The sequence below is a fragment of the Pseudoalteromonas sp. Ld20 genome, from assembly GCF_045064175.1.
GTDB classification, from domain to species: domain Bacteria; phylum Pseudomonadota; class Gammaproteobacteria; order Enterobacterales; family Alteromonadaceae; genus Pseudoalteromonas; species Pseudoalteromonas neustonica.
Genome location: NZ_JBISHB010000041.1, coordinates 114,373 through 172,043, shown reverse-complemented (window position 1 = coordinate 172,043; position 57,671 = coordinate 114,373). Strand labels below are relative to the sequence as shown.

General features: G+C 38.6%; 43 protein-coding genes (1 of these 43 running past the window's edge). 25 read left to right on the top strand and 18 right to left on the bottom strand.

Annotated features, from left to right (window positions below):
* Positions 1 to 217, top strand: partial view of a Nif3-like dinuclear metal center hexameric protein gene (locus ACJJVX_RS16430; protein ID WP_054205485.1) — the end only. The gene continues 536 nt to the left of window position 1, outside the view; the window shows 217 of its 753 coding nt (coding positions 537–753); the start codon falls outside the window, past its left edge; its stop codon occupies positions 215 to 217.
* A 28-nt stretch (positions 218 to 245) separates the two neighbouring features.
* Here ACJJVX_RS16430 and ACJJVX_RS16425 read toward each other — a convergent pair whose 3' ends face one another.
* Positions 246 to 1,010, bottom strand: a complete 765-nt coding sequence (locus ACJJVX_RS16425) for a YdcF family protein (RefSeq protein ID WP_405632446.1) — start codon at positions 1,008 to 1,010, stop codon at positions 246 to 248.
* A gap of 52 nt (positions 1,011 to 1,062) precedes the next feature.
* Entirely contained in the window at positions 1,063 to 1,950 is an 888-nt protein-coding gene (locus ACJJVX_RS16420) for a LysR family transcriptional regulator (RefSeq protein ID WP_054205483.1), read from the bottom strand.
* A 290-nt stretch (positions 1,951 to 2,240) separates the two neighbouring features.
* On the opposite strand from ACJJVX_RS16420, the gene metE reads away from it, so the two are divergent.
* From metE to ACJJVX_RS16405, 3 genes are all read left to right on the top strand, one after another.
* Positions 2,241 to 4,514 (top strand): 5-methyltetrahydropteroyltriglutamate--homocysteine S-methyltransferase, encoded by a 2,274-nt coding sequence (gene metE / locus ACJJVX_RS16415; RefSeq protein ID WP_405632444.1) that lies wholly within the window; start codon positions 2,241 to 2,243, stop codon positions 4,512 to 4,514.
* Positions 4,515 to 4,723: 209 nt separating this feature from the next.
* A complete protein-coding gene (locus ACJJVX_RS16410; protein ID WP_064435998.1) occupies positions 4,724 to 5,326 on the top strand; it encodes a phospholipid-binding protein MlaC in 603 nt (200 codons plus the stop codon).
* 238 nt (positions 5,327 to 5,564) lie between these two features.
* Complete coding sequence (locus tag ACJJVX_RS16405) at positions 5,565 to 6,902, top strand: ankyrin repeat domain-containing protein (protein WP_064435997.1); 1,338 nt, start codon at positions 5,565 to 5,567, stop codon at positions 6,900 to 6,902.
* 424 nt (positions 6,903 to 7,326) lie between these two features.
* Here ACJJVX_RS16405 and ACJJVX_RS16400 read toward each other — a convergent pair whose 3' ends face one another.
* The 5 genes from ACJJVX_RS16400 to ACJJVX_RS16380 are packed head-to-tail and all read right to left on the bottom strand — an operon-like array spanning position 7,327 to position 10,874.
* Positions 7,327 to 7,794 carry a DUF2069 domain-containing protein gene (locus ACJJVX_RS16400; RefSeq protein WP_054205479.1) on the bottom strand — a complete coding sequence of 156 codons (468 nt, stop codon included), beginning with the start codon at positions 7,792 to 7,794 and terminating at the stop codon, positions 7,327 to 7,329.
* Complete coding sequence (gene wrbA / locus ACJJVX_RS16395; protein ID WP_054205478.1) at positions 7,791 to 8,345, bottom strand: NAD(P)H:quinone oxidoreductase; 555 nt, start codon at positions 8,343 to 8,345, stop codon at positions 7,791 to 7,793. The genes ACJJVX_RS16400 and wrbA overlap by 4 nt, the downstream gene beginning before the upstream one ends.
* Positions 8,345 to 8,692, bottom strand: a complete 348-nt coding sequence (gene arsC / locus ACJJVX_RS16390) for an arsenate reductase (glutaredoxin) (RefSeq protein WP_054205477.1) — start codon at positions 8,690 to 8,692, stop codon at positions 8,345 to 8,347. The genes wrbA and arsC overlap by 1 nt, the downstream gene beginning before the upstream one ends.
* A 54-nt stretch (positions 8,693 to 8,746) precedes the next feature.
* Positions 8,747 to 10,207, bottom strand: a complete 1,461-nt coding sequence (locus tag ACJJVX_RS16385) for a M48 family metalloprotease (RefSeq protein ID WP_054205476.1) — start codon at positions 10,205 to 10,207, stop codon at positions 8,747 to 8,749.
* A gap of 1 nt (position 10,208) precedes the next feature.
* Positions 10,209 to 10,874, bottom strand: a complete 666-nt coding sequence (locus ACJJVX_RS16380) for a hypothetical protein (RefSeq protein WP_054205475.1) — start codon at positions 10,872 to 10,874, stop codon at positions 10,209 to 10,211.
* A 157-nt stretch (positions 10,875 to 11,031) separates the two neighbouring features.
* Here ACJJVX_RS16380 and ACJJVX_RS16375 point away from each other — a divergent pair, with 157 nt between their 5' ends.
* The 3 genes from ACJJVX_RS16375 to ACJJVX_RS16365 all read left to right on the top strand — a co-directional run bounded on the left by ACJJVX_RS16375 (position 11,032) and on the right by ACJJVX_RS16365 (position 14,688).
* Positions 11,032 to 11,250 carry a hypothetical protein gene (locus tag ACJJVX_RS16375; RefSeq protein WP_054205474.1) on the top strand — a complete coding sequence of 73 codons (219 nt, stop codon included), beginning with the start codon at positions 11,032 to 11,034 and terminating at the stop codon, positions 11,248 to 11,250.
* On the top strand, positions 11,243 to 12,325 hold the full coding sequence (locus ACJJVX_RS16370) for an AI-2E family transporter (protein ID WP_064435780.1): 1,083 nt from the start codon (positions 11,243 to 11,245) through the stop codon (positions 12,323 to 12,325). The genes ACJJVX_RS16375 and ACJJVX_RS16370 overlap by 8 nt, the downstream gene beginning before the upstream one ends.
* 113 nt (positions 12,326 to 12,438) lie before the next feature.
* Positions 12,439 to 14,688 carry an aminotransferase class V-fold PLP-dependent enzyme gene (locus ACJJVX_RS16365; RefSeq protein WP_405632437.1) on the top strand — a complete coding sequence of 750 codons (2,250 nt, stop codon included), beginning with the start codon at positions 12,439 to 12,441 and terminating at the stop codon, positions 14,686 to 14,688.
* 59 nt (positions 14,689 to 14,747) lie between these two features.
* Here ACJJVX_RS16365 and ACJJVX_RS16360 read toward each other — a convergent pair whose 3' ends face one another.
* Positions 14,748 to 15,776 carry a LacI family DNA-binding transcriptional regulator gene (locus ACJJVX_RS16360; protein WP_405632434.1) on the bottom strand — a complete coding sequence of 343 codons (1,029 nt, stop codon included), beginning with the start codon at positions 15,774 to 15,776 and terminating at the stop codon, positions 14,748 to 14,750.
* A 348-nt stretch (positions 15,777 to 16,124) separates the two neighbouring features.
* On the opposite strand from ACJJVX_RS16360, the gene pgi reads away from it, so the two are divergent.
* The 5 genes from pgi (at position 16,125) to ACJJVX_RS16335 (ending at position 25,583) form a co-directional block, all read left to right on the top strand.
* Positions 16,125 to 17,771 carry a glucose-6-phosphate isomerase gene (gene pgi / locus ACJJVX_RS16355; RefSeq protein WP_405632431.1) on the top strand — a complete coding sequence of 549 codons (1,647 nt, stop codon included), beginning with the start codon at positions 16,125 to 16,127 and terminating at the stop codon, positions 17,769 to 17,771.
* 258 nt (positions 17,772 to 18,029) lie between these two features.
* Positions 18,030 to 19,502 (top strand): glucose-6-phosphate dehydrogenase, encoded by a 1,473-nt coding sequence (gene zwf / locus ACJJVX_RS16350; RefSeq protein ID WP_405632575.1) that lies wholly within the window; start codon positions 18,030 to 18,032, stop codon positions 19,500 to 19,502.
* A 3-nt stretch (positions 19,503 to 19,505) separates the two neighbouring features.
* Entirely contained in the window at positions 19,506 to 20,216 is a 711-nt protein-coding gene (gene pgl, locus ACJJVX_RS16345) for a 6-phosphogluconolactonase (protein ID WP_054205469.1), read from the top strand.
* A gap of 1,000 nt (positions 20,217 to 21,216) precedes the next feature.
* The gene (locus ACJJVX_RS16340; RefSeq protein ID WP_054454179.1) at positions 21,217 to 23,895 is read left to right on the top strand and encodes a TonB-dependent receptor; all 2,679 of its coding nucleotides are present in this window, start codon (positions 21,217 to 21,219) and stop codon (positions 23,893 to 23,895) included.
* A gap of 152 nt (positions 23,896 to 24,047) precedes the next feature.
* Positions 24,048 to 25,583, top strand: a complete 1,536-nt coding sequence (locus ACJJVX_RS16335; RefSeq protein WP_405632427.1) for a tryptophan halogenase family protein — start codon at positions 24,048 to 24,050, stop codon at positions 25,581 to 25,583.
* Positions 25,584 to 25,903: 320 nt separating this feature from the next.
* Here ACJJVX_RS16335 and ACJJVX_RS16330 read toward each other — a convergent pair whose 3' ends face one another.
* Positions 25,904 to 26,620 (bottom strand): DUF6445 family protein, encoded by a 717-nt coding sequence (locus ACJJVX_RS16330; RefSeq protein ID WP_054454183.1) that lies wholly within the window; start codon positions 26,618 to 26,620, stop codon positions 25,904 to 25,906.
* A 276-nt stretch (positions 26,621 to 26,896) separates the two neighbouring features.
* Between ACJJVX_RS16330 and ACJJVX_RS16325 the strand changes: the two genes are divergently transcribed.
* Together ACJJVX_RS16325 and ACJJVX_RS16320 are read left to right on the top strand one after the other, a co-directional pair.
* Positions 26,897 to 27,601, top strand: a complete 705-nt coding sequence (locus tag ACJJVX_RS16325) for a SapC family protein (RefSeq protein ID WP_169327004.1) — start codon at positions 26,897 to 26,899, stop codon at positions 27,599 to 27,601.
* A gap of 124 nt (positions 27,602 to 27,725) precedes the next feature.
* Entirely contained in the window at positions 27,726 to 28,772 is a 1,047-nt protein-coding gene (locus ACJJVX_RS16320; protein ID WP_054454187.1) for an isoaspartyl peptidase/L-asparaginase family protein, read from the top strand.
* Between the two features lie 33 nt (positions 28,773 to 28,805).
* Here the strand turns inward: ACJJVX_RS16320 and ACJJVX_RS16315 are convergent, their stop codons facing one another.
* The 5 genes from ACJJVX_RS16315 to dinG form a co-directional block, all read right to left on the bottom strand.
* The gene (locus tag ACJJVX_RS16315) at positions 28,806 to 28,955 is read right to left on the bottom strand and encodes a DUF2496 domain-containing protein (protein ID WP_082355653.1); all 150 of its coding nucleotides are present in this window, start codon (positions 28,953 to 28,955) and stop codon (positions 28,806 to 28,808) included.
* On the bottom strand, positions 28,948 to 29,220 hold the full coding sequence (locus ACJJVX_RS16310) for a late competence development ComFB family protein (protein WP_054205463.1): 273 nt from the start codon (positions 29,218 to 29,220) through the stop codon (positions 28,948 to 28,950). The genes ACJJVX_RS16315 and ACJJVX_RS16310 overlap by 8 nt, the downstream gene beginning before the upstream one ends.
* A gap of 227 nt (positions 29,221 to 29,447) precedes the next feature.
* Positions 29,448 to 30,068 carry a primosomal replication protein gene (locus ACJJVX_RS16305; RefSeq protein WP_054454189.1) on the bottom strand — a complete coding sequence of 207 codons (621 nt, stop codon included), beginning with the start codon at positions 30,066 to 30,068 and terminating at the stop codon, positions 29,448 to 29,450.
* Positions 30,069 to 30,845 (bottom strand): TSUP family transporter, encoded by a 777-nt coding sequence (locus tag ACJJVX_RS16300; protein WP_054454191.1) that lies wholly within the window; start codon positions 30,843 to 30,845, stop codon positions 30,069 to 30,071.
* On the bottom strand, positions 30,845 to 32,920 hold the full coding sequence (gene dinG / locus ACJJVX_RS16295; protein WP_054454193.1) for an ATP-dependent DNA helicase DinG: 2,076 nt from the start codon (positions 32,918 to 32,920) through the stop codon (positions 30,845 to 30,847). The genes ACJJVX_RS16300 and dinG overlap by 1 nt, the downstream gene beginning before the upstream one ends.
* Positions 32,921 to 32,938: 18 nt before the next feature.
* On the opposite strand from dinG, the gene ACJJVX_RS16290 reads away from it, so the two are divergent.
* The 6 genes from ACJJVX_RS16290 (at position 32,939) to ACJJVX_RS16265 (ending at position 47,008) form a co-directional block, all read left to right on the top strand.
* Complete coding sequence (locus tag ACJJVX_RS16290) at positions 32,939 to 35,356, top strand: DNA polymerase II (RefSeq protein WP_405632422.1); 2,418 nt, start codon at positions 32,939 to 32,941, stop codon at positions 35,354 to 35,356.
* Positions 35,357 to 35,630: 274 nt separating this feature from the next.
* Entirely contained in the window at positions 35,631 to 38,402 is a 2,772-nt protein-coding gene (locus ACJJVX_RS16285) for a TonB-dependent siderophore receptor (protein ID WP_054454194.1), read from the top strand.
* An 856-nt stretch (positions 38,403 to 39,258) separates the two neighbouring features.
* Positions 39,259 to 41,889, top strand: coding sequence for a TonB-dependent siderophore receptor (locus ACJJVX_RS16280; protein ID WP_054205458.1), 2,631 nt, complete (start codon positions 39,259 to 39,261; stop codon positions 41,887 to 41,889).
* Between the two features lie 860 nt (positions 41,890 to 42,749).
* A complete protein-coding gene (locus ACJJVX_RS16275; protein ID WP_054454196.1) occupies positions 42,750 to 44,786 on the top strand; it encodes a response regulator in 2,037 nt (678 codons plus the stop codon).
* A gap of 96 nt (positions 44,787 to 44,882) precedes the next feature.
* Positions 44,883 to 45,185, top strand: coding sequence for an H-NS family nucleoid-associated regulatory protein (locus tag ACJJVX_RS16270; RefSeq protein ID WP_054205456.1), 303 nt, complete (start codon positions 44,883 to 44,885; stop codon positions 45,183 to 45,185).
* A gap of 65 nt (positions 45,186 to 45,250) precedes the next feature.
* Positions 45,251 to 47,008 (top strand): DEAD/DEAH box helicase, encoded by a 1,758-nt coding sequence (locus tag ACJJVX_RS16265; RefSeq protein WP_054205455.1) that lies wholly within the window; start codon positions 45,251 to 45,253, stop codon positions 47,006 to 47,008.
* A 71-nt stretch (positions 47,009 to 47,079) separates the two neighbouring features.
* On the opposite strand, the gene ACJJVX_RS16260 is transcribed toward ACJJVX_RS16265, so the two are convergent.
* A complete protein-coding gene (locus ACJJVX_RS16260; protein WP_054205454.1) occupies positions 47,080 to 47,412 on the bottom strand; it encodes a ribonuclease E inhibitor RraB in 333 nt (110 codons plus the stop codon).
* A 161-nt stretch (positions 47,413 to 47,573) separates the two neighbouring features.
* On the opposite strand from ACJJVX_RS16260, the gene ACJJVX_RS16255 reads away from it, so the two are divergent.
* From ACJJVX_RS16255 to ACJJVX_RS16240, 4 genes are read left to right on the top strand one after another with little or no spacing between them, the layout of a single operon-like run.
* Positions 47,574 to 49,304, top strand: coding sequence for an autotransporter assembly complex family protein (locus ACJJVX_RS16255; protein ID WP_082355655.1), 1,731 nt, complete (start codon positions 47,574 to 47,576; stop codon positions 49,302 to 49,304).
* Positions 49,304 to 52,978 (top strand): translocation/assembly module TamB domain-containing protein, encoded by a 3,675-nt coding sequence (locus tag ACJJVX_RS16250; RefSeq protein ID WP_405632415.1) that lies wholly within the window; start codon positions 49,304 to 49,306, stop codon positions 52,976 to 52,978. The genes ACJJVX_RS16255 and ACJJVX_RS16250 overlap by 1 nt, the downstream gene beginning before the upstream one ends.
* Before the next feature lie 9 nt (positions 52,979 to 52,987).
* Positions 52,988 to 53,815, top strand: a complete 828-nt coding sequence (locus tag ACJJVX_RS16245) for a transporter substrate-binding domain-containing protein (protein WP_054205452.1) — start codon at positions 52,988 to 52,990, stop codon at positions 53,813 to 53,815.
* A 35-nt stretch (positions 53,816 to 53,850) separates the two neighbouring features.
* On the top strand, positions 53,851 to 54,723 hold the full coding sequence (locus ACJJVX_RS16240) for a peptidylprolyl isomerase (RefSeq protein ID WP_405632412.1): 873 nt from the start codon (positions 53,851 to 53,853) through the stop codon (positions 54,721 to 54,723).
* 105 nt (positions 54,724 to 54,828) lie between these two features.
* Here the strand turns inward: ACJJVX_RS16240 and queF are convergent, their stop codons facing one another.
* Positions 54,829 to 55,674, bottom strand: coding sequence for an NADPH-dependent 7-cyano-7-deazaguanine reductase QueF (gene queF / locus ACJJVX_RS16235; protein WP_054205451.1), 846 nt, complete (start codon positions 55,672 to 55,674; stop codon positions 54,829 to 54,831).
* A gap of 59 nt (positions 55,675 to 55,733) precedes the next feature.
* On the opposite strand from queF, the gene syd reads away from it, so the two are divergent.
* Positions 55,734 to 56,273, top strand: coding sequence for a SecY-interacting protein (syd, locus tag ACJJVX_RS16230; RefSeq protein WP_054205450.1), 540 nt, complete (start codon positions 55,734 to 55,736; stop codon positions 56,271 to 56,273).
* Between the two features lie 118 nt (positions 56,274 to 56,391).
* Here the strand turns inward: syd and ACJJVX_RS16225 are convergent, their stop codons facing one another.
* Positions 56,392 to 57,165 carry a Zn-ribbon-containing protein gene (locus tag ACJJVX_RS16225; RefSeq protein WP_054205449.1) on the bottom strand — a complete coding sequence of 258 codons (774 nt, stop codon included), beginning with the start codon at positions 57,163 to 57,165 and terminating at the stop codon, positions 56,392 to 56,394.
* Positions 57,166 to 57,179: 14 nt separating this feature from the next.
* Complete coding sequence (locus ACJJVX_RS16220; protein ID WP_054205448.1) at positions 57,180 to 57,446, bottom strand: hypothetical protein; 267 nt, start codon at positions 57,444 to 57,446, stop codon at positions 57,180 to 57,182.
* Positions 57,447 to 57,671 lie beyond the last annotated feature (225 nt).

The window sequence follows — 57,671 nt, the reverse complement described above, 5'->3', positions numbered from 1 at the left end:
AGGTTATATTGACTTAGCTGCTAACCAAGGACTCGATGCTTATTTAACGGGTGAGGCATCAGAGCAAACAATTCACAGTTCACGAGAACAAAACATTGATTTTTTTGCCGCGGGTCATCATGCGACCGAACGCTATGGGATCCAAGCGCTCGGTGAGCTATTAGCACAACAACATGGATTTGACGTTACCTTTATTGATATAGATAACCCAGTTTGAAAATAAGTCAAATTCTGTTGATTGAAAACTACAGCGCCTCTGGATCAATCCAACGGCGCACTGCAATCCAACCACGGCCAATTACTTCGTGCCATTGACGTGTTACAGCTAAGAGTACATTTACATTAGGGACATACTGTTTATGGACAGGCCAAGCAGAGTAATCATAAAAGTCAGTCGCAGCGGGTATTACATCAACCCCTTGTGCGTTAAATAAATCTTTTGCACGGCGCATATGGCTCGATGATGTGACTAACGCAACTTTAAAATCCACAAGTGCAGGCGCTAAAAATTTAGCTTCGTCGGCGGTGTCCATGGCTGCTGGGTTTTGCTTTATACGGTTAGCTTTTACTCCAAGGCTAATCGCTGTTTGCTGCATTAAATGACTATTGGTGACTTTGCCGTAGCCCCCACCTGAAACAATAAGCTGTGCGTGTGGATAAAGATACGCAAGCCTTATGCTTTCTACTAAACGACTTTTTGCACAATTACCCAGCTGGCTATTCGCACTGAGGTTTGGGTTTGGTATTAGATCGCAGCCAAGTACCACTATCTTGTCTATTTTTGAATGATTTTTAGAATTAAATACATATTGAAGTTGCGTGGAAGGATCGACTATTTTTTGGCCCATAAACGGTGTGCTGATCAGCATTAGCGCGCAAGTAACGAGTAAGCCAGTAAATGCGGCGACTTTGTTGTTACGCAAAGCTATCAAAAAGCACAAAGCACATATTAGGCCGAACAAGGGCAGTGGCATGAGCATTGCGCCGAGGATTTTTTTAAGTTCAAACATCACAGTAGCATCAGTAAAAGAGTTTTACGTATGCTACTGGGTTCGCTTGATTTTATCGACCGTTATTTAACTTACAGGTATTTAAAAAGTGGCGATAAACCGGGTTATCCCGCATATTCTTTTTCATTGCAAGGTACATGGGGCGAGTGAGCCCTAATGCGCCAAGGGGAATCGATTTGATTAAACCTTGGCTCTCATAAGGCGTTACTAGCCAATCTGGTAATGCCGCAACGCCCATACCCGCACTGACAAGTTGAAAAATAAGTAAGCCTTGCTCTACGTTTTTTAAGGTGCCGTCAAAACGTGCATTTTGAATAAAGTGCTTAAATATATCTTGGCGTTCGCGTGGAATTGGGTATGAAATAATGGTTTCGTTTTTCAAATCCAGAGCAGTAACGTACGCTTTTTTTGCCAGTTCATGATCGGGGGCAACAATCAGCTTAAGTTTAAAGTCAAATAAATGTGCGTATTCAAGTTTATCGGGTTCACGGATATCAGAGGTAAGCACTAGATCCAACTCGTCGCTTAATAGATCAGGGATTGCGTCGTAGCTAAAGCCACGTTCGTAATCTACTTTAATATCAGGCCAAAAGTTATTAAATTCTTTAATCGTGGGTAATAGCCAATGAAAACAAGCATGGCATTCAACACTTAATCTTAACTGCGAAATCGGCTGGTTAAGGCTTTCCTTTAGTCGGCATTTTGTCGCTTCAACGCGGGGTAGTACTTCACTCGCTAGTTCAAGTAATAGCATACCTTGGGGTGTAAACCGCACCGGCTGAGTTTTACGTTCAAATAACTGGCAATCAAGCTTGTTTTCTAAATCTTTAATCTGATGAGATAAAGCTGATTGAGTTAAAAATAGTTCGCGGGCGGTATTCACCAAAGAGCCGGTTTCTTTTAAGGTCGCAATGGTCTTTAAATGTTTTACATCAATCATCTTTAATAATTCTCATGGTATAAGTGAGGTTAACTCAGATTGCAGACATAATACGCCTTTATTGAAGATGCTTCAACGTCTAGATGGCTAAAGAATGTCATTTGTTTTACTTAACGTTTACAACTTCACTATAGCATCAAATTTGACAGCGTTGTCATTATATTTATTCTGATTTATAAAAATATTTATATGAAATTACCTCAAGTTAAATAGGAGGAAGCATCAATTGTGTAATGTAAGGGAGAGGTGTAAGTTTTTAGCCATCTAGATAGCTAAGTGGAGTTTTTAACATGGCACAATTACATAACTTAGGTTTTCCTCGTATAGGCACAAAACGCGAGCTTAAATTTGCAGTCGAATCATATTGGGCAGGTAAAATCAGCCAAGCAGAGTTACTTGAGAAAGGTAAAACGATCCGCGCAAAAAACTGGGCGCTACAAGCCGATGCAGGCATTGAGTTATTACCAGTTGGCGACTTTGCTTGGTATGACCATGTGTTGTCAACCTCATTACTCATCGGCGCTGTACCTAAGCGGCATCAAAAAACAGACGGTAGCGTTGATCTTGATACGTTATTTCGCATCGGCCGTGGTCGAGCACCTACAGGTTGTTCATGTGCAGCCAGTGAAATGACGAAATGGTTTAATACGAATTATCACTATATAGTGCCAGAGCTTAGCAGTGATCAGCAGTTTGAATTAGCCTGGACTGAGTTATTTGAGCAAGTTACCCATGCACACGCATTAGGCCATAATGCAAAAGTGGTGTTAGTTGGCCCTGTAACTTACCTTTACTTAGCAAAATGTGTGGGCAGAGAATTTGATAAATTAAGCCTACTTGAAAAACTGTTGCCAGTGTATCAACAAGTCCTAGTAAAGCTAGCGCGCCAAGGTGTTCAGTGGGTACAAATAGATGAACCTATTCTTGCTCTTGAGTTGTCTGATGATTACCGCCATGCATTAAAAGCAAGTTTTAACACACTTGCAGGTCAAGGTGTAAAGTTGTTACTGGCTAGTTATTTTGACTCTGTGAGTGCTTACTATGATGATATAGCTGCTTATCCAGTTGACGGTGTACATTTTGATTGTGTTGCAGCTAAAGTCGATTTTACACAGATTGATTCGTTATTGAGCGCTGATCAAGTTCTATCATTAGGTGTAGTTAATGGCCGTAATATTTGGCGTGCAGACCTCGATGCGGTATTTTCCACGATAAAAGACATTGCAACAAAGCGTGGCGATAATTTATGGCTTGCTCCGTCATGTTCTTTATTACACACGCCAGTTGATTTAGAGCAAGAAGAAAAGCTTGATGATGAGTTACGCTCCTGGCTTGCTTTCGCAAAACAAAAAGGCCAAGAGCTGTCATTGTTAAAAGCAGCACTTGAGATCAATGATAACCGTGATTTAGTTACTTACTCAGCGCCTGTAAAAGCACGTTTAACATCAACACGTGTCAATAATGCAGTAGTGCAGCAACGAGTAAGTGCGTTAACCGTAAAAGAGGGGAAGCGTGAGAATGTATTTGCTCAGCGAATTGAAAAACAACATGGAGCACTTAACTTACCATTATTACCGACAACCACGATAGGTTCATTCCCACAAACACAGGCTATCCGTAAAGCGCGTCGTGATTTTAAAGCCGGTGAATTATCTGCCACTGACTATCAAAATCAAATGGAAGCCGAAATCCGCTACGCAGTAGAAGAGCAAGAAGCGCTTGATTTAGATGTATTAGTACATGGTGAAGCTGAGCGTAATGACATGGTTGAATATTTTGGTGAACTGCTTGAAGGTTTTGCTTTTACCCAGTTTGGTTGGGTGCAAAGCTATGGCTCTCGCTGTGTGAAGCCGCCGGTGATCTGGGGAGATGTCTCACGCGAAAAAGCAATGACGGTTCAGTGGACTCAATACGCGCAGTCGCTTACCAGTAAAAAAATGAAAGGCATGCTAACAGGCCCTGTCACTATTTTGTTTTGGTCATTTATTCGTGATGATTTAGATAAACCAAGCATTGCAAATCAAATAGCACTTGCGCTGCGTGATGAAGTGGTGGATTTACAAAATGCGGGCATTGAGATAATTCAAATTGATGAACCTGCATTTCGTGAAGGTATGCCACTCAAAGCCACCCAATGGCAAGACTATTTAGAGTGGGCAGCGTATGCATTTAGAGTGTCAGCCAGTGGTGTGAAAGACGAAACACAAATACATACGCACATGTGTTACGCGGAATTTAACGGTATTATTGCCGCTATTGCGGATATGGATGCCGATGTGATCACTATTGAAACATCACGCTCAAACATGGAGCTACTAGATGCATTTGAAAACTTTGATTACCCAAATGATATAGGCCCTGGTGTATACGATATTCACACACCAAACGTGCCAGATACTGCATGGATCAAAGCGTTAATCCACAAAGCCGCGCGTAAAATACCCGTTGAGCGTTTGTGGGTGAATCCAGATTGTGGTTTAAAAACACGTGGATGGGAAGAAACCCGCCAAGCACTTGATAACATGGTTAAAGCGACTAAAGAACTGCGTGAAGAACTAAAGTAAACGCTTAAAGTAAACCTCTTTACGCTGTTAAGCCCTAGGGCTTTTTGTTTAGTTTTATGTGTAGTTGTCGTTTCTATCTAACATTATGATAGTAAAGAATTAAATTGATTGGTGCCTGATTGGCATTAATTATGTTCACTATTGTGTCTTTTTATTCTCTTAGTGAGCAAGTAAATTAGCGTATCAGAATTATTAAGGGTCTAATCAACATGAAATTACTTAGCCGCGGTGTGTTTTTACTGACTTTACTTTTTAGCGTTTCTTTGATGGCTCAGACGCAAACAGCAAAAGATCCACAGCAATTATTAGTCTCTATTGGGGACCAATTATTTAGTGATATAGGTAAAGTTAATAGCCAAGGTAATGCGTCAAAGCATGAGATGTCAGCCATTGTAAGTAAGCATTTAATGCCGCATATAGATGTGAAGTTTGTTTCATACAAATTGTTAGGTAAGCATATTAAAGGCATAGAGCGGGCGCAAGCTACAGGGTTTATTAGTGCGGTTGAGCACTATTTGACAATGACATACGCCAGTGCACTGATGAAATACACCGGGCAAGAGATCAAATTTGAAAAAAATAATGATGTCACCACCGGGGATTTTACAACAGTAAAAACACAAATTATAGATTCACAAGCCCCAACAATAGACCTGCACTTTAAACTTCGCCACGGTAAAGATGGTAGCTGGAAAGTATATGATATCGTTGCTGAAGGTATTTCCTTATTGAGTGCTAAACAAAAAGAAGTGATTCAACGTATTTCTGAAGTAGGGCTTGACCAAGTTACTCGCGAACTGAGTAGTAAATAAGCACTTTTACCCCGCCTCCAACCAGAAGCGATAAGTTACGAAAGTGACTTGTCGCTTTATATTAATACCATTATTATTCTTTTAAAATCACACTCTTTGCGCTAGCGTGTCGATCAAGGTGTGCTAGAATAAGCGCCTATAAATTATTATATTAAGCGCAGTGTCAGTTTGGTGTTGTTAAACTCGCGAACTGACCTTTATACCTGAGTAAGATAGACACTGGAGTTATGTTTTTTTAATGGAAAATGTACTTATTTGGCCTAAAGAATACCCGTTGTTAGTCAAAGGACTTATTGAGCAAAACGGTGCATTCATTTTGGATGCTTTAGAAGCATGGCCAGCCTGTCGCTCTAATGAAGAAGACGATGGCGTTTGTACCACTGTATTACCTCCCATCTATTATTTAACTTGGTTAACGCCACTTGAGCCATTTGAAGAGTGTTATTTTCAGCATATTTGTGAATATGACGATTCAGCACAGCATTATATTAACGCTGCAAAAAATCATTATTATGATAATGAATATACCCCAGAAAGCTTAGTGCTTATGCTTTGTCAGCGTCTTGAAAAGTATGCGAGTGTTGCCGGACAAGCTGCAATTAAAACGCCAATATCGTTGATTTCTCAACTTTTTTCTAAACGCTATTTTACGGTTATTGAGCACGCTTTATCATCAGCAAGCAAAGTGAGTGCGCAAGATGCGTTAGCTTTATGGAAAGAAGTTGATTTTCGTGAGCGTTTTAGCTGTTTTATTCCTGACTCAATTGATTCTGTTTCGCAACTAAGTGAATTGGCGGCTAAAAAAGTCGCAGGTGGTAAAGACTATTTTACTTTGCTGACTCAAGTTTCACCGGATGTTGATTCGGTCATGCTATTAGAGCAGGCCTTACTTGCTCATTTGAGTTTTAAAACTGCAAAACAGACAATGGCGATGCGCTTTATTGAACAAGGTGCAACGGGGACGTTAGCTGATGAGAATGGAAAAACGGCTTTTATGTGGGCTGTTGAGAAAGGGTATGTAAATTTGGTTCAAACGCTCTTGGAGCAACAAGATAAAAAGCAGCAAGATAGTTTAGGTAATACGGCACTACATTATGCTGTGTTTGCTAAAAATGAGCCTCTGATGGTGCTATTACTTAAATCAGGTTATGATTTTAGGACTCAAAATATTGACGGGTTAAGTTGTTATCGACTTGCTGTTAGTATAAAAGCGACACAATTAGTAAAATGCTTGGAACGTGATTTTGGTATTAAAGAGTTATCGCCAGATGGTCAGTTTACGCGAATAAAGAAAGTCCACGGGCTACATGCGATAGTTACTTTATTATTACCATTTCAGTTGTTTTTCTTCTTTGATGATTCTTTGTCAGGTAAAAGTGAAATAACGCTAACATTGACGATGTTTTCATTAGTGTGTTTTTTCTTTGCGATGAGCTTAAAGCGGTGTGCATTATATCCACATATTAAACATCCTTGGGGATTGTTTGTATTAAGGTGTTTTTCATTGTTTAGCTTAGTAGGGCAGCTAGGTTTAGCGAGTATTGTCGCGCTAGCAACGTTAAGCGGGCTCGTTTAGTTAGGGCGTGTTGACCTTTGTGGATTGAAATTCGTTCAATCTAGGTGCGATTTAATCGCGGCGCGAGGTTTGTAACCTAGCGGGCTCGATAACTGCTCCTGCGTTATTCTACTGGCTCACATCCATGTGAGAATAAGTAAAAACCGAGCAAAGCTTGTGCGTCCTGCTCACGCCCCTTACCTACATCCGTGTAGGCAACAAAGAGTCAATCGCCCCTAGGAAGAACCCTTTGGGCAGCGCATGTTTGGCATTTATACTGCGTTATCGCCTATTTATGGGAAACAACCACACGACATAGGCTCTGCCTTGCCTAAATACCAAACAGACTGCTGCAAAATCAATCACGAAAGGTCAACACGCCCTAGCTTCTAAAATTAAAAACGCGCCAAATGGCGCGTTTTTAATGAGAGTACTCGAAATATATTTACTGATTTTTTCGATCGTATTCTTGCTCAGCTTTTTCTTGTGCTAATTCATCTTTTAGCTTTCTAATTTTCAATCCTAGCTCTTGGCCTCTGTGGCGTGCGTAGTAAGTGCAGCCTACAAACATCATACTTGCAAACAGCAATTCTAATAATACCCATAGCAGTTGATCTTGAGCAATCCACAGTAACGTGAGGCCATGAATGAAATACAGCATGACAATGAAATTTGCCCATGCATAAGTGTAGGGTTTATCCTGGATAATGCCTTTGAGTGGTAATAGGAGCGGTAAAATATAAACAACAAAAATAAACCCGTTGCTATAGCCTTCTCGTGGTGCAATTAGAAATAACCAAATAGGCATTAATACTAATAAGCCAATATAGCCGATAATAGCAGTGCGTTGAAAGCGTACTGTAATCGCTTTTTTAGGTATGGTTTGAGGACTTAAATCGCTTTGCGATGTCATTGTAATTTTCTCGTTATTTTGACTAAGCGTTGACCAACACTTTGACAAATTTTTATTTCATCTTTGCTCAATTGAGCGCTATTTTGAGCACCAGCAACATGAGTTGCTCCATAAGGAGTGCCACCGGTTTGAGTTGCAAGCAGTTCCGGTACTTCATAAGGCACGCCCATTAGCATCATACCATGATGCAACAAGGGTAATGATAAGTTGAGCAACGTTGCCTCATTGCCACCATGCATACTACTGGATGATGAAAATACACAGGCTGGTTTATCAATTAATTGCCCTTTTAACCACAATTCGCTGGTGGTTTCCCAAAAAGCTTTCGCTTGTGAGGCCATCATACCGAATCGAGTCGGGGTACCAAAAGCTAGACCATCGCACTTAATCAAATCATCTTTACTGATCACGATATCGTGCGGGTCTCTTACTTCAAATGTTCGCAATAATGCTGTACCACCTTGAGATTCAATGGACTCAGCAATTTCATGAGCCATTGCTGCGACAGAGCCATGGCTTGAGTGGTACAAAACAACAATGGTTACACTCATTAAAGTATGCTTAGTACATGTTCTGGTGGACGACCAATCGCCGCTTTATCGTTATTGACGACAATAGGGCGCTCAATTAATTTTGGGTGCGCAACCATAGCGGCAATTAGAGTATCTTCATTTAGCTCATCTTTAAGGTTAAGTTCTTTATAAATATCTTCTTTGGTGCGCATTAGTTCACGTACAGAAGAAAAACCTAACTGTTTAATCAAAATGCAGATCTGCTCTTGGCTTAATGGAGTTTTAAGGTATTCAATAATATCTGGTTGAATCGATTTTTGTTCAAGTAGAGCAAGTGTTTCACGCGATTTTGAACAACGCGGATTATGAAAAATAGTAACAGGCATAGTAACAATCCAATGAGATAAAGTAGGGCTATTTTAAGGTAAGCGGCGCGAGACTTAAAGCCTCGCGAGTTCTTTTTGCATTTGTCGGTATTGCGTAAGTAATGCTTTGAGACGCTGCTGCTTATTTAATTCTTCAGGTTTTACAAAATTTAATGCTTTTTGGACTTCGTCAGCAGCTTTCAAATAAGCACCATATTGAACATATACGTCGGCATTTGCTTCATGGTAAGCGGCTAAATTGTCTTGTTTTTTAAATGTGTCAGTGATTAATTGCTTACCTAAGTTATGATTTGGTTTTTCTAATAAAAATGACTTTAATATTCGTTCGGCAACATCATATTGCTTAGCTTCTATTGCGGCATTGGCATAATTTAGTGTGATTACTTGGTTATTAGGACGATTTTGATGCAGCGGTGCTAAATATTTAACGGCATCAGCCGCTTTTTCTTGTGCAATAAGTAAGTCAGTATACGTATCAATGTAAAATAAATTCTTTGGATCGCTGGCTAGTAACTCATTTAAAATTGGTGCAGCTTCAGCAAGCTTTTTTTGATCGAGCAAACTAATACCTAAACCATAATTAAGTGCGGCAGTATTATAAAAACTGTTTTCACGAAGCAGTTTTCTAAATAAGTTTTCAGCTGCAACAGGTTCATATTGATAGCGGGCAATAGCGCGGCTTTTTGCAAGGTTGAAGTTTAAGCTATCAGGTAATTGACGTTTATCAAATTGTTGGGCTCGTAGGCGTACATCAGACACGCGACTTTCAGGTAAGGGGTGTGTAAGTAAAAAGGCTGGGGGTTTATACTTGTAACGAATTTGTGCCGCGAGCTTAGTTAAAAACTCACTTGAGGCGTAAGGGTCAAATCCCGCATTATTTAGCGTTTGCATACCAATACGATCGGCTTCTTGCTCGGCTGAGCGGCTATGAGTCAATTGGCTGAAGGCCGCTTGTGTTTGATTGGCTGAAATAATCGCTAGGCCAGCATCAGGAGACACGACAGTTGCAAGAATACCAGCGATCATCCCCGCTATTGTCAGGGCACTATTATCTTGTTGTTGCTGGATCCGACGTGCTAGATGGCGTTGGGTTACGTGGGCTATTTCGTGGCCAAGTACAGATGCAAACTGACTTTCGTTATCTGATTGTGCTATTAAACCTGTATGTACCCCGACATGACCACCATAAAAAGCAAAGGCATTTATTTCGGGGTTATTTATCCAAAAAAATGAAAATGGAAAACGTACATCACTGGCACTGGCAACTAATTTACGGCCAATTGTTGTTAAGTATTCATCTAAAACGGGATCACTTACTACCGGTGATGAACCACGAATTTGCATCATCATTACTGCACCGATTGCTTGTTCTTTTTCAAGCGGTAAAGCTTGCAGCGCTGATGTGCCAAGATCAGGAAGTTTAAAGCTGGTTTGCGCCTTTAATGGTTCACTGATCAGGATACTAAACGTTAAAAAGGCACTGAATAGTGTAATAAAGACTGATTTTAGCTGCATTTTATTCCTTGTTAAGATTTTCACCGAGCATGAGTTTAGCAATATCAATTTCATCACTGCATGCGCGACTGTCTTTTTCGCATAATTGGTATAACTCTTTTATTGTGACTCCATCAAGCTTTACTACGTTCAATTCTCGTTGTAAAAAATTAATAATTTTATGGACTACCTTATGCGCATGAAGGATGACGGCTTTATCGGCTTTGTCACCACGCTCAAAATAAAAACCAATAAATTTATGTAACTGGTTAATGCGGATCAGGTTTTTCATTGAATGGGGATCCCATACATTAAATTCCATAAAACGATTGTCTTTGACATATTGATCAATGGTCACATCTTTAGCATAGGGTAATGCCCATAATTCAAAACCACGATCTGTGAATACTTGATGTAATGCAATTCGAGGTTTTTTGTTGCAGTGAATTTCGCCAACAGAGTCCTCATGGCCATCGAGTAAATCGATATTCCAATTACGTTTATCAATTAACCTTTTCACCGCATTGTCAAAGCCGTGTTCAAGAATACCTTCCGCCTCACTCACCGAGGATGCCACAAGATGATAAAAAGGGGGAAGCTCTCCCCAGTTTATTTGTTTTTTATACCAGTTAATCTCTTTGAGAGTTGGATTACTGGGTAGTTGCGCTTTATTATGCGTGCCAGGCATTAACCTATCCTTACTACAAACTATGCTATAAGGATAAACCATTGTGATGTTTGTTTTAAGGAAAAGTTACTTTTGTTATTGTCAGCTATGGTATAAGGCGTGTGGTTACTTAAGTTATGGGACTAATTGTTTATTTCAGCAGGTATAATTATTCACTATGTTAAAGCAGGATTTACGTGTATTTAAATGCCCGCAGCAATTTATTCAGTTTAAATTAGGGTTACGGCAGGCATTATTAGCTCAGCAAACTATTGAATTTAGAATATTGGAACAACAACCGATTCAAGATATTGAACGGTTTTTACAGAAAAATAATTATCAATATAAATTAGAACAACAGCATGGGTTGTTAATCGTGGAGCCAAATTGTGTTTGAATATGTAAAAACGTGGTACGAAAGGAAGTTCTCAGATCCACACTCTGTTACCTTGCTATTTTTATTAATCGCTTTAATGGCGATGTTTTATTTTTTTGGCGCATTTATTGTTCCGGTGTTAGTGGCATTGGTAATTGCCTATTTACTTGATTGGCCAGCTGCATATTTAGAACGACTTGGCTTACGTCGCTTTACGGCCACGGTTATTGTAATGCTCATATTTACGGGCCTTATGCTAACTCTGATCATTGGTATTGGTCCTGTACTTTGGCAACAAACAAGTAACTTGGTACAAGAAACGCCGCATATGATTGAGCAAGGAAAGTCATTTTTGCTTCATTTACCACAGCAATACCCAAGTTTAATAAGCGAAGAACAGGTCAAATCAGTTGTAACAAGTGTTGAAGCAAAAGCAATCGATTTTGGGCAAGTGCTGCTCTCTTTTTCGCTGACGTCATTAAAAGATGTTGTTGCTTGGCTTATTTATTTAATCTTGGTGCCACTATTGGTCTTTTTTATGCTCAAAGATAAGCTTGAGCTAGTTAAAAGTGCAGAAAAATTAATCCCCAAACAGCGCCGTTTAATTTTGCAGGTTTGGCATGAAATGAACCAGCAAATCATGAATTATATTCGCGGTAAGGTATTTGAAATTCTTATAGTTGGTTCGGTATCGTTTGTTGCATTCACTATTTTTGATTTACGTTATGCAGCATTACTAGGTGTATTGGTGGGTTTTTCTGTGTTGATCCCGTTTGTGGGAGCTGCACTTGTGACTATTCCTGTCGCTGCTGTTGCGTTATTTCAATTTGGTTTAGAAACCCACTTTTGGACTATACTTATTGTGTACGGCATCATACAGGCACTTGATGGTAATGTTTTAGTGCCATTGTTGTTCTCTGAGGCTGTTGATTTAAATCCGGTGTTTATTATTGTAGCCGTATTATTTTTTGGTGGGTTATGGGGTTTTTGGGGCGTGTTTTTTGCTATTCCATTGGCATCGTTGGTAAAAGCGTTGCTCAATGCATGGTCAACTAAATATGAAGACCAAGAGAGCGAAAAAACTAATCAGCTTTAGTCTTAAATAGCATAGAAAACGCACTTGACTAACTAATTGATTCTTACGCGGCCCATTAATTTTAGGTAGAATGGGTTATAAGATATATCTTTTAGTAATATGGTGCGTTTTTAATGTCTGACTTATTATTACCTACTGACTCATCGTCACAAATTTACCTTGATGCAAACGCAACGACGCCTGTACTTCCGTGCATTGCAGAAGTCGTCTCACACACTATGCAAATTTGTTTTGGTAACCCCTCATCCTCACACATCACTGGTATTCAAGCTAAACACTTATTAGAGCAAACACGGCAAAAAGCGCGTGATGTTATAGGTGCTCAGCTAGGTGATATATTATTTACGTCAGGGGCAACGGAAGGTATTCAAACGGCCGTTGTATCTACCCTAATAGCGGCTAAACAGCATACTAAGAAAAACCCTGTTTTACTGTATGGGGCTACAGAACATAAAGCGGTACCAAATACCTTATTGCATTGGAATGCTGTTTTGGGTATTAACGCCACTTTGCTGGCAATCCCGGTATCGAGTGAGGGGATTTTAGATTTAGATTTTATTGCACAATACGCCAGTGATGCACTGATGATTTGTACTATGGCCGTTAACAATGAAACAGGCGTTTATCAAGATTTAAGCGCAATTGAAGCAGTGATACGTGCTCACAATACAGAAGTCGCTTGGATGGTCGATTGTGTCCAAGCTCTAGGTAAAACCGCCTTAGCACTGAGTGATACAACGATTGACTATGCACCTTTTTCAGGCCATAAACTGTATGCTCCCAAAGGAATTGGCGTGTTATACATTCGCCAAGGCAGTGCATATACACCTTTTATTGCTGGTGGCGGACAAGAAAGTGGAATGCGCTCGGGTACAGAAAACTTACCTGGGATCGCCGGACTCAATAAACTTTTTTCGTTATTGCTCGACAAAGCAGGCAATACATTTAAATCTATCGAGGTTTTAAATAGTTATCGTAAACAGCTGCATCAGGCATTGGTGGATACCTTTGGTAACTTAACCTTTAATCATGCTTTTGAATTGTCGGTGCCAACGACGTTAAACTTTTCCATTGACGAGCTCACGAGTAAAGAAATTATGGATTTATTTGATGCCGCAGGGATCCGTATTAGTGGTGGCTCCGCGTGCAGCTCTGGTGCAAATCGTAGTTTTGTGTTAGATGCTATGGGGGTAAGTGATTGGCGCAGTGAAAACGCAATTCGCTTATCATTTGGCCCAGCCACAACTGCGGCTGAAATTGATCTTGCGTGTGAGAGAATTCGATCATTAAAACCGATTCTTGAGGCCAACTGTTTAGTGGTTTCTGATTCAGCATTCCCGTTGCAAGAAGCATGTGCATTAGGGCTAACACAATTTAGACATCAAGGAGCGTGTTGCTGGCTTTACGTTAGCCAAGACAAGCAAGCGGTCATTATTGATCCTATTATTGAGCTTATTCCACGTCTTGAAAAAATAGTCCATACACAAAATTTAACGGTGGCAGCTATTTTAGATACCCATGCCCACCAAGAGCGCAGTGGTGCAATAACCTTACTCGCACAAGCGCTGAGATTCAGCCTTGAGGCTGAACATCAGCTAGGGTGGCCTGTGCATCAAACTGCCATAGAATTACCTGAGTGCACAATTGAACGAGTCGCGACACCAGGGCACAGTGTAGATAGTGTTAGTTATTTATTGCGATGTAATCAATCTAAGCAAGTACGTTTTTGTTTTTGCGGTGATTTACTGTTACCTGCGGGACTTGGTAATACCGTAATAGATGGTGGCGATGCCTTAGTAATGGCGTACTCTTTACGCCAATTATCACAACGTTTAGATAATGCGACGGTAATGTGTTCTGGTCATGATTATCAACAATGTTTTGCGATTAATTGGCAAGTTCAGCAACAGCAAACACCGCTATTGCATGCATTGTTAGTTAATGAATTAAGTGATGCTGAGTTTGCTAGTAAAAAAAGTCACAGCGATGAATCTAACTTATCGAAATTTGCAACCTTGTGTGGGTATGCTGATAGTTTGCAACATAGCACTGCGTATGAACTAAATGCGGCACAAGCAAAAGACATGTTAGCTACAAATGATGTAACCTTAATTGATACTCGTGAACCGTACGAACATGGTGCAAATAATATTCCTCAATTGTTTTCAATCAAGCCTGCGCGAGTGATGAATATACCGCTAAGCAGGATGGCAAACGCGTTAGTTGACGGGCAATTAAACCCACGAGGTAAATATATCTTACTGTGTCGCAGCGGTAATCGTTCAAAGCAAGCCGCCACTAACTTATCTCAGCTTGGTTTTACGGATGTTTATAATCTCAGCGGTGGGATGGCATTGCTATAAAATAGCAAAGTGTTAATAATTAAGACGCTTAAAAGCGTCTTAATTATAGTAGTGAAGGTTTATTGTTTTGGTCCAGAGCTTTCACGGATCACGACTGACGGTGTAAATGAGGTAATAATTTCTTTATCTTGATTACGTGCGCCACGCGTTTTAGTAAACAATAAACGCGCTGCGTGCTGCGAAATAACATCATTTGCTTGATGCGCAGTGGTGAGCTTTGGCCAAGTTTGACGTGAGAATGGCGAATCCTCAAATCCTGTGATAGATAGTTGCTCCGGGATTTGAATCCCCATTAGACGAGAAGCAAAGAGCGCGCCAGCGGCCACTTCATCATTGCCGCCTAAGATAGCAGTAATTGCTAATTCATTATTGTCTTTAAGTAATGCTTTAGCACCCTCGACCCCAGATTCAAAAGAATATTTTCCGTCATATAAAAAAGCAGCATTGAGCGGCGTATCAAAATCGACGAGTGCTGCTTTATAGCCTTCAAGGCGTTCACTGGTTGACTTATGTTCTTTATCACCACAGATAAAACCGATGTTTGTATGGCCATGCTTTAGAAGATGTGTGGTAATTTCATAAGCTGCTTTATAATCGTTTACATAGATACAGGTATCTTGATCATCATCCGTAGGGCGACCTGAAAGAACGCGCACATAATGAATTTTTAATTCATCTAATAAATTGGTAATTTTACTATGCTCAGAAAGCGGTGGTGTAAGTACGAGCCCTGCCAAACGAGAACGTTTGATCATCGTAATAAACTCTTCTTCCATTTGAGAATCTGTGTAGCTGCAAGGATGGATAACTAATTCATACCCTTCTTCTTTACAACGTGAAAGTACACCATTTTGCATATCAATTACATAGTAAGCATTAGGGTTGTCATAAACTAACCCGACAGTAAACGACGAAGTACCCGCTAGGTTTCTTGCTGCTAGGTTAGGCTGATAATTAAGTTCTTTGACAGCATCCATGACTATATCGAAGGTTTTTTTACGAACAGAAGGTTCTTTATTAATTACTCGCGATACGGTTTTCATTGAAACCCCCGCGAGTTTTGCTACATCATTTATAGTTACTTTCATACAGTTGCTTATTAGGTTGTTGTTTTAATGTTGTCATGAACGCGAGAAGAAAGCAGATCGCGTATTTATACTAGTACGCGTCATCAATTCTTCATCAGAACCAGTTAGTGTATCTAAAGTTAGTAGAAAAGAGCAGTAAAATAATTGAGATAAATTATATGATACCGGTGTCAAAAGAGTAAAAGTACGTTATTATCTCGATTGTAAAATTTAAAAGTAGAATATTGACAGCGTTGTCATTTTAACTTATCGTTAACTTACTTTGTAGGTTAATACACTATCATTCTAGTCTTTCTATATAAAGATAGTTATAAATCAGATTGTTGCAAGTTTAAGGGGATGTTAAATATGAGTTGTCGTTCACAGTTAGCTAGTTGGCAAGCATTAAAGTTAAGTGCAAATAAGATGAAAGAAACACATCTTAAAGATTTATTTGCTAAAGACAGCACACGGTTCGAGCAATTTTCAACTCAAATCCCAGGTGTTTTGTTTGATTATTCAAAACAACAAATTGATAACAATGTTTTTGAACAGCTTATTACACTTGCAAAAGAGTGCGACATTACTCGCTGGCGCGAAAAAATGTTCAGCGGTGAAAAAATCAATATTACCGAAGGTCGTGCAGTCCTTCATACGGCACTGCGCAATCGTGCAGAATCATCATTAATTATAGATGATGAAAATGTCAGTTCAGTTGTCAATGCTGAATTACATAAAATTAAGTTGTTCGTTGAAAAAGTTCGCAACGGACAGTGGTTGGGTTATACAGGCAAAACAGTTAAAGATGTAGTGAGTATTGGCGTAGGTGGTTCAAACCTTGGGCCTCAAATGGCTACTGAAGCCTTAAAAAGCTACGCTGATGACACCTTAAAAGTACATTACATTTCAAATGTTGATGGTGTACAAATTGCTTCAGTGCTTAAAAACATCGATCCAGAAACCACATTGTTTGTAATATCATCTAAAACATTTACAACATCAGAAACGATGACCAACGCCAAAACGGCCGTTGAATGGTTTTTAGATTCAGCCAATGATAAACAAGCAATAGCCAAGCATTTTGTCGCTGTGAGCACAAATTTAGAGAAAACCGCTGCATTTGGTATTGCCAATGAAAACGTATTCACTATGTGGGATTGGGTAGGCGGTCGCTTTTCATTATGGAGTGCGATAGGATTACCCATTGCGTTATATTTAGGCTTTGATGCATTTGAAGCAATACTAGAAGGTGCGTTTGAAATTGATGAACACTTTCAGAGCGCAGCATTCGAAGAAAATATCCCCTTACTCATGGCGTTACTGAGCGTATGGAATACCAGCTTTTTAGGCTATGAGTCGCAGGCTATATTACCTTATGATCAGGCGTTACATATGTTGCCTGCATATTTGCAGCAAGGTGAAATGGAAAGTAATGGTAAACATGTAAATTTTGAAGGTAACAAAGTTGCATACACGACTGTGCCAATTATATGGGGTATGACAGGGATAAATGGCCAACATGCTTTTTATCAATGTTTGCATCAAGGTAACGTCGTTGTCCCAGCTGATTTTATTGCATCTGTAGAGCCTCAAGTAAGTGTTGGCGAGCACCATGATATATTATTATCTAACTTCTTCGCTCAAACAGAAGCGTTGATGATGGGTGTTGATGCACAACAAGTGCATTCAGATTTAACCGCAAAAGGTAAATCAGAAGCCGAAATAGCACAGTTATTAAACCACAAGATACATCAAGGTAATCGTCCATCGACATCGATGTTATTAGATAAAGTAGATGCTAAAGCGGTTGGCCGATTGATAGCCTTATACGAGCATAAGATTTTTTGCCAAGGCATCATATTAAATGTTTGTTCTTTTGATCAATGGGGTGTTGAACTCGGTAAAGGCCTAGCCTCAAAAATTGAAGCCGAGTTACTTGATGATGATATTAATCATCCACATGATAGTTCGACAAATGGCTTAATGGCGTATTACAAGCAACATCGAACACAGTAGAAAATTCGCACAGTTCACAACTGTGCAACCAAATACCTTTGAACGGGTAGCGCTGGAGTTCTTAGGGCCTGTATATTTGTGAGAGGATATACAGAGCCCCTAAGACTCATTTTATAACAGCTATAATAACAAGCGAATTCAACAGGCTTTTTCTCGAATATGATGCTAAAAGCTGACATCACCTAAACAACAGAATGTATGCCTGAACTGTTAAATGAGCAGTCGACAACAGGGCATAGCAAACGTAGAGAGTCAATTATGCTAAATCCTTTTGATATTGTAATTTTTGGGGGCGGCGGTGATCTTGCATTGCGCAAATTACTACCTGCAATGTATCGCGCATATCAAGAAGGCAACTTACCACAAGGTTCGCGTATTTTACCGACCGTTCGTGAAGAAAGTAAACGTGCAGAATATATAGAGACAGCGCATGAAGCGCTAAAAGAATTTTTGAGCAAAGGCGAGTTTAATGCTAAAGACTGGAAAGCATTTTCAGCGTGCTTAGTACCAGTTGTAACAAACGTTACAGAAGCGGATGATGACTGGGATAAGTTAAAAGCGATACTAGATGAGCACGATGTAAGTAAATCACGTGTATTTTATCTATCACTTCCACCTGCTGTGTATGGTAGCTGCTGTGAAATACTATCAAGTAAAGGTCTGATCACTGAGACGTCTCGTGTAGTTGTTGAAAAGCCAATAGGATATTGCGGTAATTCAGCAGAAGAGATCAACGCAAAAATTGCTGAATTTTTTAAAGAAGATCAAATTTTCCGCATCGATCATTATCTCGGTAAAGAAACAGTACAAAACTTAATGGCACTGCGTTTTTCAAATTCATTATTTGAAAATATGTGGGATGCTAAATCAATTGATAATATCCAAATTAGCTTATCAGAGACCGTTGGTCTTGAAAGCCGTGCAGGGTTTTATGATAAAGCCGGCGCTTTGCGTGATATGGTGCAAAATCACTTATTACAATTACTATGCTTAGTGGCTATGGAGTCACCAAATAAACTTAATGCGAATAGTATCCGTACTGAAAAGCTAAAAGTATTAGAGTCATTACGACCACTGATATCTACGGATGTAGATGACAATATTGTTCGTGGCCAATATGTCCCAGGTGACTTGGATGGAAAAATTGTCCCAGGTTATTTAGAAGAGCTAAATGAAGGTTCAAGTAAAACAGAAACTTTCGTTGCCATTCGTGCGCATATTGATAATTGGCGTTGGGCTGGTGTGCCATTTTACCTGCGTACAGGTAAACGTATGGCAAAGCGTTGTGCCGAGATTGTGGTTGAATATAAAAAAGTATCACACAATGTATACGGTGATAATGTTGGCAAAATTGAACCTAATCGATTGGTTATTCGCTTGCAGCCAGAAGAGACTATTCAGCTAACTTTGATGTCGAAACGTCTTGATAACTTAGAGATGCAATTAGAGCCGGTAACGATGAACATTGAGCTTTCACAAGCTTATAGTAATGGCTTTCATTCTGATGCGTACAAACGTTTAATGCTTGATGCTGCAGCCAATAACCCATCGCTATTCATTCACCGTGATGAAGTTCGTCAAGCCTGGAAGTGGATTGATCCTATTGTTGAGCGTTGGCAAGAAAAAGGGAATCCATCATTATACCGTGCAGGTAGTTGGGGGCCTGATGATGCTGATGAATTATTAGCTGAAAAAAATCATGTTTGGTTTAACACTGGCGATAAGGCGTAAGTAATGGCGACTATTGTAGAGAAATTTTTTGATTCAAAAGATGCATTAACAGCAGAGCTCTCAGCAACGCTTGAACAAAGTTTGATCAGCGGAATTGAGGCTGATGGACGTGCTGTGCTTATGGTATCAGGGGGCTCATCACCTGCTCCTGCTTATAAGCACTTATCAAACCTAGAACTAGATTGGAAAAATATTGATGTTGCTATGGTTGATGAGCGTTGGGTTGATACAGAACATGACAAAAGCAATGAAGTGTTTATAAAAAGCACTTTATTACAAAACCATGGGGCAGCAGCTAACTTCGTGACTATGAAAAATAGCGCAGTAACTGCTGAGCAGGGCATCGCAAAATGTGAAGCGGCATACCAACAACTGAAACGCCCATTTGATGTAACTATTTTAGGAATGGGGCCGGATGGCCACACCGCGTCATTGTTTCCACATGCAGATGGTTTGCAAAATGGCCTGGAAACTCCACAATTAGTGTGTGCAATTAATGCCATAAAAAGTGATGTGACAGGTGATATTACACAGCGCATGACTTTAACGTTATCAGCAATTGCACAATCGAAAGTTGTTAAACTTTTGATTAGTGGTGAAGAGAAACTAGCAGTGTATAAAGCCGCGAAAGCAGGAGGTGATGTTAATGATATGCCACTTCGCGCTATTTTAAATCACCCTACAATTAATATTGAAGTTTATTGGGCCCCTTAACTTGCTGTATTACCCAAGCCACCGCAAAACGCTGAATTCTGCATCTTGAGGTGGCTTGGGTATATTAGCCTGAGCTAGATTAATTATTAAAAAGCAGACCCGCAGGTCTGCTTTTCTATTTTAGCGTTACAGTTCTTTTCTTTGTAGAAAACCCAAAGTGTTTCTGAATTATTTAAATTAACTACAATGGATAACCGTTCTTGTAGGTGTTTTTATTTAATTATTCGATACTACTCTAAAGTTTTAACAACAGCCGAACAACTGTCCAATTAGTAAATATCAAGTAGCCATACCCACTGAGCTGTAATTAACAGCTTTAATGCTGAGGTTTTATTTAGATTCAACCAGATAAGTGTCCTTAAATTGGATAAAGTATCGTTATGTTAACGCCTATAAGCCTCTTGAGTATAACGAAAAGACAATTGCAGAAAAGGACCAACAAAAGGTTGTATTTTTTGTGGAAATAAAGGTAGACATTAGTCGAATAGGAACCTATAATTTAAAAATGACAACGCTGTCATTGGTAATGATAATTATTTGCACCCCTTGAGTTATTTTATTTGCCCTAATCTAACTATTTATCATATAACCATGAAGCAGTGGACTTTTTGAATGAAAGACACAGTTACACCCTTCCAACTAGTTAGTTGATGTTTCATTTTATGTGTGAAAGCACATCAAAATGGAACGTTTTTTTTACACTTTAGTCAGTTTTTCCTTGTTTATTACCTTAAATCACTCCATATATTTTCTCTTTTTGAACTTAATCATGGTATATTTGTCACGTTAAAATGTAACAAATCATAAATACTCTATTTTAAATTTATTTATTTTCAATTGGTTATGTTTTTTAGGTTGCTTTTTTTTCAAAAACTCACCAAAAAGATGTAGCACAATTGTAATTTAGAGTGTATGGTTTGTTACTAGATGACAACGCTGTCATCATCACTGGGCAGAAGTGATAAATAAAAAACCAACAAAATGATTCAAGGGGAATCCTGTGTTAGCTAAAAATTTTAAAAAAAGCTTATTAGCAGTAAATATCGGTCTTGTAATGAGTGCCGGATTCACTGGTGCTGCATTCGCAGATGAAGCGCAAGTTAAAGAAGGTGTTGAAGTAATCGAAGTGCGTGGTATTCGTGGTTCATTGAAAGCTTCAATTAATGGTAAGCGCTTCTCTGATGCGGTTGTTGATGTGGTATCAGCTGAAGACGTTGGTAAATTTCCAGATGGTGACGTGGGTGAGTCATTAGCTCGTATACCTGGTGTTACTGTTTCTCGCCAATTTGGTCAAGGCCAACAAGTATCTATTCGTGGTGCATCTTCTCAATTAACTCGCACACTACTAAATGGCCATACAGTTGCATCAACTGGTTGGTATGACCAACAAGCGATTGACCGTAGTTTCAACTACGCAATGTTGCCTTCAGAAATGGTAGGTGGTTTAGAAGTTTATAAATCATCACAAGCAAATCTTGTAGAAGGCGGTATTGGCGGTACAGTTATTGTTAAGTCACGTAAGCCATTAGATTTAGATTCTAACTCTGTCTTCGCAAGTGTTAAAGGTGCTTACGGTACAACCGCTGAAGAGCTTAATCCTGAAGTTTCTGGTTTATACAGCTGGAAAAATGATAGTGAATCATTTGGTGTGTTAGTTTCTGGTGCTTATTCAGCTACTGAATACCAACGTAATGGTGTAGAAACATCAAGAAACTGGAGTGGTGGTATGGCTCCAACAACATTCCAGCAAGATCGTGATCGTAAAGCATTGAATGTTGCTCTACAGTATCGTCCTACTGATCAATTAGAGTTTGGTTTAAATTTAATGTCTTTAGACTTAAATGCAAACAACGCTAATGGTCAGATTATCATGTTTCCAGGTGATGACTCGTGCGTTAAGGTCGATCCTACAAATGACAACTGTATTGTAAGAGAAGCAAACAACACAGGAGTTAGTTACGCCAATGGTAATGCTGGTACTAAGTATGCATACGCTTATCCAGATTTTGGTGCTGGTTATTTTCAAACTTGGGCTCGTGAAGCCTCAATGGATTCAAAAACAGTTGACCTAGACTGGAAATATGAAGCTGATAGTTTTACTTTTTCAGGTCGTGTAGGTAATACAAAATCTGAAGGTGGCGCCAGAACCGCACTAGTTGGTGAATATACAAATAATTTCGATGGACAAGTTGGTACTTGGGATATGACTGGAGACCAAGCGAAATTTGATGTTGTAAATAAAAATTACGATTCGAGTATCCTGCCTTCAATGATTGGTATTCAGACTTGGGCTTTAGGCGACTCACCAAATTCAGATGAAGAAACGTATGTAAATTTAGATTTTGATATTCCAGTTGACTTTGGTGTGATTACTGCCATCAAAACAGGTTTACGTTATGCTGATCACTCAGTTAAAAAGCAAGGTTTTAAAGGGCAGCTAGCCGATAATTATAATCATGAAAGCACTTTTAGAGCAGCAAGTGAATATTTCCCTGGAGTTGTTTCATCAGGTGCAGGCTTTACTATTCCAGAAGCGAATGGAGAACTAATTCTTTCTGACTCGCTTGCAGCAACAGATCACTATACAGAGAAAAAAGATGCGTATGGAACTGTTGAAGAAGAAAACTTTGCATTATACGCAATGGCTGATTTCAGTTCTGATGGTATTAGAGGTAACTTAGGTTTACGTTATATATCAACAGACGCATCTTCAGACTATTATGCTTTTAATTCAAAGGGTGAGTATGGGACAACGCTTTCAACTGATACTGCAAGCTATAACGAACTATTACCAAGCGTGAATGTAGTACTAGATTTGTCAGAAGATGTAATCTTACGTACTTCAGCAGCACAAGTAATTTCTCGTCCTAATTACTCTGATATGTTTGCGACAACTTCACTGTCTAACTTTGATAGCACACAACCAAATACCCAAGTCGCGAGTACTGGTAATGTTGCACTTAAGCCATTTAAAGCTTTCCAAGCTGATATTTCAGTAGAATGGTACTTCAGTGAAGACGGTATGGTTAGTATTGGTTATTTCATGAAAGATGTTAGCTCATTTATTTCAACACGTGATGCTAACAATCAACAAATTGGTCTTGAAATACCAATTTATAAAAGTACGCCTGAATCAAGCCCATGTGGTACAGAACAAGCAGATTGTTGGTCGGTAAGTCAATCAACAAATGTTAGTGGTGGTTCTATCGAAGGTATTGAGCTACAAATTCAAGATGCCTTTGATAATGGCTTTGGTTATAGTGTAAATTATACTTATGCTGATGCAACTTCGCCAGGCGAGAACTATCCTGATGGGAATAACGTTTTTTCTGATTCATCAGAGCATACAGTTAACACTGTTGGTTTCTATGAAAATGATTTCTTCTCGGCACGTCTTGCATATAACTGGCGTTCAGAATACATCATGCGTGAAGCCCCAGGTTGGTACTTAAACCGTACTCATAAAGATTTTGGGACATTAGACTTCAGTGCTACTTGGTCTGCAACAGACTACCTTGATGTTACATTTGAAGCTGCAAATATCTTAAAAGAGGATAGCTTGCAAACAGGTGTTTATCAATATGGCTCAGCGCCTTCTGACGATTTAGAAGGTGGTTTCCCTGCATGGAGCTTTGAAGGTGAAGCAACATATAAAATGGGTGTTGCCGTTCGTTTTTAATATGATTTAGATAAACCTTTTAATAAAAGCCCAGCAATTGCTGGGCTTTTTGATTCAAAGATTGTCTATTATACCAGCTGCACTAAATTAGTTGGAATGGTCACGTTTTTAATAAAATTTGTATTAGTAAAAAACAGTATTGTTGAGGGCTTATGGATATTAAAAAGGTTGCTATTATTGGTGGTGGTACCGCAGGGTGGTTGGCTGCAAACCATTTAGGTAAAGCACTATGTAATAAAGATGATATCTCGATAACATTAATTGAGTCACCTGATGTGCCTCCTATCGGTGTTGGAGAAGGCACAGTCCCAGATATAAAAAAGACGCTGCTTAGTTTTGGTATTAGTGAAACTGATTTTATCCGCGAGTGCGATGCTACATTTAAGCAATCAATTAAATTTGTTAATTGGATGGATAAAAAAGAACATGGAGAAAATAATTTTTTCCATCATTTATTTGATGTTCCCTTACGAAATGAAGCTAATCTTTTAACATCACATTGGTTGTCTGAGAAAAAAGACGTATGTTGCTATGCAGAGATGTTATCGTCACAACATAAGATATGTGAGGAAGGTTTAGCTCCAAAATCAATCACTACACCTGAATATCAAGGTGATTTAGCTTATGCATACCACCTCAATGCTGCGAAGTTTGCAAAACTATTAGCAAGCAACGCTAAAAGTAAGTATTTTGTAAAACACTTACTTGCTAATATTACGGGTGTAAATTTATCAGAAGATGGGAGTATTTTTTCACTGACTACAGATAGTCAAGGTGAACTTGAATTTGATTTCTATATTGATTGCTCAGGATTTGATTCAATATTGATCAATAAGGCACTAAAGGTACCTTTTAAAGATGTTTCTAAAACTCTACTAGTCAACCGAGCGTTAGTAGTCCAAGTGCCTACAGCAGCAGATGCAGAGATCCCTCCTTACACAGTTGCAACCGCCCACCAAGCTGGTTGGATATGGGATATTGCTTTATCTAGTAGACGCGGTGTCGGTTTGGTTTACTCAAGTAGTCATATGAGTGATGAGGAGGCAGAAGAAAAACTTGATAACTACTTAGGTGAAAGTAAACAAAATCTAACATATCGTACTATCCCAATGAAGATCGGTTACCGAGAAAAGTTTTGGCATAAAAACTGTGTTGCATTAGGTTTAGCACAAGGCTTTTTAGAGCCACTTGAGGCAACGTCGATTTTGTTGACTGATTTTTCGGCTGAAATACTAGCACAGCGTTTCCCTAGTTCAACAGCGCAGCTTGCGCAATTAGAGAAGCGTTTTAATCACTCTATGGTATATGCGTGGGATCGAGTGGTTGATTTCATTAAACTTCATTATTGTATATCTGATCGTACAGATTCAGAATTTTGGGTAGATAATAAAAAAAGCGCAACTATACCGATGTCATTACAGGAGAAACTGGCACTATGGGAAAGCTACATTCCAATAAGTGATGACTTTTTTAGCCATTTTGAAGTGTTTTTTTTGGAGAATTTTTTATTTGTACTTTATGGTATGGGTTTTAAAACCAAACTAAAAAATGATAGGCTCCCAGTATGTAAAACGTCTTTAGCTATGATAAATCAAAGAAAAGAGATTACAAATCATCTGCAAAAGATGCTGCCCCGCCATAGAGATCTTTTAGATACAATCAAACAGTTTGGTTTGCAATCATTATAATAATTTAGAGAGGTGTTTTGATAAACTCAGTATTTTATGCTGGGTTTATTTTTTGCAGTTAAAAAACTACTGTGCTTTTTATCTCCTTTTTATCACCTTTTTTAGCTTTTATAGATCCTAGTTATCGCATCATTTTTAAGAGCAAGTAGCTATTAAATTAGCCCTAAGGTCTCACTTCTGGTTATCTAATGTCCTTTAAAATGATGTCTACAGATCGTTCACATTAAGCTAGGTAGTAGCTGAGTTATTACCTAGATTACTCAAAACTCGATCCCGTTCTGACATTAAATTACCTGTTTTATTTAGATAGATAATGACTTTTAATTACTCTTAATACTAGCAAAAGATGCTATTGATAATCGGCCTTGCTTGGGGTTGTTACTGTAACTTTTTGTACATGTAATATTTGCACTATGCAGCAAGTTTCCTTGATAAATTATAAGACGATTGAATTTAGCTTTGATAGTTAAAACTTGTTCAAATAAGCTCGTTGTAGAATTAATATAACCATGATGTTCTTCTTGGCTATTTTCAACTTTTGGCATCATATGCTCTAGTAGATACCTATGCTCTTCTGAGAATTGAATTAAGTTTTCGGGAGTATATTTATATATGCTTGTCCCACCGAGTTCCGCTGGTGATAAATAATGGACGAAAGCATAATCATCTCCATCGCATGAGTCTATATGGGGTATTTTCTGCTCTAAAAGTAAACTTGAAGGCTCACAAGTAATTAATGATAGTAAGCACTTATGTACAGTCGCTGAGTAATCATTACCTAGCTCTAGTACGGGCAACATTGTATTTTGAAAAAAGGTTTGCAATAAGTCGAGATATGGCTGAGGCATGTTATCACGCTTACCAGGGTAGTATGAGTTATCAGAAAACATAGGATTAAAGTAAGCGATATTATATGCAAAATTTATTACACTCGCAGCATCTAATAAGAAATCATCAATAATATACACGCAAAGCGTAGTGCCAGGGATTAATTTCTTCTCTATACTCATTTTTGGGTTTAGCTTTAAGTCTCTCATTTACCGAATTCTACTTTATTGTGAATACGTATATTGCTACGATTACAGTTAGTTAATAATTAATATACTGATCTTGGACAGCGCTGTCAAAATCTAGTGTAGTAACTTTAATAGCTGTTACAAACAACCTAGCCGAATGAATAATAGGCGGTGTTCTTAAATCAATTTAATTATGTGCAAATTGCCACAAAATTTTCACTTCCTTTTTGCCGTCAAAACCTTTAGCCTTAGGTACTAACAGCAAAAAAATTAATTTATATATAACGGAGCAGTAACATGGCGGAGCAACAAGTACAGCCTTTACACAATGAAAAACATGCCAACACTAAAATTCAAAACGGCATTAACGTAGAATTTTTAAAAACTCAACACTTAGTGCCTGTAGTTGCACATGAGTTTGCGCGTGTTGCGAATGAATTCCCAATGTCTTTCGTTAAAAATAACGAAACAGGTCAATTTCAGGCCGTAGCTATGTTTGGTTTAGAGCCAGGCGAAAATCTTTTTGTGCAAGATGGTAAGTGGACTGCATCGTTTGCACCTATGGCAACAACACGCTACCCACTGGGTCTAGTAAAACACCCAGAAGAAGATCAATACGGTATCGTTATTGATGAAGCTAGCCCTTTAGTGGGTGATGCTGAAGGTAATGCATTATTTGAAAACGGCGAAGAAACTGATTACTTAAAACGTCGTAAAGAAGCGCTAGTATCATTTATTGAATTTTCTCACGTAACTGAAGCATTCACTAAATACCTTGCGGATAAAGAGCTTTTAGTAGCACAAACACTAACAGTTGATATTAAAGGCGAGAAAAAAGACATCAACGGTATTTACCTGATTGATGAGAAAAAACTGAATGAGTTAAGTGATGAAGCTTTCTTAGAGCTTCGTAAACGTGGTTATTTAGCACCAATTTACTCATTTTTAACGTCTACTCACCAAGTAGCACGTTTAGCTCGTTTGAAAGCGCAACAAGCGTAATTTCACCGAAACTGAGAAAAAGCGCCTTTAGGCGCTTTTTTTGTGCCTTTTATCTAGTTAAGGTTGTAATTCATCGCCAATTTATTCACATTATAATTACTTATTTTAAATGTTACTGGCCAGTATGAAACTACCTCTCTTAAATGCTTTTATTAGTGTGGCAGCCATTGCTTTAAGCACTCACTCCATTAGTACAATTGCGAACACATCAACTCCATTTGCTATCGCTATTCATGGCGGCGCAGGCACAATTGAAAAAAGTCGTTTTACCCCAGAGCAAGAAAAGGCCTATCGAGCCAAACTACAAGAAGCGGTAGAAACAGGCTATAAGGTGCTTGAGCTGGGCGGTGAAAGCCTAGATGCGGTGACGGCAGCAATTAATGTGTTAGAAAACTCACCTTACTTTAATGCTGGGCGCGGTGCTGTTTATACATATGACGGTAGCCATGAACTTGATGCTTCTATTATGGATGGGCGGGGCCGTCAAGCGGGCGCTGTAGCGGGTGTAAAGCACATTGAAAACCCAATAAACCTAGCGCGTTTGGTGATGGAAAAGTCAGTTCATGTAATGCTTAGTGGTCAAGGTGCTGAAGAATTCGCGAAAGAACACGGTATTCCGTTGGTAGAGAATAACTTATTTGATACAGAGAACCGTTATAAGGCATTGCTAAAAGCAAAAGAAAAGTTAGATAAAGCCAAAGTAACGAGTAAAAATTATCAAGCCGCACATCATGCGTTACCTGTGAACTATAAAATGGGCACTGTTGGTGCAGTCGCACTTGATAAAAAGGGTAATTTAGCTGCAGGTACATCAACAGGCGGTATGACTGCTAAGCGTTTTGGTCGTATAGGAGATTCGCCAGTGATTGGTGCTGGTACTTTCGCTGAAAATGAGTCGTGTGCAGTATCTGCAACTGGGCATGGAGAGTATTTTATTCGCTACAATGTAGCTGCTGATATTTGTGCTCGGGTTAAATATCAAAATAAAACGATTGATCAAGCGGGTGATGAAGTAATTAATGATGTGTTAAAACCAATAGGTGGCACGGGGGGAGTGATCATCGTTGATACTAAAGGTAATATTAGTTTACCTTTTAATACAAGTGGTATGTACCGCGCTAGTAAATCAAACACCCAACCTACGTATGTTGCTATATTTAAAGGGGAGTAGGGCTAAGGAGGTGTTAGCCAGCTTAATGCTGGCTTATTGAATTAGTTTTTTTTCGTAGTCGTTTTTTATGATCTCAAGGGCTTTTAGTACATCTTCAGTTGCTACATTGTGCTCTTCTAGTAGCATGATTAAGTCGACTGCTAATTTTACATGTTCAGGTGCTTGGGTTAACTCTTTACTCATGCAGACTCTTTTTTTTTGCTATTTGTTCAATGGCAACGTTAATAGCAATGGCTACGCGTTCTTCCATTTGTATACGTTCGGCTTGCGGTAGATAAAACGCCATATCTACATCATAACGAATATATCGAGGTGGAAGCTGGTTTAGTACAGTGCAGCAAAAGTCGGCCATAACATCTTCGTTATACTGCTTATCGAGCTCGCGTTTGATTATTTCCTCTATAACTATCTTTTCATAAAAGTTATGAATATCGTCATGTAATCGCACTAGTGTTGCTCCAAATTTATATTTCAGCTACTTCAGTTTATACCACGCGACAGGATAAATCGACAAACGCTATATTATTAAGAGGGCTAAGGAACGGGTGCTAGGTCATGTTGACCTTTCGTGATTGATTTTGCAGCAGTCTATTTGGTATGTAGGCAAGGCTGCGCCTATGGTGTGTGTTGCTTCTCCTAGATTGAACAAATTTCAATCCACAAAGGCAACACGCTCTAGCGTAGTTGCTGTTTCTCTACGATTTGAATTTTTTCTTCGGTGGCTGATATGGCTTTGCGACAACGACCAAGGCGCGCGTGCAGAGCCAGTATCTCCAAGTTTATGGCTTTGGCTTTTACAGGGCCCATATTTTGCATTCGCAGCTTACACTCTTCGACCATCAGTACTAAGCGGCGCTCGAATTCGTGATTTTGTTTAAGCTCGTCGTATAACTCATGGGCAGGCTGCATAATTTGCTTTACAGCTTGCTGATAAGGTAGCGATTTACTCACAGGCTTATTGCGGGGCTTATACGTGCTTTTGTTTTCTTTTTCCCAAATAGGCGTAGATTTAATGACATTAAATACCGCTTGTACCTGATTGCCAATACGCTCTAATGCATAATTGTGAGCATGGCGACGTTCTAATGGCGGAAGGCTATTTACTTCATCTTCAATTTCCAGCACGTAATCAACTAATTTCATGCTTTTTGTAGTGAAAACACCCCGATCAAATAGGCTTGGTTGTGCCTGCATATACCTATTTTTAGCGAATAACTTAGCTTTATCAAATTGTTCAGCATGTTGCTTTAATGTTGTTACTTGCTGGCAAAGTTTATCAAAAGAGTCTGCACGCATTTATAAATACGCCTCATAAATTAGTTTTAGCGCTAGGATTATCACAACGGTATTAAATACCGGGCGAATAAATTTACTGCCAAAGCGTATGGCTGAATGAGCACCTATCCATGCACCTAACATTAAAAAGAAGCCCATGGTGATGCCCAATAAAAAGTTAACATGGCCAAGTGCTATAAAAGTAATGAGGGAGACAAAATTTGATACAAAATTCATTGAACGCGCTAAACCACAATTCAGCAGCAAGCTCATTTTATAGAGTAAGCTATTAGATGCTGTCCAAAAAGTCCCCGCTCCAGGACCGGCTAATCCATCAAAAAAACCTAAGCTTAGGCCTTGTAGCCATTGTTTGATTTTAGTCGCTCTATTTAGTGGCGGTAATTGGTTGTGTTCTACTGTGCTTAAACTACCAAATAGGCTGTAACAGGCTACCATAATGATCACAACAGGAAGTAACTTGTTTAAAAATTCAATACTGAGGTAATCAACAATCAGCGTACCAAGTAATGCACCGATAGCAGTTGCAACAATAGATGCGGCCCAAAATCGAGGGTTAAATAGTTGCTTCCGAAAATAAGTGACACTGGCGGTCAGTGAGCCAAAACTGGCAGCGAGTTTATTTGTGCCCAATGTTAAATGCGGAGGCAGGCCTGCGGTTAATAGTGCGGGTACAGTTAGCATACCGCCGCCGCCGGCAATTGCGTCTATAAAACCGGCGGCCAGAGCCACGGCGCAAAGGAGTGCCCAGGTTGTTGGGTCAAGTGCAAGTTCAAACATTAATAATCAATTTGTCTTTTAAAGGGTGGTAGTGTATCAAGCATGGCTTTACCGTAGCGCTTGGTCACTAAACGGCGATCTAGGATGGTGATCCGTCCCTGATCGTTCTCTTTACGCAGCAGTCTACCACAGCTTTGTACTAATTTCTTGGCTGCATCAGGCACGGTAATCGATAAAAATGGGTTCCCTCCTTTGCTTTGTACAAATTCAGCTTGTGCTTCTTCAATCGGGGAGGTGGGTACGGCGAATGGAATTTTAGTGATCACTAAATTCTCAAGGTATTTACCCGGCAAGTCGAGCCCTTCAGATAAGCTTTGCGTGCCAAACAAAATACTGCCTTTACCTGCGTCGATATTTTTAGTGTGTTGCTTTAATAGCGCTTCGCGCGACATTTCACCTTGGACTAAAATATCAAGATTTCTAGTGCGTAACTCTTTGACTACGTGATCCATTTGCCAATAAGACGCAAACAATACTAAGTTAGCTTGTTGTTTATTTAAATGATTGGGTAATACCTTAGCTAAATGATCACTAAACTCTTTATGAGTTGGCTCTATACTTGAGGTTGGAATATGTAACGTGGCTTGATTAGGGTAATCAAAAGGCGAAGGCACTTTTAAATATTTTACGCCTTCTTCTTTAGTTAATCCTGTTTCATAGGCAAAGTGATCAAATGATCCAAGCGCTGTCAGTGTCGCTGAGCATAAAACAGCGCCAGCGCATTGTCTCCATAATTTATCTTTTAAATAGTAGCCAACTTCAATGGGGCAGTCGCTTAATAAATGATCGTGATGGTTTTTGTACTCTAAGCGCTTTATCCAACGGGCATGCGGCGTGCTTTCACCTTTAGTGGCGTAGCTGTACCATAGTTTATTGAGTTGCTCTAAGCGATTTATGTAATGGCCGCTTTCACCTAAGATAGGATCGGCAACATAAGGTTTGATATCGCCATCACTGACATCTTGCACCAGGGTGTCGTGCATTTTATTTAAACAACGAAGGGCATCGAGCGTAGCTTCACTGATATCTTTGGCTTTAGTGTGTAATGACTCAGGAATTTCACCATGCTCAAAGCGGTATGTATCGTCTTTTGAATAGTTAAAATCGGCATTATCTAAAATATCACGCACGACTTTTAAGTCTTTATTGGCATCATTTATACTGTCGCACAGTTTAAAGTTTTGGCCAATGGCTTTTTGGCCCACGAGTACTTTGGCCATTTTACCACTGAACTTGGTGAGTTTATCAAGCCAATCAATGGTGCCTTTAATTGTTGCAGCGGCAGATGAAAAGTCGCGAGTAATGTGTGCAAGGTGATGCGCTTCATCTATAACATAAATCGAACTATCAGGCTCAGGTAAAATTTTACCGCCCCCTAAATCTAGATCAGCCAATAGTAATGAATGATTAATTACTAACACATCCATTTGCATTAAGCGCTGGCGGGCGAGTTGAAATGGACAGGTTTGGTGCGCTTTCATTTGCCGTTGGCATGCATGTTTATCACAGGCAATTAATCCCCAAACGCGGTCGGGAATAGTATCAGCCCAGCTATCTCGATCGCCTTGCCACTTTTTCTTGGTGTAAGCATCGTATAATTGTTGCAAGCATCTAGTTTCCATTGCGCTCAGTGGCGAAGCAAGGGTTGGCATAAACTCCATTTGTGTTTGATTATCACCATTTATGGCGTTATGTAGTTTATGCGCACATATATAGCGCTGACGACCTTTCACTAAATCAAATTTAAAATCTAAGCCTGAATGCTTTTTAAAAAATGGCAGCTCTTTACTTATTAGCTGCTCTTGTAGTGCAACGGTGGCGGTAGAAATAATTAATTTCTTTTTTTGTGCAAGCGCCAGTGGTAATGCCCCTAAACAATACGCGAGGGATTTACCGGTACCCGTGCCGGCTTCAATAACACAAATGCGCTGTTTTTTGTGGTATTCACCCGCCAGTGTTTTGGCTATTTCGGCGACTAAATAATTTTGACTGCTTCGAGGGCGATAATCACTGAGGTTATCAGCCACATGCTTATGAATTTTTCTTATCGTCGTTTTTAATGCATCAGAAAGCATGGGGGAATAACCTAAAGTATGTATATAATTACAGTGCTGTATATTAATTGGGATCGAACATTGACACAAGCAATCTATCAAGGCTTTATACTTTCAAGGCAGCAATATGCTGCAGACAAATATAGTCGCCATTGCGGGATCACACTGTGCTATTGGCTAAGCTCTGATTACGGACCGATAAAAGTGTTAGTACCAAATCAACACGCTGTATTTTTTATTCCTAGAAAGCAACACGCTTTAGCACAGCACTTGCTATTAAAACAAAATATAAGCGCCGAGTTTAAAGATGTTTCCATCAAACATTTCAGTGGTGAAGAATGCATAGCCTGTTATTTTTCAAGCTCACACGCGCTATATGAAGCAAAACAGCTGTTTGAAAGCCACACTTTAGATGAACACATCACAGTATATGAAGGCGATGTGCGCCACAGCGATCGCTTTTTAATGGAACGTTTTATTCGTGGTGGAGTATGGGTTACCGGAGATGTGACTCAGCAAGCCGGTTTTATTCAAATTGATAACGCACAACTAAAAGCAGCTGATTCTTATACTCCACAGTTTAAAACGCTGTCACTGGATATTGAATGCAGTGGTGAAGGTGTATTGTTTTCAGTTGGCTTAGTGGGTCAGGGCATTGATTGCGTGATTATGGTTGGCGAGCCACAACACAGTGAACAAACAATTTGTTGGTGCCATGATGAAATCGATTTATTAAATCAGTTAAAAAGCCTGATACAGCAAGTTGACCCTGATATTATTATTGGCTGGAATGTCATTGAGTTTGATTTTAATGTACTCAATAGGCGCGCGGATGCTCTTGGTGTTAAATTGTTGTTTGGTCGAGGTAATGGACAACTACAGATCAGAAAAGGGCATTTTACCCGCTTAACCTTGCCCGGTCGCTGCGTTATAGATGGTATTGATACTTTAAAAAATGCCACCTACCATTTTGATAGTTTTTCGTTAGCAAATGTAAGCCACAAAATACTGGGCGAAAAAAAATTAATTCAAAGCGATAACCGCCTGAGTGAAATTATTCGTCAATACAATGAAGATAAACTCTCACTCGCAGCCTATAACCGACAAGACTGCGTGCTCGTTAATCGTATTTTTGAAAAGTTAAAGCTTATTGAATTTGCTATTGTACGTACGCAACTAACAGGGCTTGAATTGGAGCGAATGGGCGGCTCTGTGGCGGCTTTTACTAATTTATATTTACCTTTATTACATCGCAGTGGGTACGTTGCACCGAACTTAGGTGATCATGGCTTATCGTTTGAAAGCCCTGGCGGGTTTGTAATGGAATCAATCCCTGGGCTTTATAAAAATGTGATTGTGCTTGATTTTAAAAGTCTGTATCCATCTATTATGCAAACCTTCTGTATTGACCCTCTGGGGTTAATTCGTGGTTTAGATGAGCCTGATAACGCAATCGCGGGGTTTGAGGAGGCGTTATTTTCTCGCACAGAACACCATTTGCCAAACCTAATTAAAAAGTTAGCATCCTCAAGGCAACACGCAAAAAACACAGATCAACCCATGCTGTCACAAGCGATTAAAATTATCATGAACAGTTTATACGGTGTGCTAGGCTCCAAAGGTTGCCGGTTTTATGATCCACGCTTATCCAGCTCTATTACTTTGCGCGGTCATGAAATTATGCAAACTACCAGGCAATGGATTAAAGAGCTTGGTTACACGGTTATTTATGGTGATACGGATTCAACGTTTGTGAGTTTACCCGATGAACTTGATCCACAGGGTTGTAAAGCAATCGGCAAGCAACTCGCTATAACAATTAATGAAAAGTGGCAACATACTATAAAACAACGCTTTGCTACGCAAAGTTATTTGGAAATAGAGTTTGAAACACTTTATAGCCCATTTTTTATGCCAACCATACGTGGTAAAACCACCGGTTCAAAAAAACGCTATGTTGGTCAAGTACAAACAGGCTACGAAAAAAAGCTGGTGTTTAAAGGTATGGAAACCGTGCGCAGTGATTGGACACAATTAGCACATGAGTTCCAAACTGAGCTTTTTGAAACGTTATTCAGCGACACTTTTAACGTTGCAATGTTACACCCTATTATTGAAAGCTACATTAGCCGGTTATATGCCGGAGAATTTGACGATAAACTCGTATACAGGAAAAAACTCGGTCAGCATTTGGCTGATTACCAAAAAAACATCCCTCCCCAAGTACAAGCCGTTAAAAAGCACCAAGCAACTCACCCAGAGTTTGAGATAAGTAAAGGTCAAATAGTTGAATATGTATATACAACGTCAGGTGCTCAATTATATCTCGTTGACCATAAGTTTGATTATGCAATTTACGTAGAAAAACAGATCAAACCAATTGCTCAAATGATATTAACTCCCCTCAACCAAGACTTTATTAGTTTAAAAAAAGCGCAATTAAACCTCGGTATATAATACCAAATGTAGGGATAGTGTATCTTTTACGGTAACAAAATAAGAACATTTGGTTTGAGTCGGTTTGTTTATAGTCCCTAAAACAACATTATTTGTCCCGTTTTTGTTTATTATTTGGTGTTTATTTACAATTTAGTTTAAATAAAAGTAAACAGATGTTGGCAGTATTCGTTTTTTTGTTTAGTATCTTTGTGTGTTCGAAACCTAAATGTTTCGATAGTTCACAAAAACGAAACAAAAATAACCACAAGATAGTGGTCCCAGGGAGAATCAAATGTTAAATAATAAAATTTCAAAAGCTGTTCGCTTAGCGATTGCTTTTGGTGCTGCATCAACAGCTGTGTTTTCTGCAAGCTCAATTGCTGCTGAAGAAGGTGCAGAAAAAGTTGAACGTATTCAGGTAACAGGTTCACGTATCAAAAGAACAGATTTAGAAAGCGCTAGCCCTGTACTTGTACTTGATCGCTCAGATATTGCTGCAAGTGGTCAGATTAGTATTGGTAATATTTTACAGCAAATTCCAGCTGCGGGTGCTGCATTAAACACTGCTTTTAACAACGGCGGTAATGGTGCTACTAATATGGATTTACGTAACCTTGGTGCTCAACGCCTACTAGTTTTAGTAAACGGTAAGCGCTGGGTTTCATCTTTAGGTTCAACAGTTGATTTGAATACTATTCCTGCTGCTTCAATTGAGCGTATTGAAGTTGTAAAAGATGGAGCTTCAGCAATCTATGGTTCTGATGCAATTGCAGGCGTTGTAAATATTATCACACGAAAAGATTTTGATGGTGTAGAGCTTTCAGTTTATGGTGGCGAAAACTTAAAATATAATGATGGTCGTCAATATTCAGCTGATTTAACTATTGGCACCACCTCTGATAAAGGTGGATTAATGATGAATGTTAGTCACGTGACTCAAGCTGAAATTTGGGCTGGTGACCGTGATATTTCTTCGAAAGGTAATAGTTCAACAACAGATAAAGGTCGCCTTCGTTTAACCTCAAGTGCGATATCTTCCTCGCTTAGAGATGACTTACTAGCACAGGGATATACCGAGAATAATGCTGGAAAGTCTAATGCTGGATTTGACTTGGTTCCTAATGGAGCAGGTTCAACTGTAGGTATTGGTTCATTTAGAGATCGCGATGGTGATGTATACAACTACGCACCTGAAAACTATCTATCAACCCCACAAGTACGTAATAGTATGTATGTCCAAGCATTTTATGATTTATCTGATGATGTTAGGGTTGTTTCTGACTTTATGATGACGAACCGTGAATCAACTCAGTTATTAGCTGCTATGCCTCTTACTATTGGTGCATCTTTTGGTGCTGCTGCAAGCCGCGTTGATATTCATAAAAATAACATCTATAACCCTTTCGGTGAAACTTTATACGGTGATTCTGCACGTTCAGGCGTTGACGGATATGTACCTTATGCTGGGCAACGTCGATTTGTAGAAGCTGGTAATCGTATTTATAGACAAAATGATACAACATACCGTGCAATGGTTGGTTTAGAAGGCAGTGTTGGTGATACATCTTGGGTGTGGGATGCGTCATACATTTATGGTAAAAATAGCCAAGATGTTTTGACCACAGGTTTACTTAATTTAACACGTATCAACCAGGCGCTTGGAGATAACTGTAATGTGTCTACATCATGCGTGCCACTTAACTTATTTGGTGGTTTAGGGTCTATAACACCTGAAATGGTCGATTATGTAACCTTCGATAGTGTATCTCGTCAAGGTCTAGAACTAAAAGATTATACCGTAAACTTCGCAGGCGATGCATTTGAGTTACCAGCAGGTGTGGTTGGCATGGCTATTGGTCTAGAGCGTCGTGAGGAAAGCGGTTACGATACTCCAGATCCATTAACACAAAGTGGTGAATCATCAGGCAACCAGCGAGATGCTACTGGTGGAGGCTTCCGATTAGATGAAGCTTATATTGAGCTTTCAATACCTGTGCTTGAAGGGTTAACTATTTCACCAGCAATCCGTTTTTCAGACCACAGTGCATACGGTAGTAATTCTACAGCTAAAGTAGGTGTAGAATACCGCCCAATTGACGATATTTTATTACGTGGTACATGGGCTGAAGGTTATAGAGCACCATCGATTTCAAACTTATATGCAGGTAATGCTGATTCATATCCATCATTAACAGATCCATGTAATTCTGTAGAGGGTAAAGTACCAGCTCTACCTGGTTGTGCTGGCGTTCCAGATGGATATGCTCAAGCAAATACACAAATTCGTATTACAAATGTATCGTCACCAGATCTTAAACCAGAGGAATCTGAGTCAAAAACATTTGGCGTTGTATATAATCCAAGTTATATCGATGGTTTAGAATTCACAATTGATTACTATGATATTGAAGTTACAAATTCAATCGGACGTTATGGTGCATCAAGACTTTTAAATGAATGCTCAACGGGTGATAACGCTAAGTCTTGTGATTATATAGATCGTGATTCGAACGGTAATGTTGTTGACTTACGTAACTTCTTACAAAATTCAGGTGATTATAACGTTGAAGGTATTGATTTTTACACGGCATACAAATTTGATACTGAATTTGGTAGCTTTAAAACGTCTCTAGATTTGTCGTATGTGATGACAAATGAATTTGATGGTGATGATCAAGTTGGAATTCAATTTGGTAATGCTGGTTTTCCTGAATATAAAGGCACATTTGCAGTTGATTGGTCGATGGGAGACTTTGATGCTCATTGGCAAACTCGTTATGTAGATCGTTTACAAAACAATTACGATGTATTATATGGAGCAGAAAACTACCCAGGTATGGCCGCTGAAATTGGTTCTTACTTCATACATGATGTTTCTGTTGGTTACGCATTAGATGCTTACAATACCAAATTATCATTAGGTATTGAAAATTTATTTGCTAAAGAGCCATCACCAGAATATAGCAATAACGATATTGCTATTTCTACTAACAACTTCTCAGTTACTGAGTATGATGTAAATATGGACCGCTTCGTATACCTACGAGCAACTATAAAGTTTTAATATTTTAAAATACTAAAATACTAAAATACTAAAATACTAAAATACTAAAATACTAAAATACTAAAAGCCACTGTTGAGTGGCTTTTTTATTGAGTCAAAATAATTAAGTAAAAACTATAACTGGATTGGAGTACATGCAAAAGAAATATATAGAAAAGCTCATGCAAGGAAACAACTATAAACTCCACACTATTTCAAGGGTGCTGTACTACGCATCTGTGTTTCTATTTATTAGAGTTCGGATTAGTCAATCAGAACTCCTTCTTATTTTAAAACGACAAATATCATTATTTTTCTATCGCTTGCCGCTTGCCGCTTGCCGCTTGGTGTACCTTATGATTGCATCGTGTTTATTCTATGCAATTGAGAATATTATCTAACCAAGGGTAACAGGTGTAACTATTTGGCAATTAATAGAGTACAACTTCAATTCTTTTTAAGATCTAATTAAGATCTAACCTATGGATTACCATTAGACCTTTTATACATAGCTTAAAATAATATGATCTCAAATTTATAAAGTCAATTTAGTCATTGATTTTTATTGTTTTTTATTGTTTTTTATTGTTTTTTATTTCCCCCCGTATATGTTGCTTTCGTTAACAGGAACTCATAATTTATATCAATAAAAAGGGTGTAAGCAATACGTTGCAATAATCGTGTATTGTCCGCTTTTGTTTTTTTACTGTAAATTTTTTGATTTTAAAGTTAAATAACAGTTGACCATACACTGTCCCTGATATTAGTATCTCTTTCAGCAATTTCGGTACTTAGATATTATAAATAGTAATAAGTTCCTTTTTTGTTTGAATTTTATACTAATAATCATATGAAAAATATGACCAGGGAGAATCAAATGTTAAATAGTAAAGTTTCAAAGGCAGTTCGTATTGCGATCGCTTTTGGTGCTGCTTCAACAGCGGCATTTTCTGCAAGTTCGTTTGCAGCTGAAGATGAAAGTGTAGAAAAAGTTGAACGTATTCAAGTTACTGGCTCACGTATCAAGCGTACTGATCTTGAAGGTACAAGTCCTGTATTTTCTATCTCTCGCAGTGATATTGATGCATCAGGTGAGTTATCTGTTGCAGATGTATTAAGAGACACAAATTTCAACTCATTCGGTTCTTTCTCAGAATCTTCAGGTTTTGGTAGTGGTGCTCAGGGTACTGCAACTGTTTCATTACGCGGCATGGGTTCAGGTCGTACTTTAGTGCTTGTTGATGGTAAGCGTCTAGCTCCATCACCTGGTTCATCTGGCTCGACAGTTGATTTGAATACAATTCCATTTGCTGCGATTGAGCGTATGGATCTAGTAACTGATGGTGCATCAGCTATATATGGTTCTGACGCGGTAGGTGGTGTTATCAACATCATTCTTCGTAAAGACTTTGAAGGTTTTAATGTAACTGCTCAGGCTCAAAGACCTTCAAATGAAGGTGGCGATCAAGAGTCTGTATCTTTCACATTCGGTACATCAAACGAGAAAGGTAATATCATCATGAGCTTAGAGCATGATGTTAAAGACATCATCTATACTCGTGACAGAGATTATTTATCAGCTAACATCGCTGATAACTTTGAAGACTCGACTGGCGTAAGTATGAGTGCTCGTAATATTGAGTACACTGTTAAGAATGCTGCTGGAGAATTCCGTACAGAATACCGCCCGGCACAACTTGCAGGCGTTAGCTTATGTGATGACCGTTTTGTTGGTGTAATGCCACATGGTGGTGAGAGATATCCTGACTCTACAGTATGTCCATTCGATCATACTAAATTTTCAGCACAAACATCTAAACTTGAACGTACCAATCTATATACATTTGGTCGTTATAGCCTAACGGATGATATTGAACTTTCAATTTCATCATTAGCGACACGTAAAGCATCATTTGGACGTTTTGCTCCAGCCGCTGGTTCATTTAATGTAACAGGTACAGATCTTGCTGCAGATAGTATCCAACTAGCCGCAGGTGATGAAGTTACTGCTGCAAAAGCTAATTGGCGTTTTGCTGATAACGGTAATCGCGATGGCCGTACAGAAGAGTTAATGATTGACTTTAAAATTGGTCTCGACGGTATTACCGATTGGGGTAACTGGACTACAGGTTTCCAACGTAACCTTAACCGTATTAACCAACATGGTTCTGGCTATGTTAACAAGATTTTTGCAGAGCAATTTGCTAAAGAAGGTACTTTAACAGACCCGACTTCAATTGCTTTAATGCAGCATACAATCATCATTGATAATAAATCAGACTACACAAGCGCGTTTGCTGGTGTTGGTTTCGATAGCTTAGCTGAATTACCTGGTGGTGATTTAGGCTTATATATTCATGGTGAATTTATGAGCACAAACTTTAAGCGCACAGTTGATCCTCTAAGTGATGCTAATGCGGTTATTGGTTCGGCTGGTGGTTCAACTATCGGTGATAGAATAAGTAGAGCAGTAGCTGTTGAAGCTTCATTACCTGTGCTTGATAATTTAGATATTACTTTAGCTGCACGTTATGATAGTTACTCTGATTTCGGTTCAAAAGTGTCACCTCAAATCGGTGTGAAGTATGACTTCATGGAAGGTTGGGCTGTACGTTCTAGCTGGGGCAAAGGTTTTGCTGCACCGACATTTGGCGCATTATTCACAAAGAGTCAAGGTTTCCCATGGACTTATGTTGAAGGTGAAGGTTGGTCTCAAATTGAACAAAATTCAATTGGTAATAAAGACCTTGAAGCAGAAGAATCAGAAACATTCAATATTGGTTTGATTGGTGAAATTACTGATGGCGTTTCATTCACACTTGATTACTACAGTATTAAACTTGAGAATGAAGTAACATCTTACGATCGTTATAGAATCTTAGATGATATTGAAGACGGAAATGTTCCACCGGCACCAAATGGCGTAGAGTTTAATGCGTCAGGTTCACCAGAACGTTTCTTCGTCAGCTATGTAAATGATGGCCAAACAAAACAGACAGGTCTTGATTTTAATATCAATAGTCGTTTTGAAACTGATTTAGGTACATTCTCAGCTAAATTAGCTTATAGCCACATTTTTGAGTACTTGTCACCATATAATGGCGATGCAAATAACCTAGTAGACCTGATTGGTTTAAGAGACCGTCCTCAAGATCGTTGGACTGCAACATTTGGTTATAATATCTCAGATCATAACGTAACATTAGTTGCAAAATATATTGACTCACAGCTAAATGACTCTGAGTATAATGCAGATTGTAAGTGTTACACTGTAGATCCTGATGCTAGCGATACTGATAATGTTGCGACTTATGTAGATTCACATACAGAACTAGATCTATCATATGCTTACAATGTTAGCGATGATCTTAAAGTTTCTGTAGGTGTTCGTAACCTAACAGACGAAACACCTGAGTTCCAAGATCCAATCACACAGTCAAAATTCAGTGCTGATGTATATAGCATTCAAGGCCGTGTAGCTTATGCAGGCTTTAACTTTAACTTCTAATATTTTTAGATACTAAAGTTTAATTATATAATGGTTTGCTTGCTTTTTAATTAAAGCAAGCAAACCTTTTTATTAATATCCATTTATTTTTGACACTTCAAGTTAAGTAATAACATTAATTTATTCATAGCTTTATAATTACTCCCCCCCTTTTTTTGTTGATTTAAGTTGGTAAGTATTTTCTTAGCAAGAAAAATAACATTAGATACATTTATCTTTTTTACATATTATATTAGGCGTAATAAATTTTACTATCCTAAGTTAACCTAGCAAGTTACAACTATTTATTGATGAAACTAGATTTTCTTTATCCAAAAATACTAACGTTGTAAAAAATAGAATGCGTTTTTAGTTTATCGCTATATTTAATAGAATAGCCGATATTGCTAAGCGTCTTAAGTACTGTTGAATTAAGGGGTGAGTTCAAACTACGTTAAAAACCCTAGTGGGTTTTATTAATAAGCTCATAAAAAGTGCTTCAGCTGAGTTTACCCCCTTGCAACTGACGCGTACCTCATTATAAAAAATTATAAAGCACATGCGGAGGTGTTAGCGAGAAATATAAGGATATTCACTTGAGATTCAATTAAACACGAATAATCTCAAAGGAAAAACTTATGCATTAAGTAACCTTAAACAGCTTAACTAATATAAAGTGTGATGAGTCCACAGTTCTTAATCTTGAAGACACTGGTGTTTAGATAATTGTCTGTAATTACAAAGAAATACATGACTGAACGCCTTTATGATCTCAATTATGTATATCTAAATAAATTATTATTTCATTTAAATAAGATTTGAGTGCTAGGATTGTTAAAGGTATTTCAATTACGACTTCTTTTATAATATAAGTGACTTTAATGATTTTTAGTTTTTTACTAATATTGACCACCGCTGTGACCACTTACCTTATAGTTAAAAAAATAACGGTGAGAAAACTTCTATCTAGCAGTCAACATGAAGACCATAAGCAATTAAATCAGTTCAATAATACGCAAAAAATGATAGATGATATGCCGCTGATGATAGTTGTTGAAGATAAATATCATCAACGTTTAATGTGGAATGAGTCTTTTGAGAATACATTTAGTAAGCAGTGGGATGAAAATAATCGAGCTTATAATACTAACTCTTTAATTGCTGATGTTTTTATTACACAGAATAATGAGGTATTACACTCTCAAGTTTGCCGCGAATATAACATTCAGCTTATTGATAATAATAGTAAGTTGGTAAATATATTTTATGTAAAGCAACCATACCTTGATTTAGAGGGAGGTGTAACAGGAGTGATGACCTTAATAACACAGGTTTCTGAAGTTGAAGAAGCGTTTACTCAAAATGATCTCATTCATCAGTATTTACCTCAACTAGTTGAAAATATACCTGGTGGATTTTGTCAACTTGAATACTTTAATAACGCAGAGGGGAGGTTTACTTATCTTTCTCTAGGAGCCCAAAAAATATTAGGGCTCGCTGACGACTATATTAATCATCGAGGTGTTGTTGGGTGCATTTCACCTTCGGTTGTTGATCAAGACCGTGTAACAATTGCTAAAGCGTTTAAAGAAGGCGCGAGCAAGGGAGAAAATATCGATTGCCAGTTTCGTTATAAATCTAAGAATGAAATCCGTCGATGCCGTTTTATTGCAATTGTAAACCCTCAGTCACTACCTGAAGATGAAGGGGCTTCATGGCATGCAATACTATTTGATATCACAGAAAAATTACAACGGAAAAACAATGTAAATCTGAATGAAAATAAAGCTATTGATGAAAAAGGTGACCTATGGCATGTATTTTTAGATGATGAAAAATTAATTAATTTACTAGATATGTGCCAGGTTAGTTATCAACAACGAAATATAAAAGACTTTAAAGACGAATTTAAAAAGCCGGTATTTATTATAGTCTGTGAAGATGATTTAGATGTTTATTTAGGCTGTGATAAAGTAAGGAAATTAGCTGAATTTTCTGGTCGAATAATTGTAATTACTAAAAATAAAGATGATATTTATCATTTGCAAAATAATTTAATTAAAATATCTTATGAATCAATCAATGTAGTGACACTTAAAGAAGCATTTAAAATGCTTGCTCAGGGTATACAGAAAAAGAATAAAAAAGATCTTCCACGAAAACTCAGTGGCAATATTTTAGTTGCAGAGGATAATCAAGTTAATCAGTTATTAATACAAAAACAGTTCGAAAGTTTTGGTTTAAAAGTAACACTTGCAGATAACGGAAAGACCGCGTTTGAATTACTAAATACTAAACCATTCCAAATGGTAATCACTGATTGCAATATGCCGATTTTAGATGGCTTTCAATTAACCTCAAAAATTAGACAGCACCGCGACGTTGCAGTGAAGTGTATTCCAGTAATTGGGATGACCGCAGATGATTCAAAAGAGATAATTAATAAAGCGCTTACAGGTGGAATGGACTGTGTGATATTTAAGCCCTATTCACTAGCTCAACTGTACGAAACGCTTGTTGAATATCTACCACCATACGTATTATTAAACAGCCGTGAGGAACAGCTTAAAGACTCTCTCAGTGACGAGGTTTCATTGTCGCACTGGGTAACGGTATTTGGCAATAAGCAAGATGCACTTGCGATGGCACATGTTTTCCATGATACGTTGAAAAAGGATCTCATTGATTTAAACCATGCGTGTGCGATAAACGATGCCAAACAATATGAAAAAGTACTCCATCGAATAAAAGGCTCAATAGTGATGGTTAAAATAAAAACACTTGCGAGTAAGATAAAGGCATGTGAAATACAGCTAGCTGAAGAAGGTATTACTAAAAACAATAAATCTGTAACATTAATAAGTGAATTAACGATATTAAATAACATGGTTGCTAGTTGGTTAGACAAAGTGGATTAAATACTGGGTTCATCTTGGCCTAATATATAAAATAAGCTTATAATTTAATTGAATCATCTATCTAATTTTATAACTTAACAATTTAGTGAGTAAAAAATGAAAGAAGTTAAAGCATTTATTAAATCAGCTAGCCTTATTGAGCTAGAAAAAGCACAAGCATTACTAGGTGCTGCAATAGCAAAACATACTGAGCAACAACAAGCAAAACAAGACGTACTAGACCTGTTAAAAGAAAAAGGTTTAACTCTTGAGGATTTGCAAGATATCGTTGGCGATAAGCGTACCAAAGTATTACCGAAGTACCGTATTGAACATGAAGGTAAAATAGTTGAGTGGACCGGTAGAGGTAAGCGTCCTAAAGCATTTCAAGATGTTGATTTAACCAAACACCTAGCTTAATGTTTTGGGAGGCCGAGTGCCTCCCATATTAGTTTTCTTTCTTATTCATTAGTTGCAGTCATTAAATGAGTTATGTATTAAGGCCTTACCAACAAGAGGCTGTTGCACGTACTGTTGCCTTTTTTAGAAAGACAGATTCTCCTGCTTTAATTGTTCTCCCCACTGGTGCAGGCAAAAGTTTAGTCATTGCCGAGCTTGCTCGTATTGCTAAACAGAAAATACTCGTATTAGCGCATGTAAAAGAACTCGTTGAACAGAATGCGCAAAAGTATGAAAGCTTTGGCCTAGCAGCGAGTGTTTTTTCTGCTGGGTTAAAACAAAAATCCTTATCTGAGCAAGTTACTTTTGCAAGTATTCAATCGCTTTCTCGTAATTTAAATCAACTCAATGAACATTATTCATTAGTAATTATTGATGAATGTCACCGAGTCAGTGGTGATGATAAAAGCCAATATGCTAAAGTAATTGATGCGTTAAAACGTCATAATGCAAAGTTAAAAATATTAGGCTTAACCGCGACTCCTTATCGCTTGGGGATCGGGTGGGTGTATCATCGTCATTACCATGGTTTTGTGCGAGGGAATGCTGAGAGTCCATTTAAAGAGTGCATTTTTGAATTGCCGCTTCGTTACATGATTAAACACCAATTTTTAACACCACCGAAAGAGCTTGATGCGGCAATCAGTCATTATGATTTTTCGTCGTTATCGAGCAATGCATTTGGTCAATATAGTCAGCAAGATTTAAATCAATTATTGCAAGCGAATACTCGCGCTACACAAACGATCTGTGAAGATATAGTAAAGCACAGTGAAAACCGTGAAGGTGTCATGATTTTTGCTGCGACGGTTCGCCATGCGCAAGAAGTTGTTGGTTATTTACATGGACAAAGCTGTGCACTGATCACGGGAGATACCGGTCATAGTGAGCGAGATAAAATAATTGCAAAATTTAAGCAAAGACAATTGAAATTTTTAGTGAATGTGTCAGTGCTTACTACTGGTTTTGATGCCCCCCACGTTGACTTTATTGCTATTTTAAGGCCCACTGAATCGGTTAGCCTTTATCAGCAAATAGTTGGGAGGGGGCTGCGTTTATCATCAGGGAAAAGTGATTGCTTAGTTATTGATTATGCGGGTAATGGCTTTGATCTTTTTCATCCTGAAGTTGGCAGTAAAAAAGGTAATAGTGATAATGAGCCTGTGCAGGTACTTTGTCCTGGGTGTGGGTTTGCTAATATTTTTTGGGGCAAAATAGACGGCGCAGGAAAAGTCATTGAACATTTTGGTCGTCGCTGTAAAGGCTTGCTTGAAGATGAACATGGCTATAAAGAGCAATGCGATTATCGGTTTCGTTTTAAGGAATGCGACAACTGTGGAACACAAAATGATATTGCTGCCAGAGAATGCCATTCTTGCCATGCTATAATGGCAGATCCTGATGACAAGCTGCGAGCAGCACTGAACTTAAAAGATGCGCTAGTACTGCGTTGCAGTGGCTTAAGCGTATCTACTTTGGTAAACCATACGCAGATTATTAAGCTAACTTACTTTGACGAAGATGGTGCAAGTTGCGATGAAATATATGATTTTTCAAAACCGGGGGCGCGCTACATTTTTAATAAGCAATTTGGTAAACGTACTAATAATGGGCAAACACCGGTTGATTATAAACTGGCCGAACAAGTCATCGAAAATGAAACATTATTGGTAGCGCCCGATTTTGTGATTGCCCGAAAAAGTAAAAAATATGGCTGGAAAGTCGCAGATAAATTGTTTGATTATCAAGGCAGCTTTAGAAAAGCGAATCAGTTAAGTCGTTAATTCACTTAACTGATTTTATGACCGATCTAAGTTTACACTTGGAGGGGGTTATTCGTAATTATACTAACGTACTAATCATTACCATCCATTAATCCCCAACCATCCCCATAACCTTTATAGCCATTGGCGATACTTTCTAAATACTGCTCTGTTTGGCCTAGTAGAGTGTGATCTGGCACCATTTCAACTTGTGTAATTACTTCCCAAATACCCGTGTCTTCACACTGTACTAATTCGGTTGCAGGGGCGAGCTCATCTTCAGCTATGGCTGTGGCGAATGTTTCAGCATCGCTCTTTTGTTCAAATAAAATATAAAAATCAATTTTGTGCATGCGTGCTAAATCAATACCAGCAGCCGCTATTTCTGTTAAAAGTTGGCCATTGTCATCATCAGGAAAGTGCATTTAAAAACCCAGTAAAAATAATTCAAATTAGTTAGTGCCATTGTAACTAAAATTAAGCGCTTTAGCGTACTAATTTTCACATTTGAGTTACTGCGCCCAAGCATATCGATATGTTACTATTTCAACCTTGATGGTTGATTGTTTTTAAGTAGGGGTATTACTTGCCGATTCGGATCGTAACACGCATTGTTTTTATTGTTTGTTTTTGTATAACTACACATATTTTTGCGGCTTCATTAGTCGTTAATGATTATGAAATAAATGGGATCAATGGTGATCTTAAGAATAATGTAGCGCTTTATTTAAAGCAGTTAGAGGGCGAAAAGGCTAATCGTGCGCTGCTTAACCATGCAAAAAAACAAGTTGAGCGAAGCCTAAGAGCGCTTGGGTACTATAAGCCTGCGGTTAAATTAAACTTTGACCACGGGTCACAAAAACTCATTGCAACTATTGAGCGTGGCCCTGTTACTCGTATAAGTAATGTTAATATCACAATAAATGGAGCGGGTAGAACAGACCGCTTACTTGCAAGTACGATTGAAAGTATAAAAATAAAACAAGGCGATATTTTAAATCATAGCGATTACGATACTGCGCGTAAAACTCTAGAAGCACAACTTCTCGAACTTGGTTATTTTGATATGAAATGGCAAGCGCATAAACTCGCTATCTCGTTAAAAAGTAATAGTGCTGACGTCGTGCTAACAATCGATACCGGTGAGCGTTATCAATTTGGCGATCTGATAATTACAAAAAACACGCCTGCAGAAAAATACATTCGTTCACTTGCAAAATTTTCTCAAGGGGGCAGCTATAAAGCAACCAAGGTTGCAGATTATAACTTAGCCCTTTCAAGTACGCCATATTTTACCAGTGTCCGGGTTTATGCTGATATTGCTAACCGTGCAAATAACCAAGTGCCAATTAATGTGGATGTGTTACACAAACCAGCGAATAGTTATGAAATTGGTGGTGGCTTTAATACGGATTTTGGGCCTAAAGTTCGGTTTAAATGGTCAAAACCATGGATCACTGACGATGGCCATTTTTTAGAGAGCAATTTAAACCTTTCAGCAAAACAGCAAGACATATCTTTTAGTTATACGGTGCCGGTTGATGATCCTAATGATGATCTTTGGCGTTTTTCTGCGGGCTATAAATTAGAAGATGAAGTGACTGAAGACATCTACAGTAGGATTTTGACTGGTCAATTACAAAGGCAGTGGCTAACAGAGGATGATTGGGTACGTACAGTATTTCTTCGTCGAGATCATGAAACTTACCGAATTGGTGACGAACAGCAACAAAACTCAAAAATGTTTATGCCGGGTATTAGTTACGCAAAAAAAGAGACAAAAGGTGGAACAACACCTTATTGGGGTGAGCAATGGCTGGTATCAGCAGAGTTTGCGCTTGAGGATGTGTTGTCTACAACGAATATCGCTAGGGTGCAATTTCAAACTGCATGGTTACGTACTTACCTTAACAAACACCTTGTATATTTACGGGCAAATGTAGGGGCAATGCTTGTGGATGATATTAATAATGTACCCTTGTCGTTACGTTTTTTTGCTGGTGGCGATCAAAGCGTACGTGGTTTTTCATATCAATCAATATCACCAGAAGATGAAGAAGGGCGCTTGATTGGCGCCAAGTACTTACTCTCAAGCACCGTGGAATATAATTATCAATTTGCACAAAACTGGCGTGTAGCCTTATTTGTTGATAGCGGTACAGCTACGAATGACTTTTCTGATCGGGTAGAAGTGGGGGCTGGATTTGGTTTTCGTTATTTAACGCCAGTAGGGCCAATTCGAATTGACCACGCATGGGGACTTACGAAAGAAAGTAAAAGTACGCGTTTAAGTATTACTATAGGGCCAGAAATTTAATGTCAATTACGAAAAAAGTTACAGCCGTCTTAACCGCTCTTTTATGCACTCTTGTTGCAGTGGTTTTTTGTTTGCTTTTTACCGCGCCAGGTAACCAGTTAATTGCATATAGTGCAAACAACATGGTGGATGGATTAAAGATAGATATTAAAAAAGGTCGATTTTTATACAATGACCCATTCGATGTTAAATTTAAAAATGAAAGTATAGATTTCACAGCCAAGCAACTAAAACTGGATTTATACTGGTGGCGTTGTGAGGGGTTATGCATTGAAAATATCAGCGCGCAAACTATCAATGTTTCTTTAGCCGCAAGTACAGAGCCATTACCAAAAATCTCAGAAGACGTGCAGCTCGAGCAAAGCAACACCATTGAGCTACCCATTGATATTTACGTGAAGAGAATAGCTGTTCCTACATTTACATTAAAACACCCAAGTGCTGATGTAACGGTTAATAACTTTATATTGGCAGCTTCGGCGGCACAATCAACTGTTGTGTTAAATAACCTTAGTGTGGCGAAAGTAAAGGTTATATTAAAATCAGTGGAGCCAACACCCAGCGAACCTTTAGTTGCACTTGCAGCACTGCCGGATATTCACTTTACTTCAGCGTTGAATATGGTCGTTGAGCGGTTTGATGTAAGCAATGTCAATATTGTTCAAGAACAAAGCAGTCATGATATTAATAATATTAATGGAGCATTTTCAATTGATGGTCCACGTATTGAATTAACGTCTTTAAGTGCTGATTATTTACAGTGGCAACTCGCGAGTCAGTTAAATGCAACATTAACCGAAAAGACACCTATAACGGCTACAATTAGCCTAGATCATCCCGCACACCATATTGCATTGGATGTATCTGGCGATTTGCATAGTTTAGCACTGGATATACAAACTCAGGGTGAATACCCATTGAACGCACAGCTTGAAGCTGATTTAAAAACGGAGAACTTTCCATTTTCAATCAATGCAAGTATCCAACAATGGCTGCTTGATGTGGAACATAACACGTTAAAGATTAATGATGTGCAATTATCTGGTAAGGGTAACGCTGATGACTACGCTATTAATTTAATTGCACAAAGCCAATTGGCCGCCTATCCAAAAGTACAAATCAAGTCAGTTTTAAAAGGGGGGCTAACCCATATCAAAGTTGATGATTTAGCCCTGCTTGCAAATGATAGTAAAGCAACCATGACTGCATCAGCAAGCTGGAACGACGGCATTAAAGGACAGTTTACTGGCTATCTTAAAAACTTAAAGGCACAGTATCTTACTGATACGCTCACGAGTGATGTATCAGGGCAATTAAAAGGGGCATTTAATATAGAGCAAGAAAACTGGCAGTTGGTGATGAATGATACACAGCTCACTGGCACCTTGAATGATATGGCATTTACCTTTGCATCTGACTTTGACATAAATAACTCACTCCATGCCCGAATCAATAAGTTTGAACTCTCTAGCGGCGAAAACACACTGGCCTTAAGTGGCGATGTGACAAAGCGGTGGAATATTAAAGGGAAACTTCACTTAAATAATACGATCCCAGATAAATTACCAATCACAGGGGGGGGCGATGGTAGCTTAGTGATCGCTGGAGAGCGTTTAGAACCGATTGTTAATTTAAACATTGCAATGCGTGATTTAAATTTTTCAGACATAGCAATAGAGCAGTTAGTTTTAAAAACAGATTTTAATTACGCTGCTGATTGGCAAACTAATGCAAGTTTAAAGGTTGAAAACGCCAATGTGTTGGGGCATAAAATTCAAACCTTAGCGATAAATGCCGCGGGTGATAAAACTGACCACCAACTCCAACTTGATCTAGATGCTTTGCAAGGGAAGGCGCAGTTTGAACTTGCTGGAAAATTCATAAATAAAGAGTGGCAGGGTAATTTAAAGGATGTGCTATTAACCGATAATGTTCTACGCTTTCGTGCTAAACCTGCTATTGCAATTAATATTAATACCGACAATGGTGATTTTTTAGTAAAGCAGCACTGTTGGCAAAGTGAAAATAGTAAATTATGTATTGATGAGTTAAATCAAAAAAATCAACAAGGTAAACTAAGTGCGAAGTTGGTTAACTTTGATTTATCACAGATCAAATATTTATTACCAGAGAATGTAATTACACAAGGTGACTTGAATGGTCATATTAACGCTAACTGGCAAGGGCGTGAATTAAGCGCCTTAACAGCCACGATCAATTCTCATGATTTAGTAACTACATTGATCAATGAAGAAAACCGTTATCGTCTACCGCTAGAGACATTCACCATAAACGCAATTGCGGATGCACAGACTGCGCAGTTTAATGCACGTTTAAACTCAAGTGTGATTGGCAACATTAATGCAGACTTACAGGTAACCGATTTAACAGACGCGCAAAATATGTCGGGAACGTTAGATATCGATAAAGTCTTACTCACTGATTTACAGCCACTTATTGGGACGCTTGAACAGTTAAAAGGTGCTATTAGTGGTCAAGTTGCAATCGCTGGGACGACAAACTCACCGTTATTAAGTGGAGAGCTTGATGTAACTGGGGTTAATTTACAGGGGGAACAGCTACCTGTTTCGTTAGTTGATTCAAATGTAAATATAGCATTTGATAAAACGACTGCTGTGTTAAAAGGAAAATTAAAGGATGGTGATGGCGGCTCACTAGATTTAACGGGTGATATTGATTGGCAAGGAGAAAAACCAGCGGTTAATTTAAGTGTATTAGGCAAGCAATTTTATGTCCGCGCGCAGCAAGGTGTGTTATTTAAAGTATCGCCGGATTTAAAAATTAGCTTGGCAGATGATACTTTTAAACTAGCAGGTCAAGTTGTTGTACCCTATGGGCGTATAAAGATCGAAGAGTTACCCGAAGGGGCTGTGCAAGTTAGTGATGATGAAATAATTGTAGATAAGCAAGTTGAGCAAGCCGATGTTGTGCCCTTCAATTATGATATAAACTTGAAGTTGATTGTTGAAAATGATGTGCGGATTGATTCATTTGGCCTAGAATCAAAAATAGAAGGGGACTTAGCAATTAGTTTAAATCAACAAACGCCAATGATAGCAACGGGTGAGTTGAACTTACGCCAAGGCACTTATCGATCATTTGGCCAAGATTTGATCATTCGAACAGGGCAAATTGGTTTTAGCGGTTCGATTGAAAAGCCTTATCTTAATATTAAGGCAATACGTCATCCTGAAAACACAGCTAATGGCGTAATCGCAGGTGTGACGTTAACAGGGAATGTAGAGCATCCTTCTTTAAAGGTTTTCTCGGAACCTGCAATGGATCAAGCGCAATCATTAGCGTATCTACTAAATGGTCAGCCATTGGATGAAGGCAACAGCTCATCAGATGCAATGTTAGCTCAACTTTTGCTTTCACAAGGTGTAAGCCGAAGCGAAGGGGTTGTATCTAAAGTTGGTGAACGTTTTGGTTTTTCTGATGTTAGCTTAAGCTCAAAAGGCAGTGGAGATAACACTAAAGTTGAAATATCGGGGTATTTAGCACCCGATATTAAAGTTAAATACAGTGTTGGGATTTTTGACTCATTAAGTGAGGTTGCAATGCGTTATCAACTAATGTCACAGTTATATATTGAAATTACGAGCAATATAAACCAGAACGTTGATATTCTTTATAAGTTTGACTGGGAGTAAAAAGGCGCGATGCTAAAGCTGGTACTAGTATGCTTACTATTTACATTTAATGTTAGATCGAATACTGAGCAAACAGTGCGCTTTTCTGCGGGAAGCCATCCGTATCCGATTGAATTATTAAAGCTAGCATTGGGCAAGTCAGAAATAAAGATGTTACCTGAAGAGATCGGTAGTATTCCTACACAAACACGTGCAATACGTTTATTAGGTGAAAAAAATGGTATCGACGTATTTTGGGGCGCAACAAGTTCAACGTGGGAAAAGCAAGCAAAGGCAATTTTAATCCCGATAGATAAAGGGTTACTTGGTTATCGTATCCCTTTAGTTAATATTAAAGATAAAGAATTATTTGCTAATGTAACTCACTCAGGGCAATTACGAACTTTTCTATTTGGTTTGAGAGAAGACTGGCCAGATACCGCAATTTTTATTAATAACGAGTTACACACGCAAATTTATGGTCAAGGTGCAGATCCTATTGAAATGCTAAAAGCGAGGCGAATCGACGCATTACCTTATGATATTTTTGATTTAGCACAAAATTATGGTGATGATATTGTTCATGACAAATATATAGCAATACGTTACCCATCAGCGCTTTACTTTTTTGTTGCGAATAAAGATGCCATTTTATATGAGCAAATTAAATCGGGCTTATTAGCAGCGATTGCCGATGGATCCTTTGATGAGTTATTTAATCGTTATTTTGCTAAAACTATCGAACTGGCAGATCTGAAAAACCGCCGAATTATTGAACTTGCAAATCCTTTACTCCCGCTAAGTGCACCAATTCACCAACCACATTTTTGGCTTGATAAAAAAGCGTTAACCAAATAATGTAGCACCACAAAAAATAAAATAAGTTGTGGGATATGTTGAAAAAATCATGCTTAGCTGCAGTTGCACTAATACTAAGTCAAACCAGTGTTGCGAAAACAGCTGCGCAGCCAACAGCGAGTAGTGTTATAAACAGCGCCAGCGCACAAGAGTGGCGAATAGTTGATGCTGACAATATACTAAAAATCACGTTACCAACGGGATCTGCATATATCGAGCTCAACCCCTTACTTGCTCCTAAACATGCTGAGAATATAAAGCAACTTGTGCGTGATGGATTTTATAAAGGGCTAAGTGTTTATCGTTTTGTAGAAGGCTTTGTTGCGCAAGGTGGTGATGCAAGTGGTAAAAAAGCAATAAAAAATGCAAGCAAATCACTCCCTGCAGAATTTTACCTTACTACAGCAACGGCACTTAACATAACTGAACTTGATATCACCGATGGCTATGCGCCGCTAACCGGTTTTTTAAAAGGATTTGCTGTTGCGCAAAATGAGGCTCAAACACAAACTTGGCAAGTGCACTGTAATGGTGTATTCGCGATGGCTCGTGATAACAACATTAACAGTGGTGGAACAGAGTTTTATGTCACTATCGGTCATGGGCCGCGCTATTTAGATAGAAACATTACTGTGTTTGGACGCGTTATTGAAGGAATGGAACACTTTAATCGTTTATCTCGAACACCAATAGAAGGTGAACTCTTTAACCCAATTGCAGATATACACGTTTTAGCTGACATTGCAAAACACGATACAAGTCAATTTAAAGTGTTAAAAACGGATTCGAATGCCTTTAAGTCACTTATTAAAGCGCGCCAAAATCGCAGTGAAGAATGGTTTGTTGAAACCCCAGATTATGTTGACGTATGTGGTATGCCAATTCCGACAAAACGATTGAAGAGCTAATTGAGGACACTAAACCCCGAACTAGCTCGGGGTTTAGGTTCTTGAATTCAAGTATTAAGTGCAATCATTATGCAGCCACCAGAACTTCTGATTGCCCCGTAAACATTACTGTCGGTTTATTTTCACTGCAAACGGCACATTATCGTGAGAAGTTGAGCGATATGGATTGATATCAAGACCTCCACGGCGTGTATAGCGAGCATACACTTCAAGTTCAGTGATGTTTAATTGCGCCATTAAATCACAATATATCCGCTCTACGCATTGCTCATGAAACTCATTGTGGGTTCGAAACGAAATCAAATAACGCAGCAAAGATTCTTTACATACTTGCTCACCAGTATAACGAATAATAATACTTGCCCAATCGGGTTGCGAAGTAATTAAGCAATTAGACTTAAGTAAATGGCTGTGCAATGTTTCACTCACCGTATTAGTGGAGGCTGGTTTAAGAGAATATGCATCCAAATGATAACTATCGATTTGAATATCTAACTCATCAATACATTCACCAGGTAATGGTGTGCACGGTAAGCAATTATAATCATTAGGGCTATACAAAACGACATCGATAGGCATTGAAACGCCAGCAGATAAATCGGCAATTAAAATAGCTTTTACGTCTTCAATCGAATCAAAGCGCGTTTGATTAAAGCTATTTAAATATAGTTTAAAAGACTTTGATTCAATGATATGACTGCTTTGACAAGGAAATATAAAGCTTGCGACTGCAACGACGGGTTTACCTTTAGTATTTAACCAAGAAAGCTCATATCCGGTCCAAATATCTTGGCCTTTAAATGGGAGAGCAGCTTCATTTATATCAAGTGCATCACGATTAAGTTTACGTGCAATAGGAAACAATAAACTAGGTGTGTAGGTATCTACATATTCTGTTGATTGGCCAAGTACACTGTCTTTTAATTCAGGTGAGTTGCTGTAATCTGTCATGTTAGCTCTTTTGTAGTTACAATAGCGCTATTATACCTAAAGCTTATGAGTTTCGCAGTATGTCTATCACCTCACAATTAGAGCAACTTCACCAATGTTTTGCTAAACGACAGTTAGAGCAGACGCAATTATTACCACGCATTGAACACGATAGTGATTGGCCAAGTCCGTGCGAGGTTGGTACTGCTGATGCAAAAGGGTTGATCCAATGGCAAGCGGTATGTCGTAGCCCCAAAGGCTCTTTAACTGATTTAGCTAATGCGCTTGATGTTAAATTTCCAGATGCGCTGAATGAGTATTATGGAACGTTTTTCGCGGGATGCATTACTGCAAAAATAGACGAACACGAAGTAGAGCTACTGCAAGCGTGGAGTATTGAAGATTTTGATCTACTTCAGCAAAATATTACCGGGCATGTATTGATGAAGCGCAAGCTTAAGCAAGACCCAACTGTATTTATAGGCTTAACAGATCAAGAGGATTTACTCGTCTCAGTGTTAATTACGACGGGTGAAGTATGCTTAGAATATGTAGGTAAAAAGCCACATCATATATTGGCTCCTAACCTAGCTGCATTTATTGAAGCACTTGTAGTTTAAAGTATAGATATTCGCGGAGTTAGATTTACTCCGCATTGTTTATACCCAAGCCACCTCAATATGTGAATTATGCATCTTGAGGTCGCTTGGGTATATTCGACTTTCAATGACCCTAATGTTATTGAAAATCCCACGATATATTAGAGACTAATCCACACGGCTCACATTTAAAATCAAATAAACCAAACCATGACTCAGGTAATTTCCAATCGCTGTTACAGCTAGGGCATTTACGCGCAAGTTCAGATGCTTTATCTGTGCCACCGACACGATATAAATAATAATACACTGGTTTTTTAGTTAAACAGGTGACCCGTTTTGCTATGTCTTTACCACGACGAGAAAGGTCGCTATCCAGATTTGATATTTCATCCAATGCAGGAAACTCACAGCGTGTTGCACCATTAATTTGAATTTGGTCACAGGCTTGCCAATCTTCTTGCCACTTGATTAGTGTTTTATAATCTCCGTTAGCAATAGCGGGGATCTTAAACAAGGGGACGGGTAAAAAATCATCACCACAATACAGCGGGCTACAAGTGTGAACATAGGTCGTGTATAAAATATAACTCGATGGCTCATGGCATTCATCAGCGCCATTAGAGTGGATATCTTGGCCTATCACTTTTACTTTTGGTGCAAGCAAGCCTGCGGCGTGTAATTTATCAATACTGTGTTTTACAAACGGACTATTATTGAGTGGATGCATTGCATCATTAGTAGGGCACATCACGCGCGTTATGAAATAACCGTCTTTTAAAACGGTTGGAAACTCTTCCCCCATTATTTGACCGTTAAAACGAAGTGCATTTACTAAGCGATTGATTGCTTGCTCAGCATTTTCAAGGGTCGTATCTTGGTAACAATCAAACGTTAAATCAACAACAAACATGGTGGGGTCTCAAATTATTTATTTTCTAGTAATGCCAGTAATCGGTCGAGCTTTGCTTCAAGGCGATCAAGTTGACTTGAATTATTTACAGCCTCTACTTTTTGTTGAGGTTGTTTTGCTAAATTATGAATAGACTCTGGGTTGTTTTTATATTGACTCACCGCGGCAATAATAACGGGTAAAGGGATCGTTTGTGTCAGTTTGCTTTTTGTCAAAGCAACAGTCGGGGTTTTTCCTTCATCTAGAAGGGCTTTAATCGCATCAAAAACAACAGCATTCATTCGGTTTATAAACTCTTTAAATAGGGCGTTACACAGTGCTGTGTAATACCGGACTATAATAACAGTAAGTTGGCTCTAGCCAAACAATTTACTGTTGGCGTAAACGTACATTTAGCTCATCAACCACTTCGCTCCAGTGAGCGTTTTGTTCTAAAGGTGTCGTCATAAAATAGTGGTGTGCTTCTTCCTAAAGTCGCTTTTGTAATGATATGTAGTGCCGTATCG

What these genes read in the sequence shown, in the direction of transcription:
- ACJJVX_RS16425 (WP_405632446.1), bottom strand. Translation starts at nt 1,010, where the DNA reads ATGTTTGAACTTAAAAAAATCCTCGGCGCAATGCTCATGCCACTGCCC.
- ACJJVX_RS16420 (WP_054205483.1), bottom strand. Translation starts at nt 1,950, where the DNA reads ATGATTGATGTAAAACATTTAAAGACCATTGCGACCTTAAAAGAAACC.
- metE (WP_405632444.1), top strand. Translation starts at nt 2,241, where the DNA reads ATGGCACAATTACATAACTTAGGTTTTCCTCGTATAGGCACAAAACGC.
- ACJJVX_RS16410 (WP_064435998.1), top strand. Translation starts at nt 4,724, where the DNA reads ATGAAATTACTTAGCCGCGGTGTGTTTTTACTGACTTTACTTTTTAGC.
- ACJJVX_RS16405 (WP_064435997.1), top strand. Translation starts at nt 5,565, where the DNA reads ATGGAAAATGTACTTATTTGGCCTAAAGAATACCCGTTGTTAGTCAAA.
- ACJJVX_RS16400 (WP_054205479.1), bottom strand. Translation starts at nt 7,794, where the DNA reads ATGACATCGCAAAGCGATTTAAGTCCTCAAACCATACCTAAAAAAGCG.
- wrbA (WP_054205478.1), bottom strand. Translation starts at nt 8,345, where the DNA reads ATGAGTGTAACCATTGTTGTTTTGTACCACTCAAGCCATGGCTCTGTC.
- arsC (WP_054205477.1), bottom strand. Translation starts at nt 8,692, where the DNA reads ATGCCTGTTACTATTTTTCATAATCCGCGTTGTTCAAAATCGCGTGAA.
- ACJJVX_RS16385 (WP_054205476.1), bottom strand. Translation starts at nt 10,207, where the DNA reads ATGCAGCTAAAATCAGTCTTTATTACACTATTCAGTGCCTTTTTAACG.
- ACJJVX_RS16380 (WP_054205475.1), bottom strand. Translation starts at nt 10,874, where the DNA reads ATGCCTGGCACGCATAATAAAGCGCAACTACCCAGTAATCCAACTCTC.
- ACJJVX_RS16375 (WP_054205474.1), top strand. Translation starts at nt 11,032, where the DNA reads ATGTTAAAGCAGGATTTACGTGTATTTAAATGCCCGCAGCAATTTATT.
- ACJJVX_RS16365 (WP_405632437.1), top strand. Translation starts at nt 12,439, where the DNA reads ATGTCTGACTTATTATTACCTACTGACTCATCGTCACAAATTTACCTT.
- ACJJVX_RS16360 (WP_405632434.1), bottom strand. Translation starts at nt 15,776, where the DNA reads ATGAAAGTAACTATAAATGATGTAGCAAAACTCGCGGGGGTTTCAATG.
- pgi (WP_405632431.1), top strand. Translation starts at nt 16,125, where the DNA reads ATGAGTTGTCGTTCACAGTTAGCTAGTTGGCAAGCATTAAAGTTAAGT.
- zwf (WP_405632575.1), top strand. Translation starts at nt 18,030, where the DNA reads ATGCTAAATCCTTTTGATATTGTAATTTTTGGGGGCGGCGGTGATCTT.
- pgl (WP_054205469.1), top strand. Translation starts at nt 19,506, where the DNA reads ATGGCGACTATTGTAGAGAAATTTTTTGATTCAAAAGATGCATTAACA.
- ACJJVX_RS16335 (WP_405632427.1), top strand. Translation starts at nt 24,048, where the DNA reads ATGGATATTAAAAAGGTTGCTATTATTGGTGGTGGTACCGCAGGGTGG.
- ACJJVX_RS16330 (WP_054454183.1), bottom strand. Translation starts at nt 26,620, where the DNA reads ATGAGAGACTTAAAGCTAAACCCAAAAATGAGTATAGAGAAGAAATTA.
- ACJJVX_RS16325 (WP_169327004.1), top strand. Translation starts at nt 26,897, where the DNA reads ATGGCGGAGCAACAAGTACAGCCTTTACACAATGAAAAACATGCCAAC.
- ACJJVX_RS16320 (WP_054454187.1), top strand. Translation starts at nt 27,726, where the DNA reads ATGAAACTACCTCTCTTAAATGCTTTTATTAGTGTGGCAGCCATTGCT.
- ACJJVX_RS16315 (WP_082355653.1), bottom strand. Translation starts at nt 28,955, where the DNA reads ATGAGTAAAGAGTTAACCCAAGCACCTGAACATGTAAAATTAGCAGTC.
- ACJJVX_RS16305 (WP_054454189.1), bottom strand. Translation starts at nt 30,068, where the DNA reads ATGCGTGCAGACTCTTTTGATAAACTTTGCCAGCAAGTAACAACATTA.
- ACJJVX_RS16300 (WP_054454191.1), bottom strand. Translation starts at nt 30,845, where the DNA reads ATGTTTGAACTTGCACTTGACCCAACAACCTGGGCACTCCTTTGCGCC.
- dinG (WP_054454193.1), bottom strand. Translation starts at nt 32,920, where the DNA reads ATGCTTTCTGATGCATTAAAAACGACGATAAGAAAAATTCATAAGCAT.
- ACJJVX_RS16290 (WP_405632422.1), top strand. Translation starts at nt 32,939, where the DNA reads ATGTATATAATTACAGTGCTGTATATTAATTGGGATCGAACATTGACA.
- ACJJVX_RS16285 (WP_054454194.1), top strand. Translation starts at nt 35,631, where the DNA reads ATGTTAAATAATAAAATTTCAAAAGCTGTTCGCTTAGCGATTGCTTTT.
- ACJJVX_RS16280 (WP_054205458.1), top strand. Translation starts at nt 39,259, where the DNA reads ATGTTAAATAGTAAAGTTTCAAAGGCAGTTCGTATTGCGATCGCTTTT.
- ACJJVX_RS16275 (WP_054454196.1), top strand. Translation starts at nt 42,750, where the DNA reads ATGATTTTTAGTTTTTTACTAATATTGACCACCGCTGTGACCACTTAC.
- ACJJVX_RS16270 (WP_054205456.1), top strand. Translation starts at nt 44,883, where the DNA reads ATGAAAGAAGTTAAAGCATTTATTAAATCAGCTAGCCTTATTGAGCTA.
- ACJJVX_RS16265 (WP_054205455.1), top strand. Translation starts at nt 45,251, where the DNA reads ATGAGTTATGTATTAAGGCCTTACCAACAAGAGGCTGTTGCACGTACT.
- ACJJVX_RS16260 (WP_054205454.1), bottom strand. Translation starts at nt 47,412, where the DNA reads ATGCACTTTCCTGATGATGACAATGGCCAACTTTTAACAGAAATAGCG.
- ACJJVX_RS16250 (WP_405632415.1), top strand. Translation starts at nt 49,304, where the DNA reads ATGTCAATTACGAAAAAAGTTACAGCCGTCTTAACCGCTCTTTTATGC.
- ACJJVX_RS16245 (WP_054205452.1), top strand. Translation starts at nt 52,988, where the DNA reads ATGCTAAAGCTGGTACTAGTATGCTTACTATTTACATTTAATGTTAGA.
- ACJJVX_RS16240 (WP_405632412.1), top strand. Translation starts at nt 53,851, where the DNA reads ATGTTGAAAAAATCATGCTTAGCTGCAGTTGCACTAATACTAAGTCAA.
- queF (WP_054205451.1), bottom strand. Translation starts at nt 55,674, where the DNA reads ATGACAGATTACAGCAACTCACCTGAATTAAAAGACAGTGTACTTGGC.
- syd (WP_054205450.1), top strand. Translation starts at nt 55,734, where the DNA reads ATGTCTATCACCTCACAATTAGAGCAACTTCACCAATGTTTTGCTAAA.
- ACJJVX_RS16225 (WP_054205449.1), bottom strand. Translation starts at nt 57,165, where the DNA reads ATGTTTGTTGTTGATTTAACGTTTGATTGTTACCAAGATACGACCCTT.
- ACJJVX_RS16220 (WP_054205448.1), bottom strand. Translation starts at nt 57,446, where the DNA reads ATGAATGCTGTTGTTTTTGATGCGATTAAAGCCCTTCTAGATGAAGGA.